The sequence below is a fragment of the Actinomycetospora sp. ABD4_176 genome, assembly GCF_056311855.1.
The window spans coordinates 1747147-1802951 of the sequence record NZ_CM149974.1 but is presented as its reverse complement, the minus strand read 5'-3'; the positions used below and the strand labels follow the sequence as shown (position 1 = coordinate 1802951).

General features: G+C 75.5%; 59 protein-coding genes and 1 pseudogene (2 of these 60 only partly in view). 35 read left to right on the top strand and 25 right to left on the bottom strand.

What is annotated here, in order from left to right; genetic code table 11:
- The 3 genes in view from ACYX4T_RS08850 to gvpJ are tightly spaced (at most 58 nt apart) and all read right to left on the bottom strand, a layout consistent with a single transcriptional unit that may run on beyond the window.
- A protein-coding gene (locus ACYX4T_RS08850; protein WP_476014172.1) for an inositol monophosphatase family protein crosses the window boundary here: on the bottom strand, positions 1-556 show its 5' portion. The gene continues 227 nt to the left of window position 1, outside the view; only the first 556 of its 783 coding nucleotides appear in the window; it begins with the start codon at positions 554-556; its stop codon lies beyond the left edge, outside the window.
- A 58-nt stretch (positions 557-614) separates the two neighbouring features.
- Entirely contained in the window at positions 615-905 is a 291-nt protein-coding gene (locus ACYX4T_RS08845) for a hypothetical protein (protein ID WP_476014171.1), read from the bottom strand.
- Between the two features lie 30 nt (positions 906-935).
- Positions 936-1310, bottom strand: a complete 375-nt coding sequence (gene gvpJ, locus ACYX4T_RS08840; RefSeq protein ID WP_476014170.1) for a gas vesicle protein GvpJ — start codon at positions 1308-1310, stop codon at positions 936-938.
- Between the two features lie 105 nt (positions 1311-1415).
- Here gvpJ and ACYX4T_RS08835 point away from each other — a divergent pair, with 105 nt between their 5' ends.
- The gene (locus ACYX4T_RS08835; RefSeq protein WP_476014169.1) at positions 1416-1649 is read left to right on the top strand and encodes a hypothetical protein; all 234 of its coding nucleotides are present in this window, start codon (positions 1416-1418) and stop codon (positions 1647-1649) included.
- A 117-nt stretch (positions 1650-1766) separates the two neighbouring features.
- The gene (locus ACYX4T_RS08830; protein WP_476014168.1) at positions 1767-1919 is read left to right on the top strand and encodes a hypothetical protein; all 153 of its coding nucleotides are present in this window, start codon (positions 1767-1769) and stop codon (positions 1917-1919) included.
- 9 nt (positions 1920-1928) lie between these two features.
- On the opposite strand, the gene fmdA is transcribed toward ACYX4T_RS08830, so the two are convergent.
- From fmdA to ACYX4T_RS08815, 3 genes and pseudogenes are all read right to left on the bottom strand, one after another.
- Positions 1929-3182 (bottom strand): formamidase, encoded by a 1254-nt coding sequence (fmdA, locus tag ACYX4T_RS08825; protein ID WP_476014167.1) that lies wholly within the window; start codon positions 3180-3182, stop codon positions 1929-1931.
- 63 nt (positions 3183-3245) lie between these two features.
- Positions 3246-3905, bottom strand: a complete 660-nt coding sequence (locus ACYX4T_RS08820; protein ID WP_476014166.1) for an AmiS/UreI family transporter — start codon at positions 3903-3905, stop codon at positions 3246-3248.
- A gap of 506 nt (positions 3906-4411) precedes the next feature.
- A pseudogene (locus tag ACYX4T_RS08815) lies at positions 4412-5812 on the bottom strand (RNA polymerase sigma factor); the annotation flags it as partial.
- Between the two features lie 258 nt (positions 5813-6070).
- On the opposite strand from ACYX4T_RS08815, the gene ACYX4T_RS08810 reads away from it, so the two are divergent.
- Positions 6071-6922 carry an inositol monophosphatase family protein gene (locus ACYX4T_RS08810; protein WP_476014165.1) on the top strand — a complete coding sequence of 284 codons (852 nt, stop codon included), beginning with the start codon at positions 6071-6073 and terminating at the stop codon, positions 6920-6922.
- 16 nt (positions 6923-6938) lie between these two features.
- Here the strand turns inward: ACYX4T_RS08810 and cei are convergent, their stop codons facing one another.
- Positions 6939-7562 carry an envelope integrity protein Cei gene (gene cei / locus ACYX4T_RS08805; RefSeq protein ID WP_476014164.1) on the bottom strand — a complete coding sequence of 208 codons (624 nt, stop codon included), beginning with the start codon at positions 7560-7562 and terminating at the stop codon, positions 6939-6941.
- A gap of 358 nt (positions 7563-7920) precedes the next feature.
- Between cei and ACYX4T_RS08800 the strand changes: the two genes are divergently transcribed.
- Positions 7921-8223, top strand: coding sequence for a DUF4193 domain-containing protein (locus tag ACYX4T_RS08800; RefSeq protein WP_116706156.1), 303 nt, complete (start codon positions 7921-7923; stop codon positions 8221-8223).
- A gap of 36 nt (positions 8224-8259) precedes the next feature.
- Here the strand turns inward: ACYX4T_RS08800 and ACYX4T_RS08795 are convergent, their stop codons facing one another.
- Positions 8260-8742, bottom strand: a complete 483-nt coding sequence (locus ACYX4T_RS08795; RefSeq protein ID WP_476014163.1) for a DUF3093 domain-containing protein — start codon at positions 8740-8742, stop codon at positions 8260-8262.
- Positions 8743-8770: 28 nt separating this feature from the next.
- Between ACYX4T_RS08795 and dut the strand changes: the two genes are divergently transcribed.
- The 4 genes from dut to ACYX4T_RS08775 all read left to right on the top strand — a co-directional run bounded on the left by dut (position 8771) and on the right by ACYX4T_RS08775 (position 11423).
- Positions 8771-9277, top strand: a complete 507-nt coding sequence (dut, locus tag ACYX4T_RS08790) for a dUTP diphosphatase (protein WP_476015217.1) — start codon at positions 8771-8773, stop codon at positions 9275-9277.
- Positions 9267-10001: a DUF3710 domain-containing protein gene (locus ACYX4T_RS08785; protein WP_274230104.1), complete on the top strand. Its 735-nt coding sequence runs from the start codon at positions 9267-9269 to the stop codon at positions 9999-10001. The genes dut and ACYX4T_RS08785 overlap by 11 nt, the downstream gene beginning before the upstream one ends.
- Positions 10002-10123: 122 nt before the next feature.
- Positions 10124-10498, top strand: a complete 375-nt coding sequence (locus ACYX4T_RS08780; RefSeq protein ID WP_274230103.1) for an OB-fold nucleic acid binding domain-containing protein — start codon at positions 10124-10126, stop codon at positions 10496-10498.
- Between the two features lie 37 nt (positions 10499-10535).
- Positions 10536-11423 carry a DUF3159 domain-containing protein gene (locus tag ACYX4T_RS08775; protein WP_476014162.1) on the top strand — a complete coding sequence of 296 codons (888 nt, stop codon included), beginning with the start codon at positions 10536-10538 and terminating at the stop codon, positions 11421-11423.
- 24 nt (positions 11424-11447) lie between these two features.
- Here ACYX4T_RS08775 and ACYX4T_RS08770 read toward each other — a convergent pair whose 3' ends face one another.
- Both ACYX4T_RS08770 and ACYX4T_RS08765 read right to left on the bottom strand, forming a co-directional pair.
- A complete protein-coding gene (locus ACYX4T_RS08770) occupies positions 11448-12116 on the bottom strand; it encodes a potassium channel family protein (protein WP_476014161.1) in 669 nt (222 codons plus the stop codon).
- Positions 12117-12118: 2 nt separating this feature from the next.
- Positions 12119-12784 (bottom strand): potassium channel family protein, encoded by a 666-nt coding sequence (locus ACYX4T_RS08765; protein WP_476014160.1) that lies wholly within the window; start codon positions 12782-12784, stop codon positions 12119-12121.
- Between the two features lie 211 nt (positions 12785-12995).
- Here ACYX4T_RS08765 and ACYX4T_RS08760 point away from each other — a divergent pair, with 211 nt between their 5' ends.
- The 8 genes from ACYX4T_RS08760 to ACYX4T_RS08725 all read left to right on the top strand — a co-directional run bounded on the left by ACYX4T_RS08760 (position 12996) and on the right by ACYX4T_RS08725 (position 23612).
- On the top strand, positions 12996-15128 hold the full coding sequence (locus ACYX4T_RS08760) for an APC family permease (protein WP_476014159.1): 2133 nt from the start codon (positions 12996-12998) through the stop codon (positions 15126-15128).
- A complete protein-coding gene (locus ACYX4T_RS08755) occupies positions 15125-16333 on the top strand; it encodes a class I SAM-dependent RNA methyltransferase (RefSeq protein ID WP_476014158.1) in 1209 nt (402 codons plus the stop codon). Before ACYX4T_RS08760 ends, ACYX4T_RS08755 begins: the two co-directional genes overlap by 4 nt.
- Before the next feature lie 44 nt (positions 16334-16377).
- Entirely contained in the window at positions 16378-17559 is a 1182-nt protein-coding gene (locus tag ACYX4T_RS08750; protein ID WP_476014157.1) for an amidohydrolase family protein, read from the top strand.
- Positions 17556-18995: a M20 metallopeptidase family protein gene (locus ACYX4T_RS08745; RefSeq protein ID WP_476014156.1), complete on the top strand. Its 1440-nt coding sequence runs from the start codon at positions 17556-17558 to the stop codon at positions 18993-18995. The genes ACYX4T_RS08750 and ACYX4T_RS08745 overlap by 4 nt, the downstream gene beginning before the upstream one ends.
- Positions 18992-19579 (top strand): class I SAM-dependent methyltransferase, encoded by a 588-nt coding sequence (locus tag ACYX4T_RS08740; RefSeq protein ID WP_476014155.1) that lies wholly within the window; start codon positions 18992-18994, stop codon positions 19577-19579. Before ACYX4T_RS08745 ends, ACYX4T_RS08740 begins: the two co-directional genes overlap by 4 nt.
- A gap of 109 nt (positions 19580-19688) precedes the next feature.
- Positions 19689-21689, top strand: coding sequence for a 1-deoxy-D-xylulose-5-phosphate synthase (dxs, locus tag ACYX4T_RS08735; RefSeq protein ID WP_476014154.1), 2001 nt, complete (start codon positions 19689-19691; stop codon positions 21687-21689).
- Positions 21690-21740: 51 nt separating this feature from the next.
- On the top strand, positions 21741-22412 hold the full coding sequence (locus tag ACYX4T_RS08730) for a response regulator transcription factor (protein ID WP_476014153.1): 672 nt from the start codon (positions 21741-21743) through the stop codon (positions 22410-22412).
- Between the two features lie 48 nt (positions 22413-22460).
- Positions 22461-23612, top strand: a complete 1152-nt coding sequence (locus ACYX4T_RS08725; RefSeq protein WP_476014152.1) for a sensor histidine kinase — start codon at positions 22461-22463, stop codon at positions 23610-23612.
- Here the strand turns inward: ACYX4T_RS08725 and ACYX4T_RS08720 are convergent.
- The 3 genes from ACYX4T_RS08720 to ACYX4T_RS08710 all read right to left on the bottom strand — a co-directional run bounded on the left by ACYX4T_RS08720 (position 23600) and on the right by ACYX4T_RS08710 (position 26909).
- The gene (locus tag ACYX4T_RS08720; RefSeq protein WP_476014151.1) at positions 23600-24901 is read right to left on the bottom strand and encodes an HRDC domain-containing protein; all 1302 of its coding nucleotides are present in this window, start codon (positions 24899-24901) and stop codon (positions 23600-23602) included. The two genes, ACYX4T_RS08725 and ACYX4T_RS08720, sit on opposite strands and share 13 nt — an antisense overlap.
- Positions 24902-25149: 248 nt before the next feature.
- Positions 25150-25866: a response regulator gene (locus ACYX4T_RS08715; protein WP_425550260.1), complete on the bottom strand. Its 717-nt coding sequence runs from the start codon at positions 25864-25866 to the stop codon at positions 25150-25152.
- 437 nt (positions 25867-26303) lie between these two features.
- Entirely contained in the window at positions 26304-26909 is a 606-nt protein-coding gene (locus tag ACYX4T_RS08710; protein WP_476014150.1) for a DUF3000 domain-containing protein, read from the bottom strand.
- 212 nt (positions 26910-27121) lie between these two features.
- Here ACYX4T_RS08710 and hemE point away from each other — a divergent pair, with 212 nt between their 5' ends.
- The 5 genes from hemE to ACYX4T_RS08685 all read left to right on the top strand — a co-directional run bounded on the left by hemE (position 27122) and on the right by ACYX4T_RS08685 (position 32217).
- Positions 27122-28210: a uroporphyrinogen decarboxylase gene (gene hemE, locus ACYX4T_RS08705; protein WP_476014149.1), complete on the top strand. Its 1089-nt coding sequence runs from the start codon at positions 27122-27124 to the stop codon at positions 28208-28210.
- Positions 28207-29676, top strand: coding sequence for a protoporphyrinogen oxidase (gene hemG, locus ACYX4T_RS08700; protein ID WP_476014148.1), 1470 nt, complete (start codon positions 28207-28209; stop codon positions 29674-29676). Before hemE ends, hemG begins: the two co-directional genes overlap by 4 nt.
- Before the next feature lie 52 nt (positions 29677-29728).
- A complete protein-coding gene (locus ACYX4T_RS08695) occupies positions 29729-31090 on the top strand; it encodes a DUF2252 domain-containing protein (RefSeq protein WP_476014147.1) in 1362 nt (453 codons plus the stop codon).
- 26 nt (positions 31091-31116) lie between these two features.
- Positions 31117-31809, top strand: a complete 693-nt coding sequence (gene hemQ / locus ACYX4T_RS08690; protein ID WP_476014146.1) for a hydrogen peroxide-dependent heme synthase — start codon at positions 31117-31119, stop codon at positions 31807-31809.
- Between the two features lie 93 nt (positions 31810-31902).
- Positions 31903-32217 carry a hypothetical protein gene (locus tag ACYX4T_RS08685; protein ID WP_476014145.1) on the top strand — a complete coding sequence of 105 codons (315 nt, stop codon included), beginning with the start codon at positions 31903-31905 and terminating at the stop codon, positions 32215-32217.
- On the opposite strand, the gene ACYX4T_RS08680 is transcribed toward ACYX4T_RS08685, so the two are convergent.
- The 4 genes from ACYX4T_RS08680 to ACYX4T_RS08665 form a co-directional block, all read right to left on the bottom strand.
- Positions 32207-32626: a PH domain-containing protein gene (locus tag ACYX4T_RS08680; RefSeq protein WP_274230085.1), complete on the bottom strand. Its 420-nt coding sequence runs from the start codon at positions 32624-32626 to the stop codon at positions 32207-32209. The two genes, ACYX4T_RS08685 and ACYX4T_RS08680, sit on opposite strands and share 11 nt — an antisense overlap.
- 169 nt (positions 32627-32795) lie before the next feature.
- Positions 32796-33527, bottom strand: a complete 732-nt coding sequence (locus ACYX4T_RS08675) for a class I SAM-dependent methyltransferase (protein ID WP_476014144.1) — start codon at positions 33525-33527, stop codon at positions 32796-32798.
- Positions 33528-33578: 51 nt separating this feature from the next.
- The gene (msrB, locus tag ACYX4T_RS08670; RefSeq protein WP_476014143.1) at positions 33579-34004 is read right to left on the bottom strand and encodes a peptide-methionine (R)-S-oxide reductase MsrB; all 426 of its coding nucleotides are present in this window, start codon (positions 34002-34004) and stop codon (positions 33579-33581) included.
- Positions 34005-34032: 28 nt separating this feature from the next.
- On the bottom strand, positions 34033-34380 hold the full coding sequence (locus tag ACYX4T_RS08665) for a hypothetical protein (RefSeq protein ID WP_476014142.1): 348 nt from the start codon (positions 34378-34380) through the stop codon (positions 34033-34035).
- A gap of 48 nt (positions 34381-34428) precedes the next feature.
- Between ACYX4T_RS08665 and ACYX4T_RS08660 the strand changes: the two genes are divergently transcribed.
- From ACYX4T_RS08660 to ACYX4T_RS08650, 3 genes are all read left to right on the top strand, one after another.
- Positions 34429-34893, top strand: coding sequence for a MarR family winged helix-turn-helix transcriptional regulator (locus ACYX4T_RS08660; protein ID WP_476014141.1), 465 nt, complete (start codon positions 34429-34431; stop codon positions 34891-34893).
- A gap of 11 nt (positions 34894-34904) precedes the next feature.
- Complete coding sequence (ligD, locus tag ACYX4T_RS08655; RefSeq protein ID WP_476014140.1) at positions 34905-35939, top strand: non-homologous end-joining DNA ligase; 1035 nt, start codon at positions 34905-34907, stop codon at positions 35937-35939.
- A gap of 119 nt (positions 35940-36058) precedes the next feature.
- The gene (locus ACYX4T_RS08650; protein ID WP_476014139.1) at positions 36059-36997 is read left to right on the top strand and encodes an SDR family oxidoreductase; all 939 of its coding nucleotides are present in this window, start codon (positions 36059-36061) and stop codon (positions 36995-36997) included.
- Here the strand turns inward: ACYX4T_RS08650 and ACYX4T_RS08645 are convergent.
- The 4 genes from ACYX4T_RS08645 to ACYX4T_RS08630 form a co-directional block, all read right to left on the bottom strand.
- Positions 36981-37286: a hypothetical protein gene (locus ACYX4T_RS08645; RefSeq protein ID WP_476014138.1), complete on the bottom strand. Its 306-nt coding sequence runs from the start codon at positions 37284-37286 to the stop codon at positions 36981-36983. The genes ACYX4T_RS08650 and ACYX4T_RS08645 overlap by 17 nt on opposite strands.
- Positions 37175-38014 (bottom strand): hypothetical protein, encoded by an 840-nt coding sequence (locus ACYX4T_RS08640; protein ID WP_476014137.1) that lies wholly within the window; start codon positions 38012-38014, stop codon positions 37175-37177. The genes ACYX4T_RS08645 and ACYX4T_RS08640 overlap by 112 nt, the downstream gene beginning before the upstream one ends.
- Positions 38015-38019: 5 nt before the next feature.
- On the bottom strand, positions 38020-39081 hold the full coding sequence (locus ACYX4T_RS08635; RefSeq protein WP_476014136.1) for a hypothetical protein: 1062 nt from the start codon (positions 39079-39081) through the stop codon (positions 38020-38022).
- Positions 39082-39209: 128 nt separating this feature from the next.
- Positions 39210-40013 carry an IclR family transcriptional regulator gene (locus ACYX4T_RS08630; protein ID WP_476014135.1) on the bottom strand — a complete coding sequence of 268 codons (804 nt, stop codon included), beginning with the start codon at positions 40011-40013 and terminating at the stop codon, positions 39210-39212.
- A gap of 79 nt (positions 40014-40092) precedes the next feature.
- Between ACYX4T_RS08630 and ACYX4T_RS08625 the strand changes: the two genes are divergently transcribed.
- From ACYX4T_RS08625 to ACYX4T_RS08605, 5 genes are read left to right on the top strand one after another with little or no spacing between them, the layout of a single operon-like run.
- Positions 40093-41937, top strand: a complete 1845-nt coding sequence (locus ACYX4T_RS08625) for a PEP-utilizing enzyme (protein WP_476014134.1) — start codon at positions 40093-40095, stop codon at positions 41935-41937.
- A complete protein-coding gene (locus tag ACYX4T_RS08620) occupies positions 41934-43019 on the top strand; it encodes a PEP/pyruvate-binding domain-containing protein (protein WP_476014133.1) in 1086 nt (361 codons plus the stop codon). The genes ACYX4T_RS08625 and ACYX4T_RS08620 overlap by 4 nt, the downstream gene beginning before the upstream one ends.
- A gap of 5 nt (positions 43020-43024) precedes the next feature.
- Positions 43025-43504, top strand: a complete 480-nt coding sequence (locus tag ACYX4T_RS08615; protein WP_476014132.1) for an acetyl-CoA carboxylase biotin carboxyl carrier protein — start codon at positions 43025-43027, stop codon at positions 43502-43504.
- Positions 43501-44859 (top strand): acetyl-CoA carboxylase biotin carboxylase subunit, encoded by a 1359-nt coding sequence (locus tag ACYX4T_RS08610; protein WP_476014131.1) that lies wholly within the window; start codon positions 43501-43503, stop codon positions 44857-44859. The genes ACYX4T_RS08615 and ACYX4T_RS08610 overlap by 4 nt, the downstream gene beginning before the upstream one ends.
- Entirely contained in the window at positions 44859-47186 is a 2328-nt protein-coding gene (locus ACYX4T_RS08605; protein ID WP_476014130.1) for an HAD hydrolase-like protein, read from the top strand. Before ACYX4T_RS08610 ends, ACYX4T_RS08605 begins: the two co-directional genes overlap by 1 nt.
- On the opposite strand, the gene ACYX4T_RS08600 is transcribed toward ACYX4T_RS08605, so the two are convergent.
- Both ACYX4T_RS08600 and ACYX4T_RS08595 read right to left on the bottom strand, forming a co-directional pair.
- Positions 47183-47677, bottom strand: a complete 495-nt coding sequence (locus tag ACYX4T_RS08600; protein WP_476014129.1) for a hypothetical protein — start codon at positions 47675-47677, stop codon at positions 47183-47185. The genes ACYX4T_RS08605 and ACYX4T_RS08600 overlap by 4 nt on opposite strands.
- The gene (locus ACYX4T_RS08595) at positions 47677-49011 is read right to left on the bottom strand and encodes a molybdopterin-dependent oxidoreductase (protein ID WP_476014128.1); all 1335 of its coding nucleotides are present in this window, start codon (positions 49009-49011) and stop codon (positions 47677-47679) included. The genes ACYX4T_RS08600 and ACYX4T_RS08595 overlap by 1 nt, the downstream gene beginning before the upstream one ends.
- Positions 49012-49034: 23 nt before the next feature.
- Here ACYX4T_RS08595 and ACYX4T_RS08590 point away from each other — a divergent pair, with 23 nt between their 5' ends.
- Complete coding sequence (locus tag ACYX4T_RS08590) at positions 49035-50093, top strand: NAD-dependent epimerase/dehydratase family protein (RefSeq protein WP_476014127.1); 1059 nt, start codon at positions 49035-49037, stop codon at positions 50091-50093.
- 1 nt (position 50094) lies between these two features.
- Here ACYX4T_RS08590 and ACYX4T_RS08585 read toward each other — a convergent pair whose 3' ends face one another.
- Positions 50095-51486, bottom strand: a complete 1392-nt coding sequence (locus ACYX4T_RS08585; RefSeq protein ID WP_476014126.1) for a hypothetical protein — start codon at positions 51484-51486, stop codon at positions 50095-50097.
- Between the two features lie 85 nt (positions 51487-51571).
- Here ACYX4T_RS08585 and ACYX4T_RS08580 point away from each other — a divergent pair, with 85 nt between their 5' ends.
- The 3 genes from ACYX4T_RS08580 (at position 51572) to ACYX4T_RS08570 (ending at position 53800) form a co-directional block, all read left to right on the top strand.
- The gene (locus ACYX4T_RS08580) at positions 51572-52246 is read left to right on the top strand and encodes a glycosyltransferase family 2 protein (protein WP_476015216.1); all 675 of its coding nucleotides are present in this window, start codon (positions 51572-51574) and stop codon (positions 52244-52246) included.
- A 106-nt stretch (positions 52247-52352) separates the two neighbouring features.
- Positions 52353-53021: a DUF2064 domain-containing protein gene (locus ACYX4T_RS08575; RefSeq protein WP_476014125.1), complete on the top strand. Its 669-nt coding sequence runs from the start codon at positions 52353-52355 to the stop codon at positions 53019-53021.
- Positions 53018-53800 carry a class I SAM-dependent methyltransferase gene (locus ACYX4T_RS08570; RefSeq protein ID WP_476014124.1) on the top strand — a complete coding sequence of 261 codons (783 nt, stop codon included), beginning with the start codon at positions 53018-53020 and terminating at the stop codon, positions 53798-53800. Before ACYX4T_RS08575 ends, ACYX4T_RS08570 begins: the two co-directional genes overlap by 4 nt.
- Positions 53801-53854: 54 nt before the next feature.
- On the opposite strand, the gene ACYX4T_RS08565 is transcribed toward ACYX4T_RS08570, so the two are convergent.
- Positions 53855-54715 (bottom strand): SAM-dependent methyltransferase, encoded by an 861-nt coding sequence (locus tag ACYX4T_RS08565; protein ID WP_476014123.1) that lies wholly within the window; start codon positions 54713-54715, stop codon positions 53855-53857.
- Positions 54716-54836: 121 nt separating this feature from the next.
- On the opposite strand from ACYX4T_RS08565, the gene ACYX4T_RS08560 reads away from it, so the two are divergent.
- Positions 54837-54965 carry a hypothetical protein gene (locus ACYX4T_RS08560; RefSeq protein WP_476014122.1) on the top strand — a complete coding sequence of 43 codons (129 nt, stop codon included), beginning with the start codon at positions 54837-54839 and terminating at the stop codon, positions 54963-54965.
- Positions 54962-55805: the 5' portion of a hypothetical protein gene (locus tag ACYX4T_RS08555; RefSeq protein ID WP_476014121.1), read on the top strand. 479 nt of this gene lie beyond the right edge of the window; only the first 844 of its 1323 coding nucleotides appear in the window; it begins with the start codon at positions 54962-54964; the stop codon falls past the right edge of the window. Before ACYX4T_RS08560 ends, ACYX4T_RS08555 begins: the two co-directional genes overlap by 4 nt.

The window sequence follows — 55805 nt, the reverse complement described above, 5'->3', positions numbered from 1 at the left end:
TCACCCCGGCCGCGGAGAGCGGGACGGTGCGCACCGGCAGCACCGCGGCGAGGCGGCGCAGCTCGACCGGCGGGCGCGACCTGCTGATCGTGACGAGGAGCTCGCGCCGGTCGTCGACCGGCGTGTCGGCCACGGGGGTGACGGTGTCGGAGTCGGCCAGCTCGCCGCGGGCGGGCAGGGCGACCGCGCCGGCGACCAGCGCGCCGTCGACCACCAGCGCGACGTGCACCCCCCACTCGTCGCCCCCGCGCCCGTAGCCGCTGGAGCCGTCGAGGGGGTCGACGATCCAGAGCCGGTGCGCCCCGCGGCGCGGCGCCGGGTCCTGGGTGCCCTCCTCGGAGAGCACGGCGTCGTCGGGACGGTGGCGGCGCAGGGCGTCGACGAGGAACCGGTGGGCCTCGGCGTCGCCGCGGTCCTCGCGGTCACGGCCGGGGCCGGTGTCGTCGCGCAGGCCGAGCAGCAGCGCCCCGGTCGCGTCGGCCAGCTCGCGGGCCAGCGCGGCGTCCTCCGCGACCGTCGGCTCGGTACTGGTCGGCTCGTCCCGCGCGGCGCTCACGCCCGCGATCGTGCCCGACGGGTCTCCGCGCAGCCCGGCGGGAGGGGTGTGACGGGCGTCAGGGGGTCTCGGCGGCGGCGAGGACGGCGGCGAGCTCGTTCAGCACGGCCGCGCGGGCCTCGTCGGCGCCGGGAGCGGTGTCCTCGCGCTGGTCGAGCAGCAGCCGCGCGAGGCTCGCCAGGCTGATCACCTGGGCGGCGAACTCCTCGGGTCCGCCCAGCTCGCCGAGCAGGGCGCCGACGGCGTCGAGGTCGCCCGCGTCCATGCCCTGGATGAGCGCCACCGACCGCCGGTGGACCTCGACGGGGTCGGTGTCGGGCAGGGCGTCGGCGTCCGGATCGGGCTGCACCCGGCCAGCATGTCAGGCGGGGTGGGGCGGTCAGTCGGGCTGTCGGCGCCGGCGCTTCTCCTGGCGCTCCTCGCGCAGCTCCTGCCACATCTCGTGACCGGCGTCGAGAACGCCTTTGGTGATGCCCTTCGCGCCGCCGTGGTAGACCTTCTCGGTCATCTCGCCGGGCAGCTCGGCGAGGCCCTTGCCGCCCTTCGCGTGCAGGTCGAGACGGTTGGTGGCCTCGGCGAAGCGCAGGTAGGTGTCGACGCTGGCGACGACGATGCGCGCGTCGATGGTGATCAGCTCGATCCCGACCACCGACACCTTGACGAACGCGTCGATGACCAGACCCTTGTCGAGGATCAGGTCCAGGACCTCCGCCAGCCCGCCCTGCGGGGATCGACGGACGCCACCGGAGGTCACCGGGGGAGTCTAGGAACGGGATCCCGGTGTTGACCATCGACCGGACGGCCCCGTGCGGCCCCCCGGCCGCGCGGCGTGGCTCGTCGCCCGTCAGCAGCCCTCGTCGTGACCGTCGTCGCCGCCCTCGTCCCGGCGCTCGTCCCGGCGCTCGTCCCGGCGCTCGTCCCGGCGCTCGTCCCGGCGCTCGTCCCGGCGCTCGTCCCGGCGCTCGTCCCGGCGCTCGGCCGCCTCGAGCGCGAGCGCGTCGTCGAGCAGGCGCTCCAGCCCCGCGATGCTCCGGTGCGGTCCCTGACGGTCGAGCACGACCGGCTCGTCGGCGACACCTGCCTCGGCGAGTGACTCCGCGATGTGGTGAGCTGTGCGCAGGCTGTGCACACCCGCGCGGTCGGCGGCGACGTGCCGCGGTGGGGGGACCCAGTCTTCGGAGCGTGGATCGCGCTCCGCGGGAGGCTCGTCATGCACCTCATCGTCAGCCACTGGCACTGCCCTCACTGCGACGTCGGTGGCCGGGACCCCGATCCCGAGCCCACCTGCTGGAACTGCGGCGGGGTCCCCGTGGTGACGGCCCGCCCCCGCGCCGAGGGCGGGCCGCCGGCCCTGTCGGGATGATCCGCGTCCTCAGCTGGTGACCGCCGACATCCCACGGTCGGCCGTGGCCGGGCCGGACGCGGAGGGTCGGATGTCGAAGTCGAAGATCGCGGTCGGCAGGTAGAGCGAGCAGCAGGCGTTCGGGATGTCGACCACCCCGCTGACCCGGCCCTCGATCGGCGCCGAGCCGAGCAACAGGTAGGCCTGCTCGCCGGTGTAGCCGAACTTCTTGAGGTACTCGACGGCGTTGAGGCAGGCCCGCTTGTAGGCCAGCGTCGCGTCGAGGTACTCGTTGGTGTCGGACTCGTGGTCGACCGAGATCCCGATGAACGTCAGGAACTCCGAGTAGCGCGGCTCCACGTTGCCGGGCATGAAGACCGGGTTGGTGCTCACCCCGTAGGTCTCCATCCCGCCCTTGATGAGGTCGACGCCGAAGTCGATGTAGCCGCCCATCTCGATGGCGCCGCAGAACGTGATCTCGCCGTCGCCCTGGCTGAAGTGCAGGTCCCCGCCCGAGAGCTTGGCGTCCGCGACGTGCACCGGGTAGAAGACGCGGCTGCCGCGCGTGAAGTTCTTGATGTCGTGGTTGCCGCCGTTCTCGCGGGCGGGCACGGTGCGCGCGCCCTCCTCGGCGATCTGCTCGGCGAGCGACCCCGACGCCTGCCCGCCGAGGCTGCTCTCGCGCAGCGGCGGCAGCGCCAGCGGCGGGACCCGGTCGGGCTCGCGGTCGATGAGCGCCCGCTCGCGGCGGTTCCAGCGGGCGAGCAGGTCGGCCGACGGCGCCGTGCCGAACAGGCCGGGGTGGGTGATGCCGGTGTACCGGACGCCGGGCAGGTGCCGCGACGTCGCGACCTGGCCGTGGAAGTCCCAGATCGCCTTGGCCGCGGACGGGTACTCGTCGGTGAGGAAGCCGCCGCCGTTCTCCCGGGCGAAGATGCCCGTGTAGCCCCAGCCCTGCCCGGGTGCGTCGCCGTACTCCTGAGGGGCCTGGCAGGGGCCGAGGTCCAGGATGTCGACGACCAGCAGGTCGCCGGGCTCGGCGCCCTCGACGCCGATCGGGCCGGAGAGCATGTGCGCGCGGGAGAGGTCGACGTCGCGCACGTCGTCGGCCGAGTCGTTGTTGCCGATCTGGGCGTCGGTCCACTCCCGGCACTCCACCCGGAACTCGCTGCCCGGCCGGACCATCGCGGCCGGCGGGACGTCGGGGTGCCACCGGTTGTGGCCCGGGACCGCCTGGTCGCGCATGGACTTGGACTGGTCGACCTCGAACACGACCTCGGGCACGTGCGATCACCTTCTCCGGAGAGGGGCCGGCGGTCGCCGACCCGGATGGGGACGCCGGGCCGGTCAGGTCCGGCTGTAGGTCTGGTCGGGGGTCTCGACGGGCGCGGGGCCGCCGGAGGTGCCGCTCGGGGCACGCCGCGGCGGGCGCAGCGTCGGCAGCAGGACCAGCAGCATCACGACGCCGATGACGCCGAGCACGAGCGCCGTGACGCCGGTGACCGGCCACGCGCCGATGAGGAGCAGGAAGCCGGGGATCGCGGCGGTCACCCACGCCTCGATCAGCGTGACCCAGCCGGTGTAGCGGGTCAGCGCCTCGCGCTTGAGCCCGAGGAGCAGGAAGAACAGGGTCCACAGGACCGCCCAGTAGAGCCAGATCACGCCGAAGGTCGGGTCGCCGAGCAGCGTGAAGTTGACGTAGGAGAACCCGAGCGCGGAGATCGCGACGAACAGGGAGAACCAGCCGACGCCGGTGGTGTCGAGGCCGGCGAGCAGCCCGATCCCGACGTAGAGGTAGGTGAAGCCGAAGAGGTACAGGCCGCCGCCGAGGATGATCTGGTCGGTGTCACCGTTGGCCGTGAAGATCAGGTAGGTCGGTGTGACGACCTGCAGCGTCCCGACGAACAGGTTCATGATCGACGCGGCCTTGGCCTCCACGAGGCCGAGCAGCAGCAGACCGTTCACGAACAGGACGGCGCCGACGTAGAAGAGGCCGACGGATGCCATGGGGCCCTCCCGGGCAGGACCGAGCGAGTCCGGGCGCGGCGGACCGGCTCCGGGTCGTCGGGCGTGCGGTCAGCGACGCGTGGTGCCCGAGGTGTGCGTGACGACCTCGGGTGCGTCGCGGCTCTCTCCTCCCGCGCGAGCGCCCAGCGCACGGCGGTGCTCATCCGGGCGAGCAGCGGAGCGGTCCGCTGTCGCGGCGAGGACGGAGCGCAGCGTGGGCACGCCACGCGCTCCGGGGCCTCCCCCATCGGGCGGGTCTCGTCGAAGGTGCCGCGGTCGGGTCAGCGGTGGGCCCGTGTCGCCATCGCGTCCTCCCCGGCACTGTCCCGCGCGAGTGGAAATAGTTTCCACGCGAGGACATCTCGCGGCAAGGAGCAAAGTCGCGGGTCCGGACGGCGGGCGACCGGATGTCGGTCAGGTCAACCGTCCGCAGCAGGAGCCCGGAACGACGAACGGCCCCCGAGCCGGAGCTCGGGGGCCGTCGGTCCGCGGAGTCGGCGGGAGACCTAGTCCAGGTAGTCGCGCAGGACCTGCGAGCGCGAGGGGTGGCGCAGCTTCGACATGGTCTTCGACTCGATCTGGCGGATGCGCTCGCGCGTCACGCCGTAGACCTGGCCGATCTCGTCGAGGGTGCGCGGCTGGCCGTCGGTGAGGCCGAAGCGCAGCCGCACGACGCCGGCCTCGCGCTCCGAGAGCGTCGCGAGGACCGACTGCAGCTGGTCCTGCAGCAGGGTGAACGACACCGCGTCGACCGCGACGACCGCCTCGCTGTCCTCGATGAAGTCACCGAGCTGCGAGTCGCCCTCGTCGCCGATGGTCTGGTCGAGGCTGATGGGCTCCCGGGCGTACTGCTGGATCTCCAGCACCTTGTCCGGGGTGATGTCCATCTCCTTGGCGAGCTCCTCCGGGGTGGGCTCGCGGCCCAGGTCCTGGAGCAGCTCGCGCTGGATGCGACCGAGCTTGTTGATGACCTCGACCATGTGCACCGGGATGCGGATGGTGCGGGCCTGGTCGGCCATCGCGCGGGTGATGGCCTGGCGGATCCACCACGTCGCGTAGGTCGAGAACTTGTAGCCCTTGGTGTAGTCGAACTTCTCGACCGCACGGATCAGACCGAGGTTGCCCTCCTGGATGAGGTCCAGGAACGCCATGCCGCGGCCGGTGTAGCGCTTCGCCAGCGAGACGACGAGGCGCAGGTTCGCCTCGAGCAGGTGGGACTTGGCGCGCTCGCCGTCACGGACGATCCACCGCAGGTCGCGCCGCATCTGCGTCGCGAGCTCCTGCTGGGCCTCGGCGACCTTGCGCAGCCGCTCGGAGGCGTAGAGGCCGGCCTCGATGCGCTTGGCGAGCTCGACCTCCTCCTCGGCGTTGAGCAGCGCCACCTTGCCGATCTGCTTGAGGTAGGCGCGGACCGAGTCGGCGGACGCGGTGAGCTCGGCGTCCTTGCGCGCCTGGCGCAGCGCCTCGGACTCCTCCTCGTCCCAGACGAAGTCGCCGGACTTCTTGTCCTCCTCCGTGGGCTCCTCGGTCTCGACCTCGGCGGCCTCGACCACCTCGGCCCCGAGCACGACGACGTCCTCGGTGAGCTCCTCGGTGCCCGCGGCCTCGAGCTCGGCGCCCTCGAGCCCCTCGAGGTCGGCGCCCTCGGGACCGTCGGCCCCCTCGACCTCCTCGGGCGCGTCGGCGTCGGTCTTGGTCGCCGCCGCGCCCTTGCCCTTGGCGGGGGCCTTCTTGCCGCCCTTGGCCGTGCGCGTCGTCGTCTTCTTCGCCGGCGCCTCGGGGGCGTCGTCGGGAGCGGCGACCACACCGACCGGGCCGCCCGCGGCGGCTGCGTCGGTGTCGGCGGCGTCGGCGACGCGGCGTCGGGTTGCGGACTTTGCGGCTGCCACAGACGACCTTTCGTGACGAACGGCTGAACGGCGACGGGATCGACGACCGGGGTCGCCGGATGGCCACCCGGACGCGGGACGACGTCGAGGGCCCCGGTACGTCCCGGTGACCCGCCTCGGCTCGTGCTCCATTGTAACGAGCGGAACGGCCCGCCGTCGCACCTCTCGGTCGTGCCCCGCCCGCGACCTGCCCCGACGTGCCCGCGGGATCGATTCCGACGACGCCCGGGACGACTGCGGAGCGCGATCACCGGGCGGTGACCTGCGCGTCGTCGGGTGGACACCCACCTGTGGTCGGATGCGGCGGTGGAGCACCCCGATCCCGTCGTCCTGGAGGAGCTCGCCGTCGCCGTCGCCGCCGAGACCGCCGCGCTGGCCCTCGAGGTCCGGGAGCGCGTCGTGGGCCGCGATCGGCTGGACACCAAGAGCTCGGCCACCGACGTCGTCACCGAGGGGGACACGGCCTGCGAGGCGCTGGTGCGCGCACGGCTCGCGGCGGCGCGTCCGGACGACCTCGTGCTCGGCGAGGAGGGCGGCACCAGCGGCACGCCCGCGCCGGGCCAGGTGCGCTGGATCGTCGACCCCATCGACGGCACCGTGAACTACACCCACGGGCTGCCCTGGTTCTCGGTGTCGCTCGGCGCCGAGGTGGACGGGCACGTGGTGGCCGGGGCGGTCGTCGAGCCGGTCTCGGGGCGGGTGTGGCGGGCGGCCCGCGGGCACGGCGCGCACCGCGACGGCGAGCCGCTGCGGGTCACGACCCTCCGGGACCTCTCCCTCGCCGTCGTCGGCACGGGCCTGGGCTACGACCCGGGACGCCGCAGCCGGCAGGCGGCGGTGCTGGCGCGCATCGCGGCCCGGATCGGGGACGTCCGCCGCACCGGCTGCGCGTCGCTGGACCTGTGCGCCGTGGCCGCCGGGTGGCTCGACGGCTTCTACGAGCACGGCCTGCACCCCTGGGACCACGCCGCGGGCGCGCTCATCGCGCAGGAGGCCGGCGCCGTGGTGCGGCTGCCCGGCACGGACCCCGACGGCCTCGGGGACGCGGCGACCGTCGTCGCGGCCCCGGCCCTGGCGGGCCCGCTGACCGCGCTGCTCGTGGCCGAGGGCGCGGGCGGGATCGGCTAGGTCCCCCCTGGCTAAGCTAGGTGCTGCAGTCCACCGACCGCAGGGCGCTCAGCATCGCCTCGTCCGGCACGGGGGCGGGCGCGCCCGAGCCGTCGGTAGCCGTCCGGCGCGAGAGCGCGCGCAGGGCCTCGGTGACGGGCTGGGGCGGGGCGATGTCGCGGAAGTCGTCGCCGAGGGCGAGGTCGACCTCGCTGCCCTCGCGGCGGTCGGCCACGAGCTCGGCGCAGGGGACCACGAGGCTCAGGGTCCGTGCCGCCGACGCCCCCTCGGGGCCGTAGCGGATCTGGCCGACGCAGGAGAGGTCCTGCGCGGGGAAGAGCGGGTCGTTGTCCGGGGGCGCGGCCTCGGCGATGCCCAGCTCACCCAGCTCGGCGGCCGCCAGCTGGGCCTGCCCGCGGGTGCCCGCGCCGTTGAGGACCTTGACCCGCACGTCGCCCGGGGCCGCCGCGGCCTGGTCGTCGAGCGCGTCGGTGGCCTGCGGCGCTCCCGCGCCGGGCACCGGGGAGGTGTTGCACGTGGTCACCGAGTCCGCGGTGGAGTTGGTGAACACCACCGTCCACGTCACGATGCTCGCCACCGCGAGCACCACCACGAGCACCGTCGCCGGGACGAGGTTGCGCCGCCGGTAGACCTCGCGCACCCGCGACGTCCCCGCCCTGACCGTGCCGACCAACCGACGCCCCTCCCGACCCGCTGACCGCGCTGTCCGTCTCCGCGCCAGCGTAGTGGGACCGGCCCCGTGATCGGCCGCCACCGCGGGCCCACCCGGTGTGGCGGGTCACGATCCCGACACCCTCCCGGGGCCGGCTGACCGCGCGGGGTCCCGTGGGTTACCCTCCCGCCGCTCCGCAGCCGCGCGGACGTCCGCCTCGTCCGTGCCGCAGGACCCCTGGGTGAGACCCGGGTCACTTTCCGGGTCCGGCACAAACGGTCGTCCTCCCGCGTTGTGCTGCCGCACGACCGAGATGGGACCGGCAAGACCGAGGGTGGGACACGCAATGGCGACCGACTACGACGCCCCGCGCCGCAACGAGACCGACGAGATGGGCGAGGACTCCCTCGAGGAGCTCAAGGCCCGGCGCAACGAAGCGCAGTCCGCCGCCGTCGACGTCGACGAGACCGACACCGCCGAGAGCTTCGAGCTCCCGGGTGCCGACCTCTCCGGCGAGGAACTGACGGTCCGCGTGCTGCCCAAGCAGGCCGACGAGTTCACCTGCGGGAGCTGCTTCCTCGTCCACCACCGCAGCCGGCTGGCGGACCAGCGCGGCGGCATGTTCATCTGCCGCGACTGCGCCGCCTGACGGCGCTCCACGGCGCGGGCAGCGGCGCTCCGGTGGTCACCGGAGTGCCGCGACGAGCTCCTCCGGACGACGGGTCGAGACGACCCAGTAGGGCACGGGGTCGTCCGGGTCGGTGACCTCGATCCGGACGGCCGGCCCGACCCACGGCCGGTGCAGGACGTGCGCCTCGGGGTCGAGCTGGGGGCCGAGGGCCTCCCGCTTGGCCTCGCCCCGCACGACGTCCACCCGGCCGATCCCGTCGAGCGGCAGGCGGGCGTCCCCGGCGCGCAGCACGCCGCCCTCCACGGCGACGCGCACGCGCCCCAACCACACGAGCAGGGCCACGGCCAGGGGCAGCAGGAGCACGTAGGGCAGCCACGAGCGCACGCCCGGATAGCCCATGTGCAGCTCCGCCGCGAGCAGGCCCGCCATCAGCAGCCCCGGCGGCCACCACCACCAGGGCACGACGAGGCGCTCGCTGAACGGGACCCGCGCCTGCGGGTCCGCGTCGGATCCCGGTGAGGGCCGCGGGGAGCTCACGACACCCAGAGTAGTCTCGCCCGCCGTGGTGCAGGTCGACATCGTCCGCCTCGACCCGGGGCTGCCCGTGCCGTCCCGGGCCCGGCCCGGCGACGCCGGGGCGGACCTCGCGGCCGCCCGCGACGTGGAGCTGGCCCCCGGGCAACGGGCGCTGGTGGGCACCGGCGTCGCGCTGGTGCTGCCCGAGGGCTACGCCGCCTTCGTCGTGCCGCGCTCGGGGCTCGCCGTGCGCGAGGGCCTGGGCCTGCTCAACGCCCCGGGCACGGTGGACGCCGGCTACCGGGGCGAGGTCATGGTGTGCCTGGTCAACCACGACCCGTCGCGGACGGTCACCGTCCGGCGCGGGGACCGCGTGGCCCAGCTCGTGGTCCAGCGGGTCGAGGAGGCCGTCTTCCGGGTGCTCGAGGGTGTCGACGACCTCGAGACGCTCGCCACCGTGGCGCCGTCGGCACGCGGGACGGGGGGCTTCGGGTCGACCGGGGTCGCTCCGGGTCCGCACCCAGGGACGGAAGGGGACAGCAGCCGTGGTCGATGACGTGCGCGGGGGGCGCCACCGGCACCGCGCCGGGCGGGTCGCGCAGGTGTCGGTGGCCGCCGAGCCCGCGGGCCGGCGCCACCACCAGCGCCAGGGCCCGTGGGACGCCGAGGACGCGCCGCGCGACGGCCGCCTGCGCCTGGACCTGGGGTCGGTGCAGCTGCCCGTCCCGCGGGGCGCGCGCCTCAAGGCCGAGCCGGATCCGTCCGGGCCGCTGCGCGCGGTGCACGCGATGGTGCCCGAGGGCCGGCTGACGGTCAGCGCCTTCGCCGCCCCGCGCACCGGGGGGCTGTGGCCCGAGCTCGTCGAGGAGCTCGCCGCCCAGCTGCAGTCCGAGGGCGCGACGATCCGGCGCGACCGGGGGGAGTGGGGCCGGGAGCTGGTGGCCCGCAACGGCAACACCGTCGCCCGCGTCGTCGGCGTCGAGGGCCCCCGCTGGATGCTGCGCGGCGTCGGCACCGGCCCGGTCCAGCACGCGCTCAAGCTGCACGGGATGCTGCGCGAGATGTTGCGGGGCACGGTCGTGTCGCGCTCGTCGGACCCGCTGCCGGTGCGCTCGCTGCTGCCGCTCGTGGTGCCCGAGGACGTGCCCGAGGAGTTCGCGGACTCGCTGGTCGAGTCGATGCCGACCAAGCCCCGCCAGATCACCCGGCCCGAGGGCCCGGTGATCCCGATGATGCTGCCCCAGCGCGCCGGGGCGGGGACCTCGCCGGGCCGTTCCTGACCCGCGTGCCGGGGTGCGGGACGGGCATACCGCAGGGGCCCGACTCGTTTATCCTTCAGGCGTCTGCGGCCGAGGGTGCCCGTTCGGGGTGCTCTGCCGCGGCGTGGCACGGGAGCACACACATGAGCGCCGAGACCGGGTTCCTGCGTCGCATGGTCCGTCGGCTCACCTCCGACGTCGGCGACCTCGACGCCGACGACCTGTCCGCCGAGGCCGTCCGTTCCGGCTGTGACCGGGCGTGCGACTCGAGCACCGGCGAGGCGGTGACCGTCAAGGGCCGCCTGCGCTCGGTGGAGATCTGTCCGCGCGGCTCGGTCGCCACGCTCGAGGCCGAGCTGTTCGACGGCACCGACGGCGTGACCCTCGTCTGGATGGGTCGTCGCCGCATCCCCGGCATCGAGCCGGGCCGCACGGTGCGCGCGAGCGGCCGGGTGGCCGTCCGCGACGGCCGCAAGGTCATCTACAACCCGTACTACGAGCTGCAGCTCGCCCACTGACCCGCCCGCCGACCCGCTCCGGGCCGGCGGTCGTACCGTGGCGGGTACCGGCCGCCGGCCGTCGCGGGGCCCCGAGGGGCCCGCCGTCCCCCGGGAGATCGCCATCCGACCCGAGACGCGCTCCTCGCACCGCGAGCACCGCCCCGACGACGAGGTCGACCCCCCGACCGGCCCGGTCGATCTCCGGCGGGCGGACCCGCCCACGGAGACCTTCGCGCCGTCGGCGGTCCCCGAGGTCGGCGAGCACGGTGCCGGGGAGCCCGGGGAGCCCGGGGAGCCCGGAACCGAGGCCCCCGCGCCCCGCACGCCCACGCTGCTCGACCAGATGGGCGGCATCTCGGGGATCGTCTCCTCAGGCGTGCCCGTCGTGGTGTTCGTGGTGGTCCAGGCGATCGCCGGGAACCTCGTCGCGTCGATCGTCGCCGCGGTCGCGTCCGCGGTGGCCGTGGCGGCGTGGCGTCTCGTGCGCGGCGAGGCCGTGCAGCCCGCGCTGTCGGGCCTGCTCGGCGTCGCGGTGTGCGCGTTCGTCGCCTGGCGCACCGGCGAGGCCCGGGGCTTCTTCCTGCTCGGGATCTGGACGAGCCTCGTGTACGGCGGGGTCTTCCTGCTCTCGGTGCTGGTGCGGCGGCCGCTGGTCGGCGTCATCTGGCACCTCGTCAACGGCGAGGGCCAGGACTGGCGGCGCGACCCGCGGATCGTGCGCGCCTACGACGTCGCCTCGCTGGCGTGGGTGGCCGTGTTCGCCGCCCGGTTCGTCGTCCAGCGGTGGCTCTACGACTCCGTCTACGCCGACACGTGGCTCGGCTGGGTGCGGATCGCCATGGGCGTGCCGCTGGCCGCGCTCGCCGCCGCCGTCACGGTGTGGGCCATCCGGCGCAGCCGGCAGGGCACAGCCGCGCCGCGAACGCGGAGTTCGCGCGCCTAGAGGCAGCGAGCAGGCCGTTCGCTGCTACTCCTCGGGCTCGCCCTTGAGGACCCGCTGGATCTCCTCCTCGACGTCCTCGCCCGCGACGAACATCAACTCGTCGCCGGGCTCGATGGGGTCGTCGGCCTGGGGGACGATCACGCGCCCGCCGCGCAGGATCGCGACGAGCGCGGCCTCGCGGGGCAGCGGCACCTCGCGCACGGCGCGCCCGGCGAGCGGGGTGTTGGCGGGCAGCGTGACCTCGACGAGGTTCGCCGTGCCCTGCCGCAGGGTCAGCAGGCGCACGAGGTCACCGACCGACACCGCCTCCTCGACCATCGCGGCGAGCATGCGCGGGGTGGAGACGGCGACGTCGATGCCCCAGGCGTCGTTGAACAGCCACTCGTTGCGCGGGTCGTTGACCCGCGCCACCACCCGCCGCACCGCGAACTCGGTCTTGGCGAGCAGCGAGACGACGAGATTGACCTTGTCGTCGCCGGTCGCGGCGATGACGACGTCGCAGCCCTGCAGGCGCGCCTCCTCGAGCGAGGCGAGCTCGCAGGCGTCGGCGTGCACCCACTCGGCCTGCGGCACGGCCTCCGGCTCGACGTGGGCGAGGTCGCGCTCGATGAGCATGACCTCGTGGTCGGCCTCGACGAGCTCGGCGGCGATCGAGCGCCCGACCGCCCCGGCCCCCGCCACGGTCACCCGCATCGCTACTCCGCCCTCTCCGGCGAGGCCGCGGCGGCGGCCGTGACGGCGGCGACGGTCCCGCTGACCGCCGCCGCGTAGACGACGTCCTCGGCCTGCAGCACGGTCTCGGTCGTGGTCAGCAGCCCGGTGCCGAACCGCACGATGAACGCCACGCGGCTGCCGGTGGCCTCCTCGAGCTCGGTGACGGGCCGGCCCGACCAGTCCTCGTGGAAGTGCAGCTGCATGATCGCCACCGTGCCCGAGGGGTCGCGCCAGGCCGTGGCGACGCCGTCGGGCAGCAGCATGCGCAGCAGCCGGTCGGTGGTCCACGGCACGGTCGCCACGGTCGGGATGCCGAGCCGCTCGTAGACCGCGGCCCGCTTGGCGTCGTAGATGCGGGCCACGACGTGGGAGACGCCGAACGTCTCGCGGGCCACGCGTGCGGCGATGATGTTGGAGTTGTCGCCGGAGGACACCGCGGCGAACGCCTCGGCGCGGTGGATGCCCGCCGCCGTCAGCGTCTCGCGGTCGAAACCGGTGCCCACGACCTCCTGGCCGTGGAAGTCGCTGCCGAGGCGCCGGAACGCCTGGGGGTCGCGGTCGATGACGGCGACCCCGTGGCCCAGCCGCTCGAGGGCGAGCGCGAGGGACGACCCCACGCGCCCGCAGCCCATCACGACGATGTGCACCGCGTCACCGCCATGTCGTCCCCACGCTGCCGTCCCCACCCACCGGTGTGCCTCCCCGACTCGTGCCCGCCGTCGGAGACCGTGTTCCGGTGTACCCGGTGAGCGGTGCGCACCGTATCGCCCGGCGGGTCGCCGGGAGCCGTCACCGGGGCGCGTCACGGCAGCCCGCGTCGGGTGCACCTCCGGACCGCGACGCGCCTACGCTTTCGGCGTGTCCAAGCTCGCCACGGCGACCAAGCGCCTCGTGCTGGGTCTGCCGTTCCGCAGCGACGCACTGCAGGGCACCCTGCTGCGCAAGCGCATCGCCCTGCCGGTGTTCGCCTCCGACGCGCTGTCGTCGGTGGCGTACGCCCCGCAGGAGGTGCTGATCACCCTGTCGCTGGCCGGGCTGGGCGCCTATGCGCTCTCGCCCTGGGTCGGCGTGGCGGTCCTCGTCGTGCTGGCCACGGTGATCGTGAGCTACCGCCAGAACGTGCACGCCTACCCGTCGGGCGGCGGCGACTACGAGATCGCGACGGTCAACCTCGGCCGCTACGCCGGGCTCGTCGTCGCGAGCGCCCTGCTCGTCGACTACACGCTCACCGTCGCGGTGTCGGTGTCGGCGGCGGCGGACAACCTCGGCGCGCTCATCCCGTTCGTGGGCGACCACAAGGTGATGTTCGCGTGCGCGGCGATCCTCGTGCTGACCTCGATCAACCTGCGCGGGGTCCGCGAGTCCGGCATCACGTTCGCGATCCCGACCTACTGCTTCATCGTCGCCACCGGCGGCATGATCGTCTGGGGCGTGGTGCAGCTGGCCCTGGGCGGGACGCTCGTCGCCCCGAGCGCCGGGTTCGGGGTGCGGCCCGAGGGCGGCGGCGACTCCACCGACGACCTCTCGCAGATCGCACTGATCTTCCTGGTGCTGCGCTCGTTCACCCAGGGCTGCGCGGCGCTGACCGGGGTGGAGGCCATCAGCAACGGCGTGCCCGCGTTCCGCAAGCCGAAGTCGCGCAACGCCGCCACGACCCTGGCCCTGCTCGGGCTGATCGCGGTCTTCCTGTTCTCCGGGATGATCTACCTGGCGCGGGCCTCCGGTGTGATCATGGCCGAGCGCCCGGGCGAGCAGCTCGTGGGCGCGCCCCCGGGCTACCGGCAGGAGACGCTCGTCGCGCAGCTCGCCAGTACGGTGTTCGACGGCTTCCCGCCCGGCTTCTGGGCCGTGACGATCTTCACGGCGCTCATCCTGGTGCTGGCGGCCAACACCGCGTTCAACGGCTTCCCGGTGCTCGGCTCGATCCTCGCCCAGGACCGCTACCTGCCCCGCCAGCTGCACACCCGCGGCGACCGGCTCGCGTTCTCCAACGGGATCCTCTTCCTCGCCTTCTTCGCGATCGTGCTCGTCGTCGGCTTCGGCGCCGAGGTGACGGCGCTGATCCCGCTCTACACGGTCGGTGTCTTCGTGTCGTTCACGCTGTCCCAGACCGGGATGGTGCGGCACTGGACGCGCCTGCTGCGCACCGAGACCGACGCGGCGGAGCAGGCGCGGTTGCGGCGCTCGCGGTGGATCAGCGGCTTCGGCACGGCCATGACCGGCACGGTGCTGCTGGTGGTGCTGGTCACGAAGTTCGTGGTGGGCGCCTGGATCGCCATCGTCGCCGGAGGGCTCGCGTTCCTCATGATGCTGGCGATCCGCCGGCACTACGACCGGGTCAGCGAGGAGATCGCCGCCCCCGAGGTCATGACGAGCACGCTGCCCAGCCGCAACCACGCGGTCGTGCTGGTCTCGCGGCTGCACATGCCGACGCTGCGTGCCGTCGCCTACGCCCGCGCGACCCGGCCGGACGTGCTGGAGGCGCTGACGGTCAACGTCGACGACGGCGACACCCGCGCGCTGGTCGCGGAGTGGGAGAAGCGGGACATCCCGGTGGCGCTCAAGGTCGTCGAGTCGCCCTACCGCGAGATCACCAAGCCGATCCTGCAGTACGTCAAGCGCATCCGGACCGACAACCCGCGCGACGTCGTGACGGTGTTCATCCCGGAGTACGTGCTGGGCCGCTGGTGGGAGCAGCTGCTGCACAACCAGAGTGCGCTGCGCCTCAAGGGGCGGCTGCTGTTCCAGCCCGGGGTGATGGTGGTCAGCGTGCCGTGGCAGCTGGAGTCGTCGAAGCGCGCCGCCGCGCGCCGCCCGCCGGGGGCGCCGGGGTCGGCGCGCCGCGGGTACGAGCCCCCGAACGGGGGCGTGCCGCCGGCGGCCGCGCCCGCCCCGCCGCCCCACCCCGCGTCGACCGACGGCGGCCCGGCGCGCCCGTCCCGCCCGGGTGGCCCGGGCGGCCGGGACGAGACCCCGGCGCGGCCCCGGTGAGCGCGGCGCCGAGCGGGACGCTCGACTGGACCGACCGCCTCCTCGAGGTCGACGTCGGCCCCGTGGCCCACGGCGGGCACTGCGTGGCGCGCCACGAGGGGCGGGTCGTGTTCGTGCGGCACGCGCTGCCCGGCGAGCGGGTGCGGGCCGTGGTGACCGAGGACGGCGGCGGCGCGTTCTGCCGCGCCGACGCCGTGGGGGTGCTCACCGCGTCCCCGGACCGGGTCGAGCCCGCGTGCCCGTGGGCCGGGCCCGGCGGGTGCGGGGGCTGCGACTGGCAGCACGCGACGCCCGCGGCGCAGCGCGCGCTCAAGGCGACGGTGGTCGCCGAGCAGCTCGCGCGCCTGGCCGGGAGCGAGCGCGAGGTCGTCGTCGAGGAGTTGCCCGGCGGGCCGCTGAACTGGCGCACGCGGATGCGGATGGCGGTCACCGACGACGGCCGCCCGGGCCTGCGGGTGCACCGCAGCCACGAGGTGCTGCCCGTCGGCGACTGCCCGATCGCCGCGCCCGGGGCCCTGCTGCCGGTGCTGGAGCGGGAGTGGACGCCGACCGCCGAGGTCGAGGTGGTGCGCGACGCCGAGGGCGAGGTGCACGCCGCCGAGCTGTTCGAGGGCGCCCGGCGCCCCGAGATCGGCAGCGGCACGGCGCACGAGCGGGCCGCCGGACGCACCTGGGCGCTGCCGGCGGCCGCGTTCTGGCAGGTCCACCCGCACGCCGCGGACGCCGTCGTGGACGCGGTGCTCGAGGGTGTCGGCGACCTCGCGGAGGGCGCGTGCGCCTGGGACCTCTACGGCGGCGCGGGCCTCATCGCCGCGCCGCTCGCCGGGCGTGTCGGGCCCGATGGCCGGGTGGTGCTCGTCGAGAGCGACCCGGACGCCACCGCGGCGGCGGGGGAGTGCTTGGCCGACCTGCCCGCGGTGCAGGTGGTGCGAGCCCGCGTGGAGAAGGTGCTGGGCTCGCTGCCCGGGCCGCCCGACGTCGTCGTCGCCGACCCGCCGCGCAAGGGCCTCGGTCGCGGCCTGGCGGGCGAGCTCGCCGGGGTGGGCGCGGCGCGCATCGTGCTCGTGGCCTGCGACCCGGCCGCGCTGGCCCGCGACCTCGGCGCGTTCGCCGAGCACGGCTACCGCCTCGACGCCCTGCGCGCCTTCGACGCGTTCCCGATGACCCACCACGTCGAGTGCGTCGCCACGCTGCTCCTGGCATGAGCCCCTCCGGTAGACAAGACCCGGCGGCGTCGAGGGAGTCACCGGTGAGCGGCAGCCTGGTCAGCGCGGGGCTCGTGCCCGCCGGCCCCGTGAGCTTCCTCGACGGCGTCCGGCTCGTCGACCACCACTGCCACAGCGTCGTCGCCCACGCGCTCGACCGGGCCGGGTTCGAGGCGCTGCTCACCGAGGGCGCGGGGCCGGCCGCGGGTACGAGCAGCTTCGACTCGGCGCTGGGGTTCTCGGTGCGGCGCTGGTGCGCGCCCGCGCTGGACCTGCCGCCCCACGTCGCGCCCGACGACTACCTCGCCCGGCGCGCCGAGCTCGGGCCCGACGAGGTCACGAAGCGCTTCCTGGGCGGGGCCGGGGTGGGCGCGGTGCTCGTCGACCACGGGTTCGCCGCCGACGGGATGATCTCGCCCGCGGAGCTCGGGGCCACCGCCGGCGCGGCGGTCGGCGAGGTGGTGCGCCTGGAGGCGGTGGCCGAGGCGGTCGCCGACCGCGGGGTGTCCGCCGCGGACTACGGCGACGCGATGGCGCGCGAGGTGGCCGCGCGCACCGCCGAGGGCCGCCACCCGGTGCCCGTGGCCTGCAAGAGCGTGCTCGCCTACCGGGCCGGCCTCGACGTCGACCCCACCCGCCCCGGGCCCGCCGCGGTCACCGAGGCCGCCGGCGGGTGGCTGCGCCGCCGCGCCGCCACCGGCGAGCCGCTGCGCGACCCCGTCCTGCTGCGCCACGGGCTGTGGGCGGGCCTGGACACCGGCCTGCCGCTGCAGCTGCACACCGGCTTCGGCGACCGCGACGAGGACCTGCACCGCGCCAACCCCGCCCTGCTCGTGGGCCTGGCGCGCCTCGTCGAGCCGCTGGGCGTGCCGCTGATGCTGCTGCACTGCTACCCGTACCACCGCGAGGCGGCGTGGCTCGCCCAGGTGTTCTCGGTGGTGCACGTCGACGTGGGGCTCGCCGTGCCGTTCGTCGGCGCCCGGGCGGCGACGATCGTGGCCGAGCTGCTCGAGCTCGCGCCCTACGGCAAGGTGCTCTACTCCTCGGACGCCTTCGGGCTCCCGGAGCTGCACCTGCTGGGGGCACTGCGCTTCCGGTCGGCGCTGGGTGGTCTATTGGAGCACCTCTGCGCGACCGACGAGCTCGCGCCCGCCGACGCCGAACGGGTGGCCACGATGATCGGGACCGACAACGCACGCCGGGTCTACGGGCGGATGCCGGCGTGACCCGGCCGGTCGCCGCCGTCCCGCCCCCGGTCGACCCGGCCCTGCGGGCGGCGCTGGACGCCGAGCTGGACGCCGCGATCGCCCTGCGGCACGCGCTGCACCGCGACCCGCGCCTGTCCGGTGACGAGGCCGACAGCCGCGACCTGGTGCTCGAGGCGGTCGCCGACCTGGTCGGAGTGGGCACCACCGGCGAACCCGTCGCGGACACCGGCACCATGCTGCGCCTCGGCCCGCCCGCGGCCGCCGGGGTGCCCGCGGTCGCCGTGCGCGCCGAGCTGGACGCCCTGCCCGTCGTCGAGCGCACCGGCCTGCCCTTCAGCGCCACCGGCCGCGTCGCGCACGTCTGCGGCCACGACGTGCACGTCGCCGCCCTGGTGGCCGTCGTGCGGGCGCTCGCGCGGGTCGGGGCCGACCGCGTGCCCGCCCCGCTGCTCGCCGTGTTCCAGCCGCGCGAGGAGAAGGCCCCCTCGGGGGCGGCCGACGTCGCCGCCGACCCGGGGTTCGTCGCCCACCGGGTCGGGGCGGTGCTCGGTGTGCACGTCCAGCCCGAGCTGCCGCGGGGCACGGTGTCGGTGCGCGGGGGACCGGTGAACGCCTCGGCCGACGAGATCGACATCGAGGTGCACGGCCGCGGCGGGCACGGCGGCTACCCCCACCGCACGCGCGACCCCGTGCTGGCGCTGGCCCAGGTCGTCGCGAGCGTGCACCACATCGTGTCCCGCCGCGTCGACCCGATGGCGGCCGGGGTGATCACGATCGGGCAGATGGAGGCAGGGTCGGCGCCCAACGTCGTCCCGGAGACCGCCACGGCCCGCGGCACGGTCCGGGCCCTCGACGCCGACCGCGACGAGCTGCTCGCCGCGATCCGCGAGGTCGTCGAGGGCACCGCCCGCGCCCACGGCTGCGAGGCGACGCTGACCGTCGTGCCCAACGAGCCCGCCGTCGTCAATGACGAGGCCCTGGCCCGCACGGTGGCCCGCTCGCTGGGGTCGCGGCGCGCCGAGGACCGCGTCGACGGGGACGGGCACACCCCGCCGGGTGACGCGACCGGGCTCGTGCTCGACACCACGTTCCGGTCCTGCGGCGCCGACGACTTCTCCCACTACGGTGAGGTCCTGCCGTCGTTGATGCTCTTCGTCGGCACCACCGCCGCCGGGACCACACCCGGCAGCGGGCCGGGCCTGCACCACCCCGAGTTCTCCCCGGACGACGCGATGGTCGGCGAGGTGGCACGGGCCCTGCTCGCCGCCGTGACCGCCGCGGGCGCCGCCCTGGCCGCCGCCCCGGCCGACGGCGCCGTCGAGACCACGGCGGCCACCGCGGCACCGTCCGCAGCACCGTCCGCAGCACCGTCCGCAGCACCGCCCCCCGGGCCCACCCCCGCGCCCGCCGTCCCGGACCGCACCCATCGCACCCACGGAGCCGAGTCACCGTGACCGAGATCCAGTCGTTCGCCCGCGAGTTCCTCCGCGACCCGCTGAACGTCGCGTCCCTCGTCCCCAGCTTCGCCCCCCTCTGCCGCCAGGCCGCCGCGCCCCTGCCCGAGACGGGCGACCCGGTCGTGCTCGACCTCGGGGCGGGCACCGGCCAGGTCACCGACGTCATCCAGGAGCGGCTGCACGGGCGCGGCCGCCACATCGCCGTGGAGTTCAACCCGCGCATGGCGGCGGTGCTCGCCGAGCGCCACCCCAAGGTCGAGGTGATCTGCGACGACGCCCACGCCGTCGTCGACCGCCTCATCGCCGAGGGCGTGCGCACCGACCTCGCCGTCTCCGGGCTGCCCTGGCTCGCGACGGCGCCGCGGCACGGCCGCTCGGTCTTCGAGCCGCTGGCCCGGCTCACCGCGCCCGGCGGCGCGGTGACGCAGCTCGCGCACGCCTGGATCCGGTTCTTCCCGGATGCCCGGAAGGTGCAGCGCAACCTCGAGGCCACCTTCGAGGAGGTCATCGTCTCGCGCACCGTGCTCGCGAACATCCCGCCGGCGGTCGTCTACGTCGCCCGGCGCCCCCGGGTCCGCTGACGCGACCCCGGCGCAGCGCGGACTGCGGCGTCGTCGCGCGTCCGTAGACTGGCGCGCCGAAGCAGTGCGCGTACTCCCGACGCACTCCGCCGGCGAGCCGAGGTGACCCGTGACGTTGCTGGACCGTGTCCGCACCCCCGCGGAGCTGCGCGGACTGGACGAGGGCGAGGTCGTCGCCCTCGCCGGTGAGATCCGGGCGTTCCTCGTGGACAAGGTGTGCCGCACGGGCGGGCACCTGGGCCCGAACCTCGGTGTGGTGGAGCTGACCCTCGCGCTGCACCGGGTGTTCGACTCGCCCCGCGACGCGCTGGTCTTCGACACGGGCCACCAGAGCTACGTGCACAAGATCCTCACCGGCCGGGCCGGGGCGTTCGACGGCCTGCGCCAGCGCGACGGCCTGTCGGGCTACCCGAGCCGCTCGGAGAGCGAGCACGACCTGGTGGAGAACTCGCACGCCTCGACGGCCCTGTCGTGGGCCGACGGGCTGGCGAAGGCCGACGCCCTGACCGGCCGCGACCGCGCGGTCGTGGCCGTCGTCGGCGACGGCGCGCTCACCGGCGGCATGGCCTGGGAGGCCCTGAACAACATCGCCGCGGCCCCGGACCGGCCCGTCGTCATCGTCGTCAACGACAACGGCCGCTCCTACTCGCCGACGATCGGCGGGCTCTCGCGCAAGCTGACCTCGCTGCGCCTGCTGCCCCGCTACGAGCAGGTGCTCGAGCACGGCAAGCGCGCGGTGCAGGGGCTGCCGGTGCTCGGGTCGACGCTGTACTCGGCGCTGCACGCGGCGAAGGCAGGGGTGAAGGACGCCCTGTCCCCGCAGCCGCTGTTCGCCGACCTCGGGCTGAAGTACCTCGGCCCCGTCGACGGCCACGACGTCGCCGCCATGGAGCACGCGCTGCGCAGCGCCCGCGACTTCGGCGGGCCCGTCGTCGTGCACGCGGTCACGGCCAAGGGACGCGGGTTCGCGCCGGCCGAGGCCGACGAGGCCGACCTCATGCACTCCCCGGGGCCCCTCGACCCCGGCACCGGGCTGCCGGTCGGGCCGAAGCCCAAGGACTGGACCTCGGTGTTCACCGAGTCGATGCTCGAGCTGGGCCGCGAGCGCTCGGACGTCGTCGCGATCACCGCGGCGATGGGCGGCCCGACCGGGCTCGCGGCGTTCGGCGAGGCCTACCCGGAGCGCCTGTTCGACGTCGGCATCGCCGAGCAGCACGCGATGACCTCGGCCGCCGGGCTCGCCGCGGGCGGGCTGCACCCGGTCGTCGCCCTCTACTCGACGTTCCTCAACCGGGCCTTCGACCAGCTGCTCATGGACGTCGCGCTGCACCGCGCCCCGGTGACGGTCGCGCTGGACCGCGCCGGGGTCACCGGCAGCGACGGCGCGAGCCACAACGGGATGTGGGACCTCTCGATCCTCGGGATCGTGCCCGGCCTGCGGGTGGCCGCACCCCGCGACGCGGTGACGCTGCGCGAGGAGCTGCGCGAGGCCGTCGCCATAGACGACGGCCCGACGGCGCTGCGCTGGTCGAAGGGCGCGGTGCCGGCGTCGGTGCCCGCGCTGCGCACGCTGGGCCCGGCGAGCGGCCCGGGCCGGGTCGACGTGCTCGCCGAGCCGGCGCGGCCCTCGCGCGCGGCGCCCCGGCCGACCGCGGTCGAGCGCCTGCCCGACGCCGCGCTGCCCGACGTCGGTGACGTCCTGCTCGTGTGCGTCGGCGCGTTCGGCGAGCTCGGCGTGCAGGCGGCCGAGCGGCTCACGGCGCAGGGGATCGGGGTCACCGTCGTCGACCCGCGCTGGGTGCAGCCGGTGCCCGACGCCCTGCGGGCCCTCGCCGGCGACCACCGCCTGGTCGTCACCGTCGAGGACGGTGGGCGCCACGGCGGCGTCGGCGCGGCGCTGGCCGACGCGCTCTCCCGGGACGGGGTCGACGTGCCGGTGCGCCGGCTCGCGCTCGACCAGGAGTTCCTCGCGCACGCCTCGCGCGGCCAGGTGCTCGCGGCGGCGGGACTCACCGACGCCGACGTCGCCCGCCGCGTCACGGAGTGGGTCTCGGGCCGCGACGCCACGACCGTCGCCGACGCGGACGACGGCAGCACGCTCGCACGCTGATCGAGATCTTCTCTCAGCGGCTGCTCAGGTGACCTGTGGCACCGTGGAGACGTGCGAGTACTGATCGTGGAGGACGAGCAGGCCCTGGCCGACGCGCTGGCGCGGGGGCTGCGCCGCGAGGGGATGGCCGTCGACGTCGCGTACGACGGTGACGAGGGCAGCGAGAAGGTCGGCGTCACCCGCTACGACGTCGTCGTGCTCGACCGCGACCTGCCGGGACGCTCCGGCGACGAGCTGTGCGCCGAGATCGTCGGCGGCGTCACCCGCGTCATCATGCTCACCGCGAGCGGGACGCTGCGGGACAAGGTGGAGGGCCTCGCGCTCGGCGCGGACGACTACCTGCCCAAGCCCTTCGACTTCCCCGAGCTCGTCGCGCGCCTGCGGGCCCTCGGCCGGCGCGCGACCCCGGCCGTGCCGCCGGTGCTGCGCGCCGCCGACGTCGTGCTCGACCCGGCCAAGCGCACCGTGACCCGCGGCAGCACGGCCCTCGAGCTCACCCGCAAGGAGTTCGGGGTGCTCGAGGTGCTCATGGGCGCGCGCGGCGCCGTCGTCAGCTCCGAGGAGCTGCTCGAGCGGGTGTGGGACGAGAACGCCGACCCGTTCACCACCACCGTGCGGGTCACCGTCATGACCCTGCGCAAGAAGCTCGGCGAGCCCGGCATCATCGACACCGTCGTCGGCTCGGGCTACCGCGTGCCGGCCGAGGCGCCCGCCGCCGTCTGACTCCGGGTGCTCACCCCGGCCTCTCGGGGCAGGCCGTAGCGTCGGACCGTGTCCACCGCCCCCACCGCGCCGCCCGTGCCGCGCCGTGGCCCGGGGCTGCGCCTGCGCCTGACGCTGCTGGCGACCGGGCTGGTGGCCGTGGTCGCGGTGCTGCTGGTCTGGCTGGGCTGGGTACTGGTCGGCGAGGTGGTCGCCGCGACCCCGCAGCTGCCGCCGGACACCCCGGTGATGGTCGACGGGGTCCGCGTGCCGGCCGGGGAGCTGGCCGAGGCGCTCGGCCGGGCCGCCCGGGTCGAGGTGCTGCGCGTCGGCGCGCTGGCGTTCGCGATGGTCGTGGTGGCCGCGGCGCTGATCTCCTGGGTCACGGTGCGGCGGGTCCTGCGCCCGCTGCACGACGTGACGGCGACCGCGCAGCGCCTGTCGGCGGAGTCCCTGGACGCCCGGATCGGGCTGACGGGTCCGCGTGACGAGGTCGCCGAGCTCGCGGCCACGTTCGACGCGATGCTCGACCGGCTGCAGGCCGCGTTCGACGCCCAGCAGCGGTTCGTGGCCAACGCGAGCCACGAGCTGCGCACGCCGCTCGCGGTGCTGCGCACCGAGGTCGACGTGACCCTCGCCGACCCGGACGCCGACGTCACCGAGCTGCGGCGCATGGGCGAGGTCATCCGCGACGCCACGCGCCGGGCCGAGGACCTCGTCGCCGGCCTGCTGCTCCTCGCCCGCACCGAGGCCGCCGACGCCGTCCCGCGCGACCCCGTGGACCTGGCGGAGACCGTGCCCGGCGCCCTGGACGCGGTGCGCGCCGAGGCCCGCGACCGGAAGCTCACGGTGCACACCGAGCTCGCCCCCGCCGGGGTGGCCGGCGACGCCGCGCTGCTCGGGCGGGTGACGGGCAACCTGCTCGAGAACGCGGTGCGCCACAACCTCGAGGGCGGCTGGCTCGCCGTGCGCACGCGGGTCGACGGCGGGCACGCCGTGCTGTCGGTGTCGTCGTCGGGGCCCGTGGTGGCGCCCGCGATGGTCGCCGAGCTCTTCGAGCCCTTCCGCCGCGGCGCCGGGCGCACCGGCAGCGGCACCGGGCTCGGGCTGTCGATCGTGCGGGCCGTGGCCCGCGCGCACGGGGGGCGCGCGGTCGCCGAGCCGGTCGCGGGGGGCGGGCTGGCGGTCGACGTGGTGCTGCCGCGGGCTCAGGACTCCTGAGGTCCGCCGGGCTCCGCGGGGACCGCGTGCAGCGCCTCGGCCAGCAGCGGGCCGGTGAGCTCCGCCTGCCACGGCCGCGCGCCGAGGTCGCCCAGTGCGGCGGCCACCGCGTCGGGCTCGAGCGACCCCGGCGGCGCCCAGCACAGGCGGCGCACGAGGTCGGGGGTCACGAGGTTCTCGACGGGGGTGCCGGTGCGCTCGGAGAGCTCGGCGAGCGCGGCCCGGGCGGCGGCGAGGCGGGCGGCCGCGGCCGGGTCCTTGTCGCCCCAGCGGTGCGCCGGCGGCGGGCCGTCCTGCGGCGGGGCGGACGCCGGCCACTCCGACTTCGGCAGCGCGCGGCCCCGGGCGATCGCCGACCACCAGCGGTCGGCGAGGCGGCGCTGGGCGCGGCCCCGGAAGACGGGCAGGCCGACGAGGTCGTCGCGACCGGCGGGCTCGCGCAGCGCCGCGTCGACGATCGCCGCGTCGGGCAGGAGCCGGCCGGGCGCGACGTCGCGGGCGGAGGCGAGCTCGTCGCGGGAGCCCCACAGCTCGCGGACCACGGCGAGCTGCGCGGGCCGCCGCACCTTGTGCAGGCCGGAGGTGCGCCGCCACGGCTCGGCGCGCGGCGGCGGGGGAGGGGCGAGGCGCACGGCCTCGAACTCCTGCTCGGCCCAGGCGGTCTTGCCCTGGCGCTCGAGGTCGGCCGCGACGGCGTCGCGCAGGGCGACGAGCAGCTCGACGTCGAGCGCGGCGTAGGTGAGCCACTCCGCGGGCAGCGGGCGGCGGGACCAGTCGGCGGCGCCGTGGCCCTTCTGCAGCCGCACACCCAGGAGGTGCTCGGTCAGCGGCCCGAGCCCGACGCGGGGGTAGCCCACGAGGCGCCCGGCGAGCTCGGTGTCGAACAGCGAGTCCGGGCGCATCCCGACCTCGGCGAGGCACGCGAGGTCCTGGGACGCCGCGTGCAGCACCCACTCGACGCCGCGCAGGGCCTCGTCGAGCACCCGGAGGTCGCCGCCGCAGGCGACGGGGTCGACGAGCACGGTGCCGGCACCCTCGCGGCGCAGCTGCACCAGGTAGGCGCGGGCCGAGTAGCGGTAGCCCGACGCCCGCTCGGCGTCGACGGCCACGGGACCCGTGCCGCCGGCCAGCGAGGCCGCTGCGTCCGCCAGCGCGGCCGTGTCGGTGACGAGCGGGGGAACGCCCTCGGCCGGCTCGAGCAGGTCGACCACCGCCGGGTCGTCGACCTGCTCGCCCCGGCCGACCTCGGCGGTCTCGGTCGGGTCGCTCGGCGAGGGATCGGGGGCCACGGACGCAGCAGTGTGCCCCTCGCCACCGGAGTCGGCACGGGATGACGACGACGTCGCGGGCGTGTCGCGCTCGGACGGCTGCTCGGACGGCCGAGCGGAGGGCTCGGCCGAGCTGCGCTCCGCAGCCTCTCCCGGGGACCGGTCACGGACCCCGCCGGTGCCCCCGGCGGGGTCCGTGGACCGACCGTCGTGCGACGACTCGGCCGACTGCCCCGTGAGAGAGGTCGACGGCCCGCTCGCCCTCGCGCTCAGCGGATGACGCCGGCCCGCATGGCCAGCGCGACCATCTGCGCCCGGTCACCCGTGCCGAGCTTGCGCCCGATGCGGGAGAGGTGGCTCTTCACCGTCAGCGCCGAGAGGCTCAGCGCGTCACCGATCTCCTTGTTGGAGCGGCCGTCGGCGACCAGCTGCAGCACCTCGACCTCGCGGGCCGAGAGCTCCCGCGGGGTGTTGTCGGTGGCCGGCACGCGGGTGCCCGCCGCGAGGAGGGGAGCGACCGACGGGTCGGCGTAGAGGCCGCCCTCGAGGACCCGGCGCACGCCGTCGGTGACCACACCGGGCGACGCCGACTTGAGCAGGTAGGCCTGGGCGCCGGCCTGGAAGGCCGCACGGACCGCCGAGGGGTCGTCGGAGGCCGCCAGCACGACGACGCGGTTCCAGCCCTGGGCGCGGAGCTCCGCGATCAGGTCCAGGCCGCTGCCGTCCGGCAGCCCGAGGTCGAGGATCGCGAGGTCGCACGGCCCGGAGGCCAGCGCTCGCGTGCGGGCCTCGGAGATCGAGGCCGCCTCGTGGACGGTGCCCGCGCCCATCGAGGAGAGCCGCTGCGCGATGGCCTCGCGCAGCAGCGGGTGGTCGTCGACCACCAGCACGGTGAACATCTCTTCCCGCGGATGCGGGACCATGGCCGGCGGCAGCAAGCCGCTCGCGACGCCGCGAAGGGCCATGCCTGGGCCCACGGTTGCCACGTCGAGTACCTCCTAGAAGTCGGTCTTGCCCCCCGACATAACGCACCCGGGCCCTCGTCCCAACGACCGCGCCGCCGATCGGACGAGGAAGTGCGTGCGAGAGAAGATATCCCCCCGGGCGAGTTAACGAGAGCATCAGGGCCAACTTCGCTCGGTGGAGTTTCGCGTGTTACGCGGTCGCGGTCACCCTTTGGAGTGGACAGACTCCACGAAATCGTCTCGCCGTGACACTCGGTGTAACTGCTGCTACGCAGAGTATCGAGTAGCGCCGACCGACCCAGGGCGGCTGCAACCAACGACCCAACGTGTTGGCGTGACGGACCCAGCGTCGTCGGGCTGATCGGACGGCAGCCTGTGCAGCCCTCGGAATGGGTGCGATGACCTGCGGAAGTGCGAAAAAAATTCCCGGATCGATACCGGTGGTACCGGGAGAATGCTCAACCAGATCGGCCGGCGCGCCGGGCACCGAGCGTCGTCACGCCCACCGGCGGAAGTCCGGCGGCGATCGCGAGGACGCCCGCGAACGCCTCGCCGTGCGCGGTGAGGACCTCCTCGGTCGGCGTCCACGACGCGCGCAGCTCGAGGTCGGTCGCGTGCGTCGGGCCGCTGATGTCGCCGAAGCGGACCGAGGCGGTCTGGGTCACGGTGCCCCCGAGCGCGGTCCACGCCGCGCCCGAGTCCTCCAGCGCGCCGGTCAGCCAGGACCACGCCACCTCGGGCAGCATCGGGTCGCCGGCGTGCTCCGGGTCCAGCTCGGCACGCACGAACGTCACGACGCGCAGCGTCCCGTCCCAGGCGTCCTGGCCCTCCGGGTCGTGCAGCAGCACGAGGCGCCCGGTCACCACGACCTCGGCGTCGTCGACCTCGCCGGTGCCCGGCGCGGGGGCGCCCGCGAGCACCTCGGCGCTCCACGCCGCGGAGTACGGGGCGAGGCGCTGCGGCGGGCGCATGGTCCGCAGCTCGATCTCCGCGCGCGTCGGGAGACCGTCGAGCGAGTCCACCGCGCGACGGAAGGTCTCGGGGTGGGTGGTGGGCGCCGTCACCTCGACGACAGTAGGCCGAACGGGTTCTTCTCGGCACCTCCCACGCCGAACGCCCCGCACGTGCACCCCTGCCCCACCCGTCGCGGGCGTCCCGTGCCCGTGGCCGGGCGAGGGCGTCGGTCGCCGCGTCCCGGGCAGCCGGGGCGTCCCTCGCGGCGACCACCCGCCACACGCGGCGGCGGGCGAGGACGACGTGGGAGGATGGGGACACCATGAGCAGGGCGGGAATCGTGACCACGGACGTCCACGCCGACGCGCCTCCGGGCCGCCGGCAGCTGCCCGGCTCGCCCTTCCTCGCCGCCGCGCGCGGCGAGCGTCCGGCCCACCGGCCGGTGTGGTTCATGCGGCAGGCCGGGCGCTCGCTGCCGGAGTACCGCGAGGTGCGCCGGGGCACCGGGATGCTCGAGGCCTGCCTGACCCCGGACCTCGCCTGCGAGATCACCCTGCAGCCGGTGCGTCGCTACGGCGTCGACGCGGCGATCCTCTTCTCCGACATCGTCGTGCCGCTCAAGGCCGCCGGCGTCGGCGTCGACATCGTCGCGGGCACCGGGCCGGTCGTGGAGCACCCCGTGCGCACCGCCGCCGACGTCGCCGCGCTGCCCGCCCTCGACGCGGCGGGCGTCGCCCCGGTGGCCGAGGCCGTGCGCCTGCTGGTCCGCGAGCTGGGCGAGACGCCGCTCATCGGTTTCGCCGGTGCCCCGTTCACGCTCGCCTCCTACCTCGTCGAGGGCGGGCCGAGCCGCAACCACGAGCGCACGAAGGCGCTCATGCACGCCGAGCCCGAGACCTGGCACGCGCTGTGCTCCGTGCTCGCCGACACCACGCTGACGTTCCTGCGTGCGCAGGTCGGGGCCGGCGTCGACGCCGTGCAGCTCTTCGACTCCTGGGCCGGCGCGCTCTCCGAGCGCGACTACCGCGAGCTGGTGCTGCCCCACTCCGCACGGGTGCTGGGCGGCCTCGCCGACGCCGGCGTGCCCCGCATCCACTTCGGCGTCGGCACCGGCGAGCTCCTCGGTGCGATGGGTGAGGCGGGTGCGGACGTCGTCGGCGTCGACTGGCGGATCCCGCTCGACGTCGCCGCCACGCGCGTCGCGCTGGGCACCGCGCTGCAGGGCAACCTCGACCCCGCGCTGCTCTTCGCCGGCGAGGACGTCGTCGCCCGCGAGGTCCGCCGCATCCTCGCCGAGGGCGAGGCGGCCGCGGGCCACGTGTTCAACCTCGGGCACGGGGTGCTGCCCGAGACCGACCCGGACGCCCTGGCCCGCGTCGTGGACCTGGTGCACGCCACCGAGCTGCCATGACCCGCGTCCTCGTCGTCGGCGGCGGGGTCTCGGGGCTCGCCGCCGCCCACCGGCTGCGCACGCTGCTCGGCCCCGACGCCGGGATCGTCGTCGTGGAGGCCGCCCGCTCGCTGGGCGGGAAGCTCGCGGCGCTGGAGATCGGCGGGCGGCGGGTCGACGTGGGCGCCGAGGCGTTCCTCGCCCGGCGCCCCGAGGCGGGCGCACGGATCGCCGAGCTCGGCCTGGACGACCAGCTCGTGCACCCCGGCCCCGCCGCCTCGGGGCTGCGCGTCGGCGGGCGGACCGTCGGGCTGCCCCCGCGCACGGTCATGGGCGTGCCGGGCGACCCCGACGTCGCCGCGGAGGCGCTCTCGCCCGCGGGCCTCGCGGCGCTGCGGGCCGACCGCCCCGGCGACTGGGAGCCCGGCGGCGACGTCGCCGTCGGCGCGCTGGTGCGCGCGCGGCTGGGCGACGAGGTCGCCGACCGGCTCGTCGACCCCCTGCTCGGCGGCGTCTACGCCGGCCACGCCGACGGGCTGGGCCTGCGCGCCACCGTGCCCGCGCTGGCCGCGGCCCTGGACGCCGACCCGCGCTCGCTGCTCGCCGCCGCCCGCGCCTGCCTGCCGGCCCCGCCCGCCGAGGCCGCGCCGCCGGTCGCGACGGGCGCGCCGAGCTCCACCCCCGGGCGCGCCCCGGTCTTCGGCACCCTGCGCGGGGGGCTCGCCGACCTCCCCGCCACCCTCGCCCTCGCCGCCCGCGCGGACCTCCGCCTCGGCCGGACGGTGACCGGGCTCGCCCGCACCCCCGACGGCTGGCACGCCGAGATCACCGACGAGGCGCCGGTGGAGGCCGACGCCGTCGTGCTCGCCGTGCCCGCGCCGGCCGTGCGCCGCCTGCTCGCCGACCACGCGCCCGAGGCCGCCCGCGCCGCCGGCGAGATCGAGCTCGCGTCCTCGGCGCTCGTCGTCCTCGCGCTCCCCGCTGCCGCCGCAGCCCCGCTCGCCGGACGTTCCGGGGTGCTCGTCGGGGCGGGGGAGCGGCGACCGGACGGCCTGCCCTGGACGATCAAGGCGACGACGTTCAGCAGCGAGAAGTGGCCGCACCTGGCGCCGCCCGACACCGACGACCCCGACGCCACCGCCGTGCTGCGCCTGTCCATCGGCCGCCACGGCGACCCCGGCTCCCTGACCGCCCTGCGCCGCGACGACGACGACCTGGTCAGCGCCGCGCGCAGCGACCTCGCCGCGCTCACCGGGATCGAGGAGGTCCCCGTCGAGTCCGCGGTCGTACGCTGGCCCGGCGGGCTGCCGCAGTACGGCGTCGGGCACCTCGACCGGGTCGCGGCCATCGAGTCCGGCGTGTCCGCCCTGCCCGGGCTGGCGGTCGCCGGGGCGGCGCTGCACGGCGTCGGTGTGCCGGCCTGCCTCGCCACCGCCGACGCCGCCGCGGAGCGCGTCGCCGCCCACCTGCGGGCGACCATCACCTGACGATCGCCCGCGGCCGGCCCCGCGCGGCGGTGGCCGGGGCCAGACTGGTCCCGTGGCTGATCCCGCCGACCTCGCCGACGTCCTCGGCACCACGGACGACGGGGAACGCACGACGTTCATCGTCGACACGCTCACCGAGGCGTTCTCCGACCTCATGGCCGCCTCCCCGGCGGCGTTCCGCACCAAGTTCCGGAAGATGGCCGTCGAGCCGTTCGCGTTCTACCGCGGCAGCGCGCCGCTCTACTACGCCGACGTGGCCCGCCTCGACGACCCGTGGGTCGACGACCGGACCCGGCGCGTCTGGATCCAGGGCGACCTGCACGCCGAGAACTTCGGCACCTACCTCGACGGCGACGGGGTGCTCGTCTTCGACGTCAACGACTTCGACGAGGCCTACGTCGCCCCGTGGACCTGGGACCTGCGCCGGCTCGTGGCCAGCGTGGCCCTGCTGGGCTGGTCCAAGGCGTTCTCCGACACCGACATCGACGCGCTCACCGCCACCTACCTGCGCTCCTACCTCGCCGCGGTGCGCTCGTTCTCCGGCGGCTCGGGGGAGCGGGAGTTCGCGCTGACCCGCCGGAACACCGACGGCCCGATCCGCGAGGCCCTGCAGCGCTCGCGGGAGAGCAGCCGGCGCGCGCTGCTGGACGCCACCACCGAGATCGAGGGGGAGAACCGCATCTTCCGGTCCGGGCCCGGGGTGCGGCGCCTCGACGACGAGGAGCGCGCGGAGGTGGTCGCCGCCTACGAGGCCTACCTGGAGACGATCCCGCCCGCGAAGCGGTGGCCGGACACCGCCTACGAGGTCCACGACGTCGTCGGTCGCAGCGGGTTCGGGATCGGCAGCGCCGGCCTGCCCGCCTACAACGTGCTCATCGAGGGGCCGAACGAGGCCCTGGACTTCGACGTCGTGCTGTCGGTGAAGCAGGCGGTGCGGGCGTCGCCGAGCCGCGTCGTCGACGACCCCGAGGTGGCCTCGTGGTTCACCCACCACGGCCACCGCACCGCGGTGTCGCGCCGCGCGCTGCAGGCGCACGCCGACCGCCTGCTCGGCTGGACCGAGATGCGGGGTGTCGGCTACGTCGTCGCCGAGCTCTCGCCGTACGAGAACGACCTCGAGTGGGACGACCTCACCGAGCCCCGCGACCTGCGCGACGTCCTGCAGCACCTCGGGCGCGCCACCGCCCGGGCGCACTGCGTCTCCGACGCCGACGCCGAGCAGGGCCCGGTCACCGGGCAGGTGGAGGACGCCCTGCTCGGGGTGGTCGGCGACCGGGAGGACGACTTCGTCGCCGACCTCGTGGCGTTCGCCCGCGACTACGCCGGCATCGTGCGCGAGGACCACCGCCGCTTCGTCGAGGCGTTCCGCGCCGACCGCGTGCCCGGCGTCTCCAGCGCCGAGGAGTCCCTCTGACCGGTGCCGGTGGCACCATGGGCCCCGTGGCCCGGCTGAACTACGACGAGCTGAACTCGACCCTGCGCTACGCCATGTGGTCGGTCTTCCGCACCGACCCGGCGCGCCTGCCCGAGGACCGCACCGCCCTCGGCGACGAGCTCGCCGGCGTGCTCGAGCAGGCCGACGGCAAGGGCGTCGCCGTCCGCGGTCTCTACGACCTGGCGGGCATGCGCGCCGACGCGGACTGGATGGTCTGGACCCACGCGCCGGACATCGAGTCGCTGCAGGCCACCTACTCGGCGCTGCGCCGGACCGCGCTCGGGCGCGCGTCGACCCCGGTGTGGTCGGGCACGGCGCTGCACCGGCCCGCGGAGTTCAACAAGAGCCACGTGCCCGCGTTCATCGCCGGCGAGGAGCCCAAGGGCTACCTGTGCCTCTACCCCTTCGTGCGCTCCTACGACTGGTACCTGCTCCCCGACGAGGAGCGGCGCACCATGCTCGCCGACCACGGCAAGGCCGCCCGGGGCTACGCCGACGTGCGCGCGAACACCGTGCCCGCGTTCGCGCTCGGCGACTACGAGTGGATCCTCGCGTTCGAGGCCGACCAGCTCGACCGGATCGTCGACCTCATGCGCGACCTGCGGGCCACCGAGGCGCGCCGGCACGTGCGTGAGGAGATCCCGTTCTTCACCGGCCCGCGGGTGTCACCGGGCCAGCTCGTCACCTCTCTGCCGTAGTCCCGCCGGCACCGGACACCGCCCGCCGTACCGGACGGGCCGTACATCGATCAAGTCCTCGCTTCACGCAACGCGACCTGTCATATTCCGTGTGTGGCGACCGTGGGTTTCCTTCACGTCGCGTCGGCGCACGTCCGGGAAGCCCGGCGCCTCCTCGCGGAGTGCGCGCCCGGCGTCACGGACGTGCACCTGGTCGACCGCCTGCTGCTCGAGCCCGGCCGCGACATCGGCGTCCGTGTCGCCGCCCGCGTCGGCGAGCTGATCGGCCGCGACGTCGACACCGTGATCTGCACCTGGCCGGCGCTGACCGACCACGTGGTGCGCGTCGCCCGCGAGCGCGGGATCGCCGCGGCCGGCGTCGAGGAGCTGCTCTCCCCGTCCTCCGGGGTGCTCGCCCTCAGTCGATGAGGTGCCAGGTGATGAGGTCGTGGATCTCCGCGGCCTGCTCCGGGCCGCGGCAGGTCACCTCGTAGAACGTCCGGCCCACCTGGATGGCGACCGTGTTCGAGAAGATCGGCTCGTCCTCGGCGGACACGTACGACACCGTGGTGATGCGGCTGTAGGGCGCCGTGATGAGGGCGGCGCGCCCGCCCGGGAACGCGGTGTCGAGCAGGATGACCCGACGGTTGGTGATGCCGCACAGCGCGATGCCGGCGCTGTCGCTGGCGTAGACGCCGTCGATCTGCTCCTCGGGCATCAACGTGTCGCGGATGACGTCGTACTGCACCGTCTCGTCGAACCGTGGCAGCCGCGCCGACAGCGGGTGCGGGCGGCGGGGGTGGTCGTCGGTGGTGCGGGGACGCAGCGGGTGGCCCATCGACGGCATCGTCCTCTCTCCGGCGCGGAGGCGGGCTGGCCGTCCTCCGACACTAACGATCCTGCCCGCCGGCGGCTCCCGGCGGTGGTGTCGGACACCGGTCGCCCCGAGGAATGCGTCGTCGTGGAGGCGTGGGTTGCGCCGAACGGAGCAGGGATGGCGGGGTGGGTCAGGCGCGGTACTCGAGGAGCAGGTGCTGTCCCCAGCGCGCCATCGACAGCGGGCGGACGGCGTCGGGGTGGGCGTCCACCCACTCCCAGACGGCCCGCAGCTCGGCGTCGTGGTCGAACAGGTCGTCGAAGTAGACGAGCGTGCCCGGCCGCAGGTGGGGCTCGAGCCAGTCGAGCACCTGGCGCGTGCTCGCGTAGAGGTCGCAGTCGACGTTGACGACGAGCTCGTCGTGCGGGGGCAGCACCCGGCCCGGCAGCGTGTCGGAGAACCAGCCGGGGACGATCTCGACCCGGGGGTCGTCGATCCGCGGGACCACCCCGGTGGCGAAGCTGCCCGCCGGGGCGTCGGGGTGCCAGTCGCCGGGCAGGCCGTCGAAGCTGTCGAACCCGATCATGCGCGCGCCCGGCGTCGCGAGGTGCTCGCTCCACCAGCGCAGCGTGCGTCCCTCGTGCACCCCGAACTCGAGGTAGAGCGGGCGCGGCGAGCGCAGGCGCTCGACGATCTCGGCGAAGACGGCGAACCGGTCGGCCCGGTTGGGCACGTCCTGCGCCCCCATCCAGCTGCCCTGTTCGAGCGCCCCGAGGGCGGTACGCAGCCGCGCCAGCCGCCGGGCCGACAGGCGGCGGCCGGCGGCCACGAGCAGCCGGCGCGGCTGCACGGGGGCGAGGTGGCGGGCGAGCGCGCGCAGCACGCGGCGCGGGCGGTCACGGGAGACGAGCGCAGCCGACATCGTCAGCAGATCGTAAGGTCGCCCCGCCGCCGGCTCGGGTGCCCCCCGGCGTCAGGCGGTCGGCTCGAGGCGCAGGCTCACCGAGTTCATGCAGTAGCGCTGGTCGGTGGGCGTGCCGTAGCCCTCGCCGCTGAACACGTGGCCCAGGTGCGAGTGGCAGGTCGCGCAGAGCACCTCGACGCGGGCCATGCCCATCGAGCGGTCCTCGCGCAGGATCACGTTGTCGTCGGCCGAGGGGGCGTAGAACGACGGCCATCCGCAGTGGGAGGCGAACTTGGTCTCGGAGCGGAAGAGCTCGGCGCCGCAGGCACGGCAGGAGTAGACGCCCTCGGTGAAGACCTCGTCGTACTCACCGGTGAACGGGCGTTCCGTGCCCGCCTGCCGCAGCACCTGGTACTCCTCCGGCGTCAGCTGCTCGCGCCACTCGGCGTCGGACCTGCTGACCTTCGGGGTGCCGATCGAGGCGTCACTGCTCATGCATCCAGGCTAATCCCTCGGGCACGGTTCAGAGGGCCGCGCCGAGGACCACCTCGAGGACCTCGAAGATCACGAAGCCGGTGCCGAGGAGGACCAGGGCGACGAGCACGACCGCGGCGAGCCGGCGCGGGCCGCCCGCCCGGTTGGCCGATTCCGCGAAGTCGCGGACCCCGGCCAGTTGCCCCTCCACGGTGAACGCGGCCGGCCCGGTCTGCTCCATTCGATCGAGGTGCGCGGCGAAGGCGCGCGCCTCGGGGTCGTCGGGGTCGAGGCCGACGAGGTCGTCGGCGAACCGTCCGTGCGGGCCCGCGGGCTCGTCCGGACCCTGATCGGGGGTGCCGGAGCGGCCACCACCTGGGGCTCTCGACGCGCTCATCGACCTACGGTAACCCCCACCACTTCCCGTCGGGCCTACCATTGGGTCATGAGCACGGAGACCTCGGCGTGCACGACCCTGGACACCCAACTGTGCTTCGCGCTGCACGACGCCTCGCGGGCGATCTCGGCGTCGTACCGGCGTGGTCTGGCGCCCCTCGGTCTGACCTACAGCCAGTACGTCGTGCTGCTCGTGCTGTGGGAGCACGGGCCCACGACGATGGGCACGCTGTGCCGCGAGCTGCACCTCGACAGCGGCACCCTCTCGCCGCTGCTGCAGCGCCTCGAGGAGCGCGGCCGCGTGGTGCGCCGCCGGCGCCCCGAGGACGAGCGCACCGTCGAGGTCACGTGCACGTCGGAGGGCGAGGCCCTGCGCGAGCCCGTGCTCGCCGTCCAGCGCCGGGTGCAGGCCGAGACGGGGATGAGCATCGAGGACATCATCCGGCTGCGCGAGGAGCTCCAGGCCCTCGCCGACCGCCTGCGCACCGCCGACGAGAGCGGCGTGAGCGGCTAGCCTCTCGCGTCGTGGCGAAGTCCCCGGCCGAGGAGATCGACGTCGACGGCCGCACCGTCCGCGTCACCAACCCCGACAAGGTCTACTTCCCGGACCGCGGGATCACGAAGCGGCAGGTCGTCGAGCACTACGTGGCGGTCCGCGAGCCGCTGCTCGCCGTCCTCTACGAGCGCCCCACGCACCTCAAGCGGTTCGTCGACGGCGTCACCGGCGAGTTCTTCTACCAGAAGCGCGTGCCCAAGGGCGCTCCCGACTGGGTCGAGACCGTCGACGTCCGCTTTCCCAGCGGGCGCTCCGCCACGGAGATCTGCCCGACCGTGACCGCCGTGCTGCCGTGGGCGGCCAACCTCGGCACCTTCGACTTCCACCCCTGGCCCGTGCGGCGCGGGGAGGTCGACCAGCCCGACGAGCTGCGCATCGACCTCGACCCCCAGCCCGGCACCGACTTCGCCGACGCGGTGCGGGTGGCCGGCGTGCTGCGCGAGGTGCTCGACGACGCCGGCCTGCACGGGCGTCCCAAGACCTCCGGCGGCCGGGGCATCCATGTGCTCGTGCCGGTGCGCCCGGAGTGGGACTTCGTCGGCGTGCGGCGCGCGGTGATCGCCCTGGCCCGCGAGGTGTGCCGCCGTATCCCGACCGAGGCCACGGTCGACTGGTGGAAGGAGGAGCGCGGGCAGCGCGTGTTCCTCGACTACAACCAGGCCGCCCGCGACCGCACGATCGCCTCGGCCTGGTCGGTGCGCGGCACCCCGCGGGCGACGGTGTCGATGCCGCTGCGCTGGGAGGACCTGCCCGACGTCGACCCCGACGACTTCGACGTGCTCACCGCCGCGGGGGTCCTCGCCGAGCGCGGCGACGCCCTCGCGGGACTGCACGACCACCCGGGGAGCCTCGAGACCGTCCTGGAGTGGGTCGAGCGCGACCAGCGCGACCACGGTCTGGGCGACCTGCCCTACCCGCCCGAGTACCCCAAGATGCCTGGCGAGCCCAAGCGCGTGCAGCCCAGCCGCAGCCGGGCGGACACGGTCGGCAAGACGGTCGACTGACCGCAGGGTTCCCGCCCCTCCCCGCCATGGCCGGACCCGGCTCTCGCCGCCGGACCCCGCGGCCGCCTCGGACTGTCGGGGTGCCGGTCCATGCTGTCGACCGGCACCGAGGGAAGGGGATGACCGTGGACGGGGACGAGGCGCACCGGGGCCCGCTCGCAGGGCGCGTCGCGCTGGTGGCCGGGGCGACGCGCGGTGCGGGGCGGGGGATCGCGGTGGAGCTGGGCGCCGCGGGCGCCACCGTCTACGTCACCGGGCGCAGCACCGCGGGACGCCGCTCCGAGTACGACCGCCCCGAGACGATCGAGGGGACCGCCGAGCTCGTCGAGCGCGCCGGCGGCACGGGCATCGCGGTGCCCACCGACCACCTCGTCCACGACGAGGTCCGGGCGCTGGTCGAGCGGATCGACCGGGAGCAGGGACGCCTCGATGTGCTGGTCAACGACGTGTGGGGCGGCGAGCTGCTCGTCGAGTGGGACACCCCGGTGTGGGAGCACGACCTCGCCAAGGGGCTGCGGATGCTCCACCTCGCCGTCGACACCCACCTGGTGACGGCGCACTTCGCGCTCCCGCTGCTCATCCGCCGGCCGGGCGGGTTGCTCGTCGAGATGACCGACGGCACCGCGGAGTACAACGCCGTCACCTACCGGATCTCGCCGTTCTACGACCTCGCCAAGGTGGCGGTGAACCGGATGGGCTGGTCGCACGCCCAGGACCTCGCGAAGCACGGCGCGACGGCGGTCTCGCTGACCCCGGGGTGGTTGCGCTCGGAGATCATGCTGGAGCTGTTCGGGGTGCGGGAGGAGACCTGGCGCGACGCCCTCGACGCCGAGCCCCACTTCGCGATCTCGGAGACGCCGCGCTTCGTGGGCCGCGCCGTCGCCGCCCTCGCGGCCGACCCGGCCCGGGCACGCTGGAACGGGCAGTCGCTGTCCAGCGGCGGGCTGGCGCAGGTGTACGGGTTCACCGACCTCGACGGCTCGCGTCCGGACGCCTGGCGCTACATCGTCGAGGTGCAGGACGCGGGCAGGCCGGCGGACGTCACGGGCTATCGCTGACGACGATCTCGTCCTCGGCGGCGGCGTCGACCTCCTCCACGGCGGCCGGCCGCGGCCGGGAGACGATGATCTGGGCGATCGCGACGAGGAGCACCGCGATGGTCAGCAGCCGCTCGGCCGGCGGCAGCGGCCGGTACCAGCCGTAGACCTGGGTGGCCAGCGCGACCAGCTGGGCGATCAGCGGCAGGGCGATCGCGGGCCAGCCGGTGATCTCCCGCGACGGTTGCGGACCCCGCGGCAGCCGCGTGGAGCCGATGGCGAACGCGAGCGCCCCGGCGCTCCACAGCACGTCGTAGGGCCCGTCGTGGGAGACGAGGTCGTCGACCGACAGCTGTAGGTGGCGTCGGCGACGGTCAGGCAGAGCAGGCCCAGCCCCACCCACGGCCAGCTGCCGCCGAAGCGCCACGACATCAGCGGCAGGGTGCCGAGCAGCGCGCCGAGCAGCAGGACGTCGCCGAGCGGGTAGGCGACGACGACGAACCGCCCGAGGGGGTCGATCGGCGAGGTGTCCAGCACCGGGGCGATCACCAGCAGGACCCCGGGGGTCGCGACGAGCAGGACGAGGACGAAGCCGTCGAGCCAGCGGTACCACGGGACGTCGACCACCCGGGCCCGCACCATGCACACCAGGCCCGTCATGAACAGCGGGTAGGAGGCGAGGTAGAGCACGTCGGTGGGGTTCGGGGTCGGCACGACGCCGCCGTCGGCGTACAGCACGCCCCACGTGACCTCGCCGAGGCCGAAGAGCAGCAGGGCGGCCGCGAAGCACCACCACGCGCCCCGCGACGCGGGCGTGACGCGGCGGTGCGCGCCGACGGCGCAGATCACGCTGGAGGCGAGGATCAGCCCGGCGTGCAGCCAGTCGTCGACGATCGGCAGGTCGGTCGGGTGGTCGCCGCGGCGCAGCTGGTGGACGGCCTCGATCCCCAGGCCGAGCAGCAGCACCGTGCCGACGGTGCGTGACGTGGCGGTCGCGCCGGCCCACGCGCGCGGCGGGACGGGGGACGTCGGCGACACGGTCGCTAGGCGGCGGACCGGGTGGCGTCGGGCGGGCTCGGCTCGGGGGCATCCTCGCGCCCGGCCCCGCGGTCGGCCCCGCGGTCGGCCCCGCGATCGACCTCGGGCTCGGCCGGCCCGCCCAGCGCCCCCTCGAGCGTGCGCCGCAGCTCGGCCAGCTGCGCGGCCGCCCGGCGGCGCTGCTCCTCGAGCTCGGCGGCCGCCCGGGTCGCCGCGTCGAGCCGGGCCGCGGCGTCCGCCTCGACCTCGCGGGCCCGCTCCTCGGCCCGCCGGCGCTGCTCCTCGGCGTCGGCCAGCGCCGCGGCCGCCTCGGCCCGCCGCGCCTCCAGGCCGGTGGTGAAGTCGTCCTCGACCCGCTGCCGACGGGTCTCGGCGTCGGCGTCGCGACGGTCCCGGTCCTCGGCGGCCTCCCGCTCCCGACGGTCCACCTCGGCCCGCGTGCGCTCGAGCAGGGCGCGCTGCTCGGCCTCGGTCTCCGCGCGCTGCCGCTCGACCTCGTCGCGGGCCCGCTCGGCCTCGTGGCGCATCGCCCGCGCCTGCGCCTGCGCGCCGGCCACGATCGCCGTCGCCTGCTCGGCTGCGTCGGCGAGGCGGGCGGCGCTGCGCTCCTCGGCCTCCGCCACGATGGCCCGGGCGCGGGCGACGGCCTCGTGCTCGGTGGCCCGGGCGCGCTCGCGGGCCTGCTCGCCGAGGGTCGCGGCGTCGTCGGCGGCGGTGACGCGGATGTGCTCGGCCTCCTCCTGCGCGAGACGCAGCAGGTGCCGGAGCCGCGCCGAGATCCCGTCGACCGACATCGGGGCCGAGACGACGCGGTCGAGGTCGGCCTGCACGCTGCGCAGCTCCGCCCGGGTCGCCTCCTCGGCGCGCACCATGGCGTCGCGGTCGGCGGTCATCACCCGCAGGTCGGCCTCGGCCTTGTCGAGGGCCTCCTCGACCTGCTCGCGGTCGAAGCCGCGCTTGACCACGTCGAAGCCGGTGCCCCACCACGGGGTGCGGCCCCGGCGCGACGCCGTGGGCGGGGGCGTGGACCCGTTGTCGTGTCCGGCTCCGTCCTCCGTGCGCTCCACGGTCCCTCCCCGATCCGTTCCGCCGGCTCGCGCCTCCGCCGGGTCGAGTCTTCTCCGGTCCCGGGCGCCGGACCAGGGGCGACGGGCGGCCGCCGGGTCACGGTCGGGACACGCCGCTCACCCGGCCCTCACCCGGGCGGGGGCGGCGCCTCGGTCGCCTCCCCGAGGTCGACGTCGGCGAGCGAGGCGCCGATCGCGCCGGCGGCGGCCGCCAGCGGCGAGAGGGCGCTGGCGAGCCGGGGCGCGGTGAGCGGCGCGAGCACGCCGAGGGCGGCGACGACGCCCGCGGGACCGGTCACGGGCATGGCCACCGACCACACGCCGGGCCGGTGCTCCTGGGCGCTGCGCGCCGAGCCCGCCGCGGCGATCGCCGCGAGCTGGCGGCGCAACGCGTGGGGGTCGGTGACGGTCCAGGGCGTGTAGCGGGCGGGCGCGCGCAGGACCTCGACCTGCAGCTCCGGTGGCGCGTGGGCCAGCAGGACCTTGCCGACCGCGGTGCAGTGCAGCGGCAGGTGCCCGCCGGGGCTGTGCCGGGTGGGCTGGCTGCGGGAGCGGGCGAGGCGCTCGACGACCAGCGCGCGGCGATCGTCGAGCACGGCCAGGTGCACGGTGTGGCCGGTGGCGACGACCAGGTCCTGCAGGTGGGGGAGCGCCGCCTCCCGCAGCGACGTCGGCGGCGCGAGGAGCCCGAGCTGCCAGACCCGCGCCCCGATCTCGTAGGACCCGTCGCGGCGCCGGGCGAGCAGGCGGGCCGCGACGAGCTCGCCGAGGAGGCGGTGGGCCGTCGCGACCGGCAGCTCCGCGCGGCGGGCGAGGGCCGAGAGCGTCATCGCGGGGTGGGCGGCGTCGAACGCCTCGAGCAGTGACAGCGCCCGCGACGTCGCCGACCGCCCGGGCGCGGTCCGGACCGGAGGTCGGCGGTCGCGGGGCACGTGCCGATGCTAGGAGAGGTTTTCCGTCGCACGAGAAGAGTGGCTTGCCCCACATCGCCGGCTCGGCGACGGTCGGCCCATGAGCAGCGCGGTCTCGTCAGCCCCGTCGGGCCCGACACCCGGAGGGCGGTTCCCGCTCCCGTCCGAGATCGGGCCCGTCGCGGGCGCCGAGGGATGGGAGGAGATGTACCCGTACTTCTCCCGCTTCCGGCCCGAGGACGACGAGCGCTTCTGGTTCTACAACTCGATGCACTTCCCCGAGGTGGTCCCGGCCTTCGACGGCCTCACCTCGGAGATCCCGTACACCGCGATCGGCGCGAACACCGCGCGGCTGTTCAGCTTCCCGACGACGCTGGGTATCGAGTACCGGATCGTGAACGGGCGGGTCTACATCACGGCCAACCCCGTCACCGACCCCGCGCAGGTCGAGGCCCGCCTCGCGCACTTCCAGGAACGTGCCGGGCACTACTACGCGCACTGGGACGAGCTCTACGCCGGCTGGCAGCGGCGGATCGAGGCACTGATCGCCGACATCGAGGCGGTCGAGGTGCCGCACCTCGGCGAGCTGGACGACCTCGCGGTGGTGACCGGCTCGCGGGGCTACGCGAGCAACCACCTGTTGCGCGAGGAGTTCCACCGCTGCATCGACCTGTACTCGAAGATGTGGCATCACCACACCGAGTTCCTCATGCTCGGCTACGGCGCCTACGTCGTGTTCTTCGAGTTCTGCCAGCAGGCGTTCCCGGAGATGGGCGACCAGACGGTGGCCCGGATGGTCGCGGGCATGGACGTCACGATGTACCGGCCCGACGACGAGCTGAAGAAGCTCGCGGGGCTGGCCGTCGAGCTCGATCTCGCCGACCTGTTCATCGAGGGCAGCGAGCCGGACAAGGTCCTGCGCGGCGTGGCCGCCCGGGGGGACGCGGGTCGGCGGTGGCTCGCGGCGCTCGAGGAGGCGAAGGACCCGTGGTTCCACGTGTCGGTGGGCGACGGCTTCTACCATCACCACCTGTCGTGGGCCGACGATCTGACGGTCCCGTTCGCCGCGCTCCCGCGCTACGTCGAGCAGATCCGGGCCGGGGAGGACCTCACGCGGCCGACCGAGCGGTTGGCCGCCGAGCGGGACCGGATCGCCGGCGAGTACCGCGCGCTGCTCGGCTCGGAGGACGAGCAGGCCGCGTTCGACCAGATGCTGGGCCTGTGCCGGCAGGTGTTCCCGTACATCGAGTCGCACAAGTTCTACTGCGAGCACTGGTTCACGACCCGGTTCTTCCAGAAGATCCGGGCGTTCGGCGGGCTGCTGGCCGAGCGGGGCGTGCTCGCCGAGGCCGACGACGTCTTCCACCTGCGCCACGTCGAGGTCGAGGACGCGCTCGCCGACGTCCAGCTGGCGTGGGCGTCGGGCGGTTCCGAGCTCGGCGCGCGGCACTGGCAGCCGATCGTCGCGCGGCGCAAGGAGATCCTCGCGGCGCTGGCGGGCTGGTCACCGCCGCCGGCGCTGGGCCCGGTGCCGGAGACGATGAACGACCCGGCGGTCAAGATGCTCTGGGGGGTCACCGACGAGACGATCGGGACCTGGCTCGGCGACGAGGACCTCGACGCGGACACGGTCCGCGGGTACGCCGCCTCGCCCGGCGTGGTCGAGGGCGTCGCCCGCGTGCTGATGAACGTCAACGACATCGGCTCCGTGCGCGAGGGCGAGATCCTCGTCTGCCCGGTGACCGCGCCGAGCTGGGGCCCGGTGTTCGGCAAGATCGCGGCGGCCGTGTCGGACATCGGCGGGACGATGTCGCACGCGGCGATCGTCGCCCGCGAGTACGGTATGCCCGCGGTCGTCGGCACCGGCCAGGCCACCGCGACGATCCGCACCGGCGACCGGGTGCGCGTCGACGGCGACCGCGGTGTGGTCACGGTGCTGCGGTGACGGGTCCGGTGACGGGTCCGGTGCCCCCCGTCCTGCACCTCGCGGACCTCGGCCGCGACGACGTGACCGCGGCGGGCGGCAAGGGCGCGAGCCTCGGGGAGCTGTGCCGGGCCGGGGTCCGGGTGCCCGACGGGTTCGTCGTCACCACGGCGGCGTTCCGCGCGGCGGTCGGCGCGCTCGACCTCGGCGCCCGGGTCGCGGCCCTCGACCCCGCGGACGCCGGCGCCGTCGCGGCGACCTGCGCCGAGCTGCGCGCGGCCGTCGAGGCGACGCCGCTGCCCGACGAGGTCGGCGAGGCGGTCCTCGCCGCCCACGACCGGCTGGCCGCCGACGTCGGCGAGGAGGACCCGCCGGTGGCGGTGCGCTCGAGCGCGACCAGCGAGGACGGCGCGCAGGACAGCTTCGCCGGGCTGCAGGACACCTACCTCGGCGTCCGGGGCGCGGCGGCGGTGCTGCGCGATGTCCGCCGCTGCTGGGCGAGCCTCTACGGCGTCGAGTCGGTGACCTACCGGCGCCGGCGCGGCATCCCCGAGACCGACCTGGCGATGGCGGTCGTCGTCCAGCACCTGGTCGACGCGCGCAGCTCCGGGGTGATGTTCACGCGCAGCCCGCTCTCCGGTGACCGGTCGGTCGTCGCGATCGACGCGAGCTGGGGGCTGGGCTCGGCGGTGGTCGGCGGCGACGTCACGCCGGACGCGTTCGTCGTCAGCAAGGTCACCGGCGAGATCGACCGGCGGACCGTGGCCACCAAGACCCGCTGGCACCGCCCCGCCCCGGACGGCGCCGGGGTGGTGGAGGGCGAGGTCCCGGCCGACCGGCGCGACGTCCCGTCGATCACCGACGACGAGGTCGCGGCGCTCGTCGCGGTCGCGCGCCGGGTCGAGGCGCACTACGGCTGCCCGCAGGACATCGAGTGGGCGCTGGCGCCGGACGGAGGCGTCGTGCTGCTGCAGAGCCGCCCGGAGACGGTGTGGGCGGCCAAGGACGCGGCCGGCGCCGGGCCGAGGGTGGCCGCACCGGCCGCCCGTGCCTTCGACCACGTGCTCTACGCCCTGGGCGGCCGGCGCCCGTCGGGAGGCTGAGCGCCGTGGACCTCACCCCGGACGACGTCCGCGACGTCGTGCGCGCGCTGGACGCCGGCGGCCTCGACGAGCTGCACCTCGAGCTGGCCGACCTCACCCTGACCGTGCGCCGGGAGGGCGCGGCCGGCTGGACCGCCGAGCAGGAGGTGCGGCGCCGCCCCGAGGTGGAGCGCGCCGAGCCCGTCGAGCCGGCGGCCCCCGCGAACACCACGGAGCCGTCCCGGGCGGCGGTGCCGGAGGGCACGGTGGCGGTGCACCCGCCTCTGCTCGGCACCTTCTACCGCGCGCCGCAGCCGGGCGCGCCGCCGTACGTCGAGGTGGGCGACGAGGTCGACGCCGAGACCGTCGTGGGAATCGTCGAGACGATGAAGATGATGACCCCCGTGCACGCCGGCGTCCGCGGGACGGTGGCCGAGTTCCGCACCGCGAACGGGGAGTTCGCCGACACCGACGCCGTCCTGCTCGTGGTGGAGCCCGCCCCGTGAGGATCCGCTGCCTGCTCGTCGCCAACCGCGGCGAGATCGCCGTCCGGGTGATCCGGACGTGCGCCCGCCTCGGGATCTCCTCGGTGCTCGCCGCGTCCGACGCCGACCTCGACGCGCTGCCGGCCCGGATGGCCGACCGCGTCGTCCGGCTCGGCCCGGCCCCGGCCGCGGAGTCGTACCTCGACCCGGCGGCGGTGGTCCGCGCGGCGCTCGCCGCCGGCGCCGACGCCGTGCACCCCGGCTACGGCTTCCTCTCCGAGAGCCCGGCTCTCGCTCGGGCCTGCGGCGAGGCCGGGCTGGTGTTCGTCGGGCCGTCGGTCGCGACGCTGGAGGCCGTCGGCGACAAGCTCACCGCGCGGTCGCACGCCCTCGACGCCGGCCTGCCGGTCGTGCCCGGCGGGGAGGCCGCCGACCTCGCGGGCGCGCGCGCCGTCGCGGACCGCGTCGGCTACCCGCTGCTGGTCAAGGCGGTCGGCGGGGGCGGCGGCCGGGGGATGAAGCTCGTCGGCTCCGCCGCGGAGCTCCCGGGCGCCCTCGACGTCGCGGTCGCGGAGGCGGGCGCGGCGTTCGGCGACCCGCGGGTCTACCTCGAGCGCTACGTGACCTCCGGGCGCCACGTCGAGGTGCAGGTGCTCGGCGACGGCACGTCCGCCGTGGCCCTCGGCGACCGCGACTGCTCGGTCCAGCGCCGCTACCAGAAGCTCCTCGAGGAGGCCCCCGCGCCGCGCCTCGGCGACGACGTCCGCGCCGCGATGGCCGACGCCGCGCTGGCGCTCGCGACCCACCTGCGCTACCGCGGGCTGGGCACCGTCGAGCTCCTGTACGACCGGGACCGCGGGAGCTTCCACTTCCTCGAGATGAACGCGCGCATCCAGGTCGAGCATCCGGTGACCGAGATGGTGACCGGGCTCGACCTCGTCGCCGAGCAGCTCGCCGTGGCCGAGGGGCTGCCGCTGCGGCTGCGGGACGAGGACGTCGCCGTGCGCGGGCACGCCGTCGAGTGCCGGATCAACGCCGAGGACGCGCGGGGCCGCCCCTCGCCGGGCCGGATCGAGCGCATGGTCCTGCCCGTCGGCGACGGGATCCGCGTCGACACCGGCGTCCAGGGCGGCTCGGTCGTGCCGCCGCACTACGACTCGCTGCTCGCCAAGCTCGTCGTGCACGGCGCCGACCGGGCCGACGCGCTCGCCCGCGCCCGGGCGGCGCTCGACCTGCTGCGCATCGAGGGCGTCGCGACGACCGCGCCGGTGCACCGGGCCCTGCTCGACGACCCCGAGCTCGTCGCGGGCGGGGTCGACACCGGCTCCTTCGAGCGCTGGCAGGCCCGCCGGCGCGATCTGGCGGAGGTCTCCTGATGGCCGACGTCGGGCTCGTCGACGTCTCCCTGCGCGACGGCAACCAGAGCCTGTGGGGTGCGGCCGGCCTGCGCAGCGCCCACGTCCTGACGCTCGCGCCCCTGCTCGAGCGCGTCGGCTTCCGGGCGCTCGACTACAGCTCGAGCACCGCCATGGGGATGCTCGTGCGCACCCACCGCGAGGACCCCTGGGCACTGTTCCGCCGCACCCGCGCGCTCATGCCGCGCACGAAGCTGCAGTTCATCGGCACCGGCTTCCGCTTCATCAGCTGGCAGAACTCCCACCCGGAGACGATGCAGCTGGTCTACGACCGGCTCGCCGCGAACGGCATCGACCGGGTCGTCGTCCTCGACCCGATGCACGACATGGACGCCGCGCGGGCCACCGCCCGGCGGCTGAAGAAGGCCGGCATCGACGAGGTGGTGGGCGCGCTGACGTTCACGATCAGCGCGGTGCACGACGACGCCTTCTACGCCGACCTCGCCCGCCAGATGCGCGACTGCCCCGACATCGACCGCGTCTACGTCAAGGACCCCGCCGGGATCCTCACCGCGGAGCGCGCCCGCACCCTGTTCCCGGCGGTGGTGGCCGCCCTCGGCGACACGGCGCTCGAGCTGCACTCGCACGCGACGATCGGGCTCTCGCCACTGACCTACGCGATCGCGCCCGAGCACGGCGTCGAGGTGGTGCAGACCGGCTGCGGCGCGCTGGGCAACGGCTCGTCGCTGCCCGAGGTGCGCCGGACCGTGGCGAACCTGCGCGCGATGGGCCACCGGGTCGACGTCGACGACCACGCGCTGGGGCTGGCCTGCGACCTCGTCGACGGGATCGCGACCGCCGAGGGCCTGCCGGCGGGGCGGCCCCAGGAGTTCGACGCCGCCTTCCTGCACCACCAGATCGCGGGCGGCGTCATGACCACGACCCGCCGCCAGCTGCGCGAGCTCGGCATGGAGGACCGCTTCGACGAGCTGATCGCGGAGGTCGGGCGGGTCCGCGCCGAGCTCGGACACCCGATCATGGTCACGCCGTTCCCGCAGATGGTGGTCTCGCAGGCCCTGTTCAACCTGCTGGGTGAGCGCTGGACGACCGTCCCGGACCAGGTGATCCGCTACGCGCTGGGCAGCTTCGGGCGCCCGACCGCCCCGATCGAGCCCGACGTCCTCGACCGCGTGCTCGACCGCCCGCGTGCCCGCGAGCTGCGGGCGGAGCCGCCGGCGCCGGACCCGGCCGAGCTGCGGCGGCGCTTCGGCCCCGGCATGAGCGACGAGGAGCTGCTCCTGCGCGCGCACATGCCCGCCGAGCAGGTCGACGCGATGGTCGCGGCGGGGCCGGCGCCGGAGCGCGCGAGCCCGGCCGTCGCCCCGGTGCTCGAGCTCCTGCGGGAGCTGGGCGACCGGCCCGCCGTCCACGACCTGCAGATCGACAAGCCGGGCCTGCGCCTGGCGGTCCACCGCCGTCCCGGGGAGCTCCCGGTGCCTGAGCCGGCGCCCGACCCGGCCGCCGTCGCGCGGCTGCGGGCCACCCGCGGCTTCGTCCTCGACATGGACGGCACGCTCGTGCTCGGCGACCGGCAGAACCGCGGCCTGCGCGCCCTGCCCGGCGCCGCCGGGTTCGTGGAGCTCCTCGCGGCGCGGGGCACGCCGTTCTGCGTGTTCACCAACGGCACGGTGAAGACGCCGCCGGAGTGCGCGCACGCCCTCCAGGAGGCGGGCCTCCCGGTGCCCGACGGCGCGGTGCTCACCCCGGCCGTCGCGGCCGCCGACGTCCTGCGGCGGCGCGGCCATCGCCGGGTCATGGTGCTCGGCGGCAAGGGGATCACCGCGCCCCTCGAGGCCGCGGGGCTCGAGACGCTGCCGCCGCTGCGGGGCACGAGCGCCGACGCGGTCCTCGCCGGCTGGTACCGCGACGAGCTGACCTTCGCGTCGCTGGAGGCCGCCTGCGCCGCGGTGTCGGCCGGCGCGCGGTTCTACAGCGCGTCGCCGTCGCCGTACTTCGCGACGGCGGAAGGGCGCACGCTCGGGTCGTCGCGGGTCATCAGCGCCGTCGTCCGGGACCTCACCGGCGCGCGCGTCACCGTCGTCGGGAAGCCGGCGCTGCCGGCCCTGCGCGCGGCGGCGCGGCACCTCGGGGTGCCGCCGGCCGAGCTCGCGGTGGTCGGCGACGACCCCACGCTCGAGGTGCCGATGGCGCACCGCGGCGGGGCCCTCGCCGTCGCCGTGCGCACCGGTCTCGGTGACGCCGACGCGTTCCGGGACGTGCCCGCCGACCGGCGCCCCCACCTCGACGTGGCCGGCGTCGGGGCCCTGGCCGCGCTGCTCGCCGGCTAGTCCGGCCGGTCCCGCACCGACCGCCCGAGGCGCGCCGCGTAGACGACGGCGCTGAGCAGGAACAGGCCCGCGGTGACCCACAGCCAGCGGTCGAGGTAGTCGGTGGTCGTGAGGCCCGCGGCGAAGAGCAGCACCGGCTCGCCGGCGCGGCTGATCGACGACCAGAAGACGACCAGGAGCAGCACCGAGCCCATCGCGGGCAGGCGCAGGTGGTCGACGACGCCGACCCGGGGTGCGGTGCGGTGCGTCCGGCGCCGCCAGGCCCAGCGCCCGAGGACGAGGGACCGGTCGGCGAGCGCGTAGAGGGGGTAGCTGACGAGGTCGTGGGCGACGATCGCGCCGACGAACCAGACGAGCATCCACCACCAGTTCGGGTCGTCGGCGACCTGCCGCACCACCGCCGCGACCAGGGCGAAGCAGCCCACGAGCGCGAGCAGGTGCAGCGGGTCGGCGCCGTACGACCGTTCCCAGGCGGCGAGCACGCGGCGCATCACGCGACCCGGAAGTCGACGGCGGCGACCCACTTGGTGTTGTGCACCCCGGGCAGCGCCGGGACGATCACGCGCGCCGGGAAGCCGTGGTCCAGCGAGAGGTCCGCGCTGTTGACCCGCAGGGCGAGCAGCGAGTCCGGGTCGAGCACCTGGCCCTGCGTCAGGGTCACCCGCGCGAACGGGCCCGCGCGCTCGGCGGACTGCACGAAGGCGTTCGCCGGCTCCGGGACGCCGGCCAGCGCGGCGAGGTCGCGCAGTCGCACCCCGGTCCACGTCTGCGTCGTCGACCAGCCCTCGACGCAGGCGATCGGCAGGGTCGCGGTGTGCAGGGGCATCGCGAGGAGCTGGTCGCGGGTCAGGGTCACCGGGGCGGTGCCGCCGGCGAGGCGCAGGGTCCAGCCCTCGCCGATGGTGGGCGGGATGCCGGCGCCGAACGCCGTGCGGTTGACCTGGAAGTCGTTCGGCCCGTCGCCGTAGGACTGCCCGCGGGGGTGCAGGACGGCCAGGGGGCGCAGGGCGTCGACGGTCGTGGCGAGGGCGGTGAGGCCGAGCAGGGCCGACCCGCCCGCCACGGCCCCGAGCATCGTTCGGCGGCTCGTCGTCGGCGGGGACGGGGCGACGGCGACCAGCCCGTGGCTGTCGGGCGGCTCCGGCTCGGTCTCGGCGGCGGACTGCGCGAGGTAGCGCCGCAACGACCCGCCGCGCAGGGAGCGGACCATCGTCGGCAGCTTGATCGCGACGTGCACGACGAACCCGCCGATGAACACCCAGGCGCCCCAGTAGTGGGCGGTGTAGAAGTCGAAGCCCCACGCGTAGTCGTACTGGATGTTCATCGTCCCGGTGACGATCTCGAACAGCAGCCCGCCGACCAGCGCGACGAGCGAGAGGCGCTCGAGGGCCTGGGCGGGCGAGCGCACCGGCGGCCACTCGAAGAACTTCGGGACCACCGACCAGAGCTTTGCGAGCACCACCGGGATGAGCGCCAGCCCGAGACCGACGTGCAGGCCCTGGTTGAGGCGGTAGAGCCACGACGGGCGTGTCGGCCAGTCGAAGGAGGGGAGCCGGAACCCCGCGACGTCGCCCGGGAACGCCTGCCCGAACTGCGGCCCGTAGGCGATGTAGGAGAGCAGCCCGGTGACGATGACGATCGGCAGGCCGACGAGCAGCACGGCGCCGAGCACCGAGGTGAGCCAGGGCCCGCGCAGGGGGCTGCGCCAGGTCCGGGGGCTCAGGGGCGGTGGGGCCTGCAGGACGCTCTCCTCCCTCGGTGTCGTCGTGTCGTGTTCGCCGCACCCGGGGGAACGGTTCGGTGGACGCCGCGCGGCGGGGTCCACGGGGTGACCGTACGGTGCGCGCCGTGCGCGTCCTCGTCACCGGCGGTGCCGGCTTCATCGGATCCCACATCGCCGACCTGCTGGCCGAGAAGGGTCACGAGCCGCTGCTGCTCGACGACCTGCTGCCCGCGGCCCACGGCGAGCCCGAGGCGCCCGAGTGGGTGCGGCGCCACGAGCTGGTGCGCGGCGACGTCAGTGACCCGTCGGTGCTCGACGGCCTGCTCGCGCGCGTCGACACCGTCTGCCACCAGGCGGCGATGGTCGGCCACGGCGTCGATCCGACCGACGCCCCGGAGTACGTGCGGCACAACGACCTCGCGACCGCCGCGCTGCTCGCCGCCATGTACCGCAGCGGGCACCGGCAGCTGGTGCTGGCGAGCTCGATGGTGGTCTACGGCGAGGGCCGGTACTCCTGCTCGGAGCACGGCGTCGTGCCCGCACCGCCGCGGCGCCCCGCCGACGTCGAGGTCGGGCGCTTCGACCCGGCCTGCTCGCGGTGCGGCCGGGAGCTGGCCGGCGAGCTGATCCCGGAGGACGCGCCGCTCGAGCCGCGCAGCACCTACGCGGCGACCAAGCTCGCCCAGGAGAACCTGGCCCTGGCCTGGGCCCGTGCCACCGGCGGGCGGGTGTGGGCGCTGCGCTACCACAACGTCTACGGCCCGCGGATGCCCCAGAACACGCCCTACGCCGGCGTCGCGTCGATCTTCCGCTCGTCCCTGGAGCGGGGCGAGGGCCCCCGGGTGATGGAGGACGGCGCGCAGCGGCGCGACTTCGTGCACGTCACCGACGTCGCGGCGGCGAACCTCGCGGCGCTCGAGTCCGACGCCGGCGAGGGCAACTGCGTCCCGGTGAACGTGTGCTCGGGGGAGGTCCGCACGATCGGGGACCTCGCGGGGACCCTGGCGACGGCGATGGGGGGCCCGGCGCCCGAGGTCGTCGGCGGCGCCCGGCCCGGCGACGTCCGGCACATCACCGCCGACCCGGCCCGCGCCGCCGAGGTGCTCGGGTTCCGGGCGTCGGTGGGGTTCGACGAGGGCGTGCGGGCGTTCGCGACCGACCCGCTGCGGGCGCCGGTCGGCTGACCTACCAGACCGTCGCGAGCAGCGAGTTCACCGCGAGGGCGAGCACGGCCTGCGCCGCGAGCCACGGCCGGACGGCGGTGCGGGGGAGCAGCGTCACGGCCGGCACGAGCCAGACGGCGAACGGCAGCCAGATGCGTTCCACCTCGGCCTTGCTCAGGCCGGAGAGGTCGGCGGCGAGGACGGCCGCCAGCCCCGCGGCCACGAGCAGCACCACGGCGCCGTGGCCCCGACCCCACCAGTCCGGGGCGGGGCGGCGGCGCCCGACCCAGCCGCACACCCACCAGCCGGCGCGGCGCACGCCGGCGACCACGGCGGGCCCGACCGCGAACGCCAGGGACGCGAGGTTCGCCCACACCCAGTACTCGTACGGGCGGCGCAGGCCGTACTCGCCGGGCTGGTAGTAGCGCACCTGGACCTGGAAGTAGCCGTCGAACCACCAGAACCCGCCCCACGCGAACAGCGCCACCACGACGGCGACGCCGAGCGTGCCCCACACCAGCGGCGCGACCCGCCGGGTGAGCACGGCGACCGCGACCGGCACGAGCCCGGCCGCCGCGAGCCCGTAGGACAGGAACAGCGACAGGCCCAGCACCAGCCCGCCGAGCAGGGCGAGCGCCGCGCCGGCCGGGGAGCGCCGCATCGCGCCGAGGGCCAGGAAGGCGACACCCCACGCGAAGACCGCCGCGAACATCCCGTCGGCCGAGACACCCACCCACACGGCGCCGGGGAAGAGGATCCCGAAGGGCAGGTATCGCCGGGCGATGGTCCGGTCGCTGTCGCGATCGGCGACGGCGGCGAGGGTGAGCGCGACCGGGACGACGGCCGACGCCCCGATCGTCAGCGTGATCGCGCCCGCCCAGTCCGGGCCGCCGAGCCCGAGGCGGGAGAGCATCTCGTAGAACAGGGTGGCGGCGGGCGGGTGGCCGCTCGCGTGGGTGACCAGCGCGCCGACCTGGAACGACGGGATGCGGTCGGCGAAGGTCGTGAGGAACTCGCCGACGGTGCCGCGGATCGGGATCTCGACGAGGTACTCGCTCGGCGTGGCGAGCCGCTCGGCGACGCCGACCGCCCAGCCGTCGATGAGCGCGAGCGTCATCGTCCACGCCCAGGCCGCGACGAACGACACGGCCAGCAGCGGACCCCACCGCCAGCGCTGCGCCACCGTCGGGCCGGCGACCACCACCAGCGCGCCCACGAGCAGCGCCGGGACGGTCCCCGGACCGACGTGGGGCATCCAGGAGGCGAGCAGCGGCGGCCAGCCGACGAGCACGTCGACGCCGCGGTCGATCAGCGCCCAGCCGACCAGGGCGGCCGTCGTGACCAGGGCGGCGACGAGCGCGACGGCGACGAGGTCGCCCCGCAGGCGTGGTGGGCGGGTGCGCAGGGCGGGCACCGCGCGGACGGTACGGGCTGCTCTGTTCGGCCGCCGTGGGGGGCCGGTCGAGCACCCCCTATCGTCCTGCCCCGTGAGTGATCGCGTGGACGTCGTGCTGCCGTGCCTCGACGAGGCCGACGCCCTGCCCGCCGTGCTCCGGGCGCTGCCCGACGGCTTCGACGCCCTGGTGGTCGACAACGGTTCGACCGACGGCACCCCCGAGGTGGCGGCGGCGCTGGGGGCGCGCGTCGTGCACGAGGCGCGGCGCGGCTACGGCGCCGCGGTGCACGCCGGGCTGGAGGCGGCGCAGAGCGACGTCGTCGCGGTGATCGACGCCGACGGCTCGCTGGACCCGGGGGCGCTGCCGGCGATGGTGCGCCTGCTGGACGGGACCGGCACCGGCACCGACCTCGTCGTCGGCCGCCGGGTGCCGACGCAGCGCGGGATCTGGCCGTGGCACGCCCGCGCGGCGAACCTCGTGCTCTCCGGGATGATGCGCCTGCGCGCCGTCCCCGTGCGCGACATCGCGCCCGTCCGGGTCGGCCGGCGGCGGGCCCTGCTCGACCTCGGCGTCACCGACCGCGCCTTCGGCTACCCCCTCGAGCTGCTCATCCGGGCCGGCGCGGCGGGCTGGCGGATCCGCGAGGTCGACGTCGACTACCGGCCGCGCGGCGGCGGGCGCTCGAAGGTCTCCGGGTCGGTCCGCGGGACCTACCGCGCGGTCCGGGACATGACGAAGGCGCTGGTCCGCGGCGGGCGCACCCGGTCGGTGCGATGACCTCCGACCACACACCGAACCGATCCGCGCTCCGGTACGGACACCGCTTGTGCGATCAGTGACCGACCGCGTCCGACGGGTAGTGATCATCCTCGCGAAGGTTCCCGTGCCCGGACGCGTGAAGACCCGCCTCGTCCCCCCGGCCACCCCGGACGGCGCCGCCGAGGTCGCCGCCGCCGCCCTGCTCGACACCCTCGACGCCGCCCGCGCGGTGCCCGACGCCGCGGTCCTGGTCGCGCTGGCGGGGGAGGTCCGCGACGGGGTGCGCGCCGACGAGCTGGCCGCGGCGCTGGCGGGGACGACGGTGGTGGACCAGGGCGAGGGCACCCTGGGCGAGCGGATCGCCGCGGCCCACGAGGAGGCCGCCCGCCGGTTCCCCGACGCGGTGAGCCTGCAGATCGGCATGGACACCCCGCAGGTCGACGCCGCCCTGCTCGCCGCGGCGTTCGACACGGTCGACACGGTCGCCGGCGCGGACGCGCTCGTGGGCGGCGCCCTCGGCCCGGCCGTCGACGGCGGGTGGTGGGCGCTCGCCCTGCGCCACCCGCGCCACGCCACCATCATCACCCCGGTGCCGACCTCACGGGACGACACCGGCGAGCGCACCCTCGCGGCGCTGCGCGCCGGGCTGCCCGGCGGGGTCCGCGAGCTGCCCACCCTCGCCGACGTCGACACCGCCGCCGACGCGGCCGTCGTCGCCGAGCTGGTCCCCGACGGACGGTTCGCCCGCGCCGTCCGCGAGCTCCTCCCCGTCGGACAGCGGCAGGCCCGGTGACCGGGACCTCCTGGGCCCCGACGGGCGCGGTCACCCCGTCCACGGGCGGGGCGTTCGACGCGGCCCTCACCGGCCGCGCCCGCCGGCTCGTCCGCGCCGACGGCGTGGTCGTGGCCCTCGACCCCGACCGCTGGCACGGCGAGGCCGACCCCGAGGACCACTGGCTCGTCGACCGCTGCACCGGGCCGACCCTGGACCTCGGCTGCGGACCGGGCCGCCTGCTCGTGGCGCTCGAAGCCCGCGCCGTCCCCGCGCTCGGGATCGACGTGTCCCCGGAGGCGATCCGCTACTGCGAGGCCCGTGGCGCCACGGTGCTGCACCGCGACGCGCTCGACGGCCTGCCCGGGCCGGGGCGCTGGGCGCACGTGCTGCTCGCCGACGGCAACATCGGCATCGGCGGCGACCCGGTCGGGCTCCTCCAGCGCTGCCGCACCCTGCTCCGCCCGTCCGGCACCGTGCTCGTCGAGCTCGAGCCCACCTCCGGGTCCTGGTGGCAGGGGGTGGCCCACCTCGACACCGACGACCTCGACACCGACCTCGACACCGACCTCGACACCGGCGACCTCGACACCGACCTCGACACCGACCTCGACACCGGCGAGGTGCCCCCCTCGACCCGGTGCGGTCCCTGGTTCCCGTGGGCGGTGCTGGGCGCGTCGGCGATCGACGCCGTCGCCGCCCGGGCCGGCCTCGAGGTGACCGCACGCCGCGACGGCACCCGCTGCTTCGCCGAGCTCTCCGTCGCGGGGACGCGCCCGGCGAGCCGCCGGGAGGCCTGAGAGGCCGGCACGCTCCTCACCGTCGCCGGCCCGGCTCCGACCCGTGACCGCGGGTCAGGGGATGCGGGCGATCGCGGCGTACCCGCCGGTGGGCCGCACGCCCGGGCGGGGGGTCGGCCAGTCGACGATGTCCACGAGGCGGCCCGGCGGCGCGACCAGCTCGAGCCCGCCGAGGCACTCGCGGATCTCGTCGCGCGAGCGCAGGACGACCTCGGTCGCGCTGCCGCGGTAGCCGTCCTGGATGGCGCGGGTGCTCGCGGCGAGATCCGGGTCGTCGTGGTCGGCGCTGCCGTGGCTCATGACGTGGACGCTGCCGGGGGCCAGGGCGGCGCGGTAGCGGGCGAGGATCGCGGGCAGCCCGGGGTCGGGCACGAAGTGCAGGACGGCGACGGTGAGCAGGGCCGTCGGGAGGTCCGGGTCGAGGAGGTCCCGGACGCCCGGGGCGCCGAGCACGCGGTCGGGGTCGCGCATGTCGGCACGGGTGACGCTGACGGTCGGGAGCCCGTCGACGACCTCGTGGGCGTGGGCCACCGCGACCGGCTCGACGTCGACGTAGGCCACGCGGGCGTCGGGGCGGTGCGCCAGCGCGATCTCGTGGACGTTGCCGACCGTCGGCACCCCGGAACCGAGGTCGAGGAACTGGGCGATGCCGGCGGACAGGCACCACTCGACCGCGCGGCGCAGGAAGTCGCGGTTGGCCCGGCAGACGGAGGCCATGTCGGGGTTCCGGGTGAGGATCTTCGCGGCCTGCTCGCGGTCGACGGCGAAGTTGCAGGCCCCGCCGAGCAGGTAGTCGTAGATCCGGGCGGCGTTGGCGCGGTCGACGTCGATGCCGGCCTCCATCGCTCGCTCGGGCTCCGGCCAGGTGACGGCCGGACGCTCCCGACCGTCCCGCTCCTGCGAACCCTCGGTCAACCCGCCTCCCGGGGTCGATCGCCGCCCTCTCCCGGGCGATCTTGCCACCATCGGGGCAGGTCGGAGCCCTCCCGCGTCGGGCGAACGCTAAGGTCCGACCAGGTCAGTGTGCGGGGGGACGATGACGCAGACCCAGCTCGTCCGGCTGACGGCGATCGAGCATCCCGAGCCGACGTACAAGCCGTACCGGCGCTCGGCCTTCAGCGTGTTCGCGGTGGCGCTCGCGGTGGGCGCGCTGATCCACGAGTGAACAGCACGTGGACGCCCTGGGTCGCCGTACCGGTCGCCGTCGCCGCGCTCGCCGTGCTCGTGAAGCCCTCCTCGACCGTCCGCTTCATGGTGCTGACGGCGACGCTGGTCGCCGAGTGCGTCCGGCAGATGCCGGATCCGGTGAACCACCAGATCCTCCTCGGGCTGATGGGCGTCACGGTGGGGCTCTGGTGGCTCGGCCTGCTCGCCACGCGCCCGCGGGTCGCCCTCGACCCCGGCCTGCTCTACGACCGGATCGCGCCCTTCCTGCGCCTCGCCTTCATCCTCATGTGGATCCTCGCGGCCCTCGCGAAGATCAACGCGGGGTTCCTGGACACGGCGTCGACGTGCGCGGTGTGGATCCTCGAGTCGATCCCGATGGTCCAGGTGCCCGCGATCGTGGTGCCGGCCGTCATCGCGGGGACGCTCGCCACGGAGCTGTCGCTGCCGATCCTGCTGGCGTTCCACCGCACCCGCCCCTACGCGGTGATGGTGGCGCTGCCGTTCCACGCGCTGTCCGCCCTCGCCGGGCACTCGTGGTTCTCCGGGCTCGCCTGGGCCTTCTACGCGCTGTTCCTGCCGCCGGTGGTGGCGGCCCGCGGCATCGCCGTCGGCCGCGCCCTCCTGCCGTCGTGGCTGCGGCACGGTGTCGACCGGGCGCTGTCCCGTCCCTGGTGGACCGTCGTCGTCGGCGGGGTGGCGTACGTCGTCGGCCACGACCTGGTCGTCCCCGCACTCGCGCCGTGGGACGGCGGCGCCCGGCACTGGGGCGCGGTCGTGGTCTGCCTGACGTGGATGGGGTTCACGTCGGTCGTGCTGTGGCGCCTGCGCCACCTGTGGT

What these genes read in the sequence shown, in the direction of transcription:
- ACYX4T_RS08830 (WP_476014168.1), top strand. Translation starts at nt 1,767, where the DNA reads ATGCACCTCATCGTCAGCCACTGGCACTGCCCTCACTGCGACGTCGGT.
- ACYX4T_RS08820 (WP_476014166.1), bottom strand. Translation starts at nt 3,905, where the DNA reads ATGGCATCCGTCGGCCTCTTCTACGTCGGCGCCGTCCTGTTCGTGAAC.
- ACYX4T_RS08800 (WP_116706156.1), top strand. Translation starts at nt 7,921, where the DNA reads ATGGCGACCGACTACGACGCCCCGCGCCGCAACGAGACCGACGAGATG.
- ACYX4T_RS08780 (WP_274230103.1), top strand. Translation starts at nt 10,124, where the DNA reads ATGAGCGCCGAGACCGGGTTCCTGCGTCGCATGGTCCGTCGGCTCACC.
- ACYX4T_RS08770 (WP_476014161.1), bottom strand. Translation starts at nt 12,116, where the DNA reads ATGCGGGTGACCGTGGCGGGGGCCGGGGCGGTCGGGCGCTCGATCGCC.
- hemE (WP_476014149.1), top strand. Translation starts at nt 27,122, where the DNA reads ATGAGCAGGGCGGGAATCGTGACCACGGACGTCCACGCCGACGCGCCT.
- hemG (WP_476014148.1), top strand. Translation starts at nt 28,207, where the DNA reads ATGACCCGCGTCCTCGTCGTCGGCGGCGGGGTCTCGGGGCTCGCCGCC.
- ACYX4T_RS08680 (WP_274230085.1), bottom strand. Translation starts at nt 32,626, where the DNA reads ATGGGCCACCCGCTGCGTCCCCGCACCACCGACGACCACCCCCGCCGC.
- ACYX4T_RS08675 (WP_476014144.1), bottom strand. Translation starts at nt 33,527, where the DNA reads ATGTCGGCTGCGCTCGTCTCCCGTGACCGCCCGCGCCGCGTGCTGCGC.
- msrB (WP_476014143.1), bottom strand. Translation starts at nt 34,004, where the DNA reads ATGAGCAGTGACGCCTCGATCGGCACCCCGAAGGTCAGCAGGTCCGAC.
- ACYX4T_RS08665 (WP_476014142.1), bottom strand. Translation starts at nt 34,380, where the DNA reads ATGAGCGCGTCGAGAGCCCCAGGTGGTGGCCGCTCCGGCACCCCCGAT.
- ACYX4T_RS08660 (WP_476014141.1), top strand. Translation starts at nt 34,429, where the DNA reads ATGAGCACGGAGACCTCGGCGTGCACGACCCTGGACACCCAACTGTGC.
- ACYX4T_RS08650 (WP_476014139.1), top strand. Translation starts at nt 36,059, where the DNA reads ATGACCGTGGACGGGGACGAGGCGCACCGGGGCCCGCTCGCAGGGCGC.
- ACYX4T_RS08625 (WP_476014134.1), top strand. Translation starts at nt 40,093, where the DNA reads ATGAGCAGCGCGGTCTCGTCAGCCCCGTCGGGCCCGACACCCGGAGGG.
- ACYX4T_RS08605 (WP_476014130.1), top strand. Translation starts at nt 44,859, where the DNA reads ATGGCCGACGTCGGGCTCGTCGACGTCTCCCTGCGCGACGGCAACCAG.
- ACYX4T_RS08600 (WP_476014129.1), bottom strand. Translation starts at nt 47,677, where the DNA reads ATGCGCCGCGTGCTCGCCGCCTGGGAACGGTCGTACGGCGCCGACCCG.
- ACYX4T_RS08560 (WP_476014122.1), top strand. Translation starts at nt 54,837, where the DNA reads ATGACGCAGACCCAGCTCGTCCGGCTGACGGCGATCGAGCATCCCGAG.